General features: G+C 73.2%; 46 protein-coding genes (1 of these 46 cut by a window edge). 26 read left to right on the forward strand and 20 right to left on the reverse strand.

Going from position 1 to position 57671, the window contains the following annotated elements; all coding sequences use genetic code 11:
• Positions 1–65 precede the first annotated feature (65 nt).
• Positions 66–242, reverse strand: a complete 177-nt coding sequence (locus tag IE265_RS29600; RefSeq protein ID WP_190038796.1) for a hypothetical protein — start codon at positions 240–242, stop codon at positions 66–68.
• Between the two features lie 402 nt (positions 243–644).
• Between IE265_RS29600 and IE265_RS29605 the strand changes: the two genes are divergently transcribed.
• The gene (locus tag IE265_RS29605; RefSeq protein ID WP_373303059.1) at positions 645–1034 is read left to right on the forward strand and encodes an ATP-binding protein; all 390 of its coding nucleotides are present in this window, start codon (positions 645–647) and stop codon (positions 1032–1034) included.
• 49 nt (positions 1035–1083) lie between these two features.
• On the opposite strand, the gene IE265_RS29610 is transcribed toward IE265_RS29605, so the two are convergent.
• The 6 genes from IE265_RS29610 to IE265_RS29635 form a co-directional block, all read right to left on the reverse strand.
• Positions 1084–1587: an ATP-binding protein gene (locus tag IE265_RS29610; RefSeq protein WP_308434829.1), complete on the reverse strand. Its 504-nt coding sequence runs from the start codon at positions 1585–1587 to the stop codon at positions 1084–1086.
• Positions 1588–1652: 65 nt separating this feature from the next.
• The gene (locus IE265_RS29615; RefSeq protein WP_190038798.1) at positions 1653–2024 is read right to left on the reverse strand and encodes an STAS domain-containing protein; all 372 of its coding nucleotides are present in this window, start codon (positions 2022–2024) and stop codon (positions 1653–1655) included.
• Between the two features lie 335 nt (positions 2025–2359).
• Positions 2360–2731 (reverse strand): PRC-barrel domain-containing protein, encoded by a 372-nt coding sequence (locus tag IE265_RS29620; RefSeq protein WP_190038799.1) that lies wholly within the window; start codon positions 2729–2731, stop codon positions 2360–2362.
• A 250-nt stretch (positions 2732–2981) separates the two neighbouring features.
• Positions 2982–3362 carry an STAS domain-containing protein gene (locus tag IE265_RS29625; protein WP_190038800.1) on the reverse strand — a complete coding sequence of 127 codons (381 nt, stop codon included), beginning with the start codon at positions 3360–3362 and terminating at the stop codon, positions 2982–2984.
• The gene (locus IE265_RS29630) at positions 3359–4465 is read right to left on the reverse strand and encodes a cobalamin B12-binding domain-containing protein (RefSeq protein ID WP_229916695.1); all 1107 of its coding nucleotides are present in this window, start codon (positions 4463–4465) and stop codon (positions 3359–3361) included. Before IE265_RS29630 ends, IE265_RS29625 begins: the two co-directional genes overlap by 4 nt.
• Positions 4462–6126: a PP2C family protein-serine/threonine phosphatase gene (locus IE265_RS29635; RefSeq protein ID WP_373303055.1), complete on the reverse strand. Its 1665-nt coding sequence runs from the start codon at positions 6124–6126 to the stop codon at positions 4462–4464. The genes IE265_RS29630 and IE265_RS29635 overlap by 4 nt, the downstream gene beginning before the upstream one ends.
• Before the next feature lie 381 nt (positions 6127–6507).
• Between IE265_RS29635 and IE265_RS29640 the strand changes: the two genes are divergently transcribed.
• Positions 6508–7080: a Dps family protein gene (locus IE265_RS29640; protein ID WP_190038802.1), complete on the forward strand. Its 573-nt coding sequence runs from the start codon at positions 6508–6510 to the stop codon at positions 7078–7080.
• Positions 7081–7149: 69 nt separating this feature from the next.
• Here IE265_RS29640 and IE265_RS29645 read toward each other — a convergent pair whose 3' ends face one another.
• The 3 genes from IE265_RS29645 to IE265_RS29655 all read right to left on the reverse strand — a co-directional run bounded on the left by IE265_RS29645 (position 7150) and on the right by IE265_RS29655 (position 9877).
• Complete coding sequence (locus tag IE265_RS29645; RefSeq protein ID WP_190038803.1) at positions 7150–8079, reverse strand: anti-sigma factor RsbA family regulatory protein; 930 nt, start codon at positions 8077–8079, stop codon at positions 7150–7152.
• 341 nt (positions 8080–8420) lie between these two features.
• Positions 8421–8702: a DUF5133 domain-containing protein gene (locus IE265_RS29650; protein WP_190038804.1), complete on the reverse strand. Its 282-nt coding sequence runs from the start codon at positions 8700–8702 to the stop codon at positions 8421–8423.
• A gap of 269 nt (positions 8703–8971) precedes the next feature.
• The gene (locus IE265_RS29655) at positions 8972–9877 is read right to left on the reverse strand and encodes a SigB/SigF/SigG family RNA polymerase sigma factor (protein ID WP_190038805.1); all 906 of its coding nucleotides are present in this window, start codon (positions 9875–9877) and stop codon (positions 8972–8974) included.
• A 504-nt stretch (positions 9878–10381) separates the two neighbouring features.
• Here IE265_RS29655 and IE265_RS29660 point away from each other — a divergent pair.
• The 3 genes from IE265_RS29660 (at position 10382) to IE265_RS29670 (ending at position 13015) form a co-directional block, all read left to right on the forward strand.
• Complete coding sequence (locus IE265_RS29660) at positions 10382–11065, forward strand: DUF4232 domain-containing protein (protein ID WP_190038806.1); 684 nt, start codon at positions 10382–10384, stop codon at positions 11063–11065.
• Between the two features lie 453 nt (positions 11066–11518).
• On the forward strand, positions 11519–12397 hold the full coding sequence (locus IE265_RS29665; protein ID WP_190038807.1) for an RNA polymerase sigma factor SigF: 879 nt from the start codon (positions 11519–11521) through the stop codon (positions 12395–12397).
• A 93-nt stretch (positions 12398–12490) separates the two neighbouring features.
• Positions 12491–13015: an SMI1/KNR4 family protein gene (locus IE265_RS29670; RefSeq protein WP_190038808.1), complete on the forward strand. Its 525-nt coding sequence runs from the start codon at positions 12491–12493 to the stop codon at positions 13013–13015.
• A 51-nt stretch (positions 13016–13066) separates the two neighbouring features.
• Here IE265_RS29670 and IE265_RS29675 read toward each other — a convergent pair whose 3' ends face one another.
• Complete coding sequence (locus tag IE265_RS29675; RefSeq protein WP_190038809.1) at positions 13067–13735, reverse strand: Type 1 glutamine amidotransferase-like domain-containing protein; 669 nt, start codon at positions 13733–13735, stop codon at positions 13067–13069.
• Between the two features lie 220 nt (positions 13736–13955).
• On the opposite strand from IE265_RS29675, the gene IE265_RS29680 reads away from it, so the two are divergent.
• The 4 genes from IE265_RS29680 to IE265_RS29695 all read left to right on the forward strand — a co-directional run bounded on the left by IE265_RS29680 (position 13956) and on the right by IE265_RS29695 (position 22990).
• Complete coding sequence (locus IE265_RS29680; protein ID WP_190038810.1) at positions 13956–14534, forward strand: winged helix-turn-helix transcriptional regulator; 579 nt, start codon at positions 13956–13958, stop codon at positions 14532–14534.
• Positions 14535–15223: 689 nt separating this feature from the next.
• Positions 15224–19498 (forward strand): HAMP domain-containing hybrid sensor histidine kinase/response regulator, encoded by a 4275-nt coding sequence (locus IE265_RS29685; protein ID WP_190038811.1) that lies wholly within the window; start codon positions 15224–15226, stop codon positions 19496–19498.
• Between the two features lie 82 nt (positions 19499–19580).
• The gene (locus tag IE265_RS29690; RefSeq protein WP_373303057.1) at positions 19581–22160 is read left to right on the forward strand and encodes a SpoIIE family protein phosphatase; all 2580 of its coding nucleotides are present in this window, start codon (positions 19581–19583) and stop codon (positions 22158–22160) included.
• A gap of 410 nt (positions 22161–22570) precedes the next feature.
• Positions 22571–22990, forward strand: a complete 420-nt coding sequence (locus IE265_RS29695; RefSeq protein ID WP_190038813.1) for an STAS domain-containing protein — start codon at positions 22571–22573, stop codon at positions 22988–22990.
• 237 nt (positions 22991–23227) lie between these two features.
• On the opposite strand, the gene IE265_RS29700 is transcribed toward IE265_RS29695, so the two are convergent.
• Complete coding sequence (locus tag IE265_RS29700) at positions 23228–23659, reverse strand: MarR family transcriptional regulator (protein WP_190038814.1); 432 nt, start codon at positions 23657–23659, stop codon at positions 23228–23230.
• A 195-nt stretch (positions 23660–23854) separates the two neighbouring features.
• On the opposite strand from IE265_RS29700, the gene IE265_RS29705 reads away from it, so the two are divergent.
• From IE265_RS29705 to IE265_RS29730, 6 genes are all read left to right on the forward strand, one after another.
• Positions 23855–25027, forward strand: a complete 1173-nt coding sequence (locus IE265_RS29705) for a PP2C family protein-serine/threonine phosphatase (RefSeq protein WP_190038815.1) — start codon at positions 23855–23857, stop codon at positions 25025–25027.
• Positions 25028–25163: 136 nt separating this feature from the next.
• The gene (locus tag IE265_RS29710) at positions 25164–26060 is read left to right on the forward strand and encodes an STAS domain-containing protein (RefSeq protein ID WP_190038816.1); all 897 of its coding nucleotides are present in this window, start codon (positions 25164–25166) and stop codon (positions 26058–26060) included.
• Positions 26057–26476, forward strand: a complete 420-nt coding sequence (locus tag IE265_RS29715; protein ID WP_190038817.1) for an STAS domain-containing protein — start codon at positions 26057–26059, stop codon at positions 26474–26476. The genes IE265_RS29710 and IE265_RS29715 overlap by 4 nt, the downstream gene beginning before the upstream one ends.
• Positions 26476–26916, forward strand: coding sequence for an anti-sigma regulatory factor (locus IE265_RS29720; protein WP_190038846.1), 441 nt, complete (start codon positions 26476–26478; stop codon positions 26914–26916). The genes IE265_RS29715 and IE265_RS29720 overlap by 1 nt, the downstream gene beginning before the upstream one ends.
• Entirely contained in the window at positions 26916–28004 is a 1089-nt protein-coding gene (locus IE265_RS29725) for an ATP-binding SpoIIE family protein phosphatase (RefSeq protein ID WP_190038818.1), read from the forward strand. Before IE265_RS29720 ends, IE265_RS29725 begins: the two co-directional genes overlap by 1 nt.
• Positions 28001–29758 carry a PP2C family protein-serine/threonine phosphatase gene (locus tag IE265_RS29730; RefSeq protein WP_190038819.1) on the forward strand — a complete coding sequence of 586 codons (1758 nt, stop codon included), beginning with the start codon at positions 28001–28003 and terminating at the stop codon, positions 29756–29758. Before IE265_RS29725 ends, IE265_RS29730 begins: the two co-directional genes overlap by 4 nt.
• 6 nt (positions 29759–29764) lie before the next feature.
• On the opposite strand, the gene IE265_RS29735 is transcribed toward IE265_RS29730, so the two are convergent.
• Together IE265_RS29735 and IE265_RS29740 are read right to left on the reverse strand one after the other, a co-directional pair.
• Complete coding sequence (locus IE265_RS29735; protein WP_190038847.1) at positions 29765–30262, reverse strand: MarR family winged helix-turn-helix transcriptional regulator; 498 nt, start codon at positions 30260–30262, stop codon at positions 29765–29767.
• A gap of 458 nt (positions 30263–30720) precedes the next feature.
• Complete coding sequence (locus IE265_RS29740; protein ID WP_190038820.1) at positions 30721–30981, reverse strand: DUF5133 domain-containing protein; 261 nt, start codon at positions 30979–30981, stop codon at positions 30721–30723.
• Positions 30982–31351: 370 nt separating this feature from the next.
• Here IE265_RS29740 and IE265_RS29745 point away from each other — a divergent pair, with 370 nt between their 5' ends.
• Complete coding sequence (locus IE265_RS29745; RefSeq protein WP_190038821.1) at positions 31352–34156, forward strand: beta-L-arabinofuranosidase domain-containing protein; 2805 nt, start codon at positions 31352–31354, stop codon at positions 34154–34156.
• Between the two features lie 54 nt (positions 34157–34210).
• Positions 34211–34768: a GNAT family N-acetyltransferase gene (locus IE265_RS29750; protein WP_190038822.1), complete on the forward strand. Its 558-nt coding sequence runs from the start codon at positions 34211–34213 to the stop codon at positions 34766–34768.
• Between the two features lie 45 nt (positions 34769–34813).
• Here IE265_RS29750 and IE265_RS29755 read toward each other — a convergent pair whose 3' ends face one another.
• Both IE265_RS29755 and IE265_RS29760 read right to left on the reverse strand, forming a co-directional pair.
• Complete coding sequence (locus IE265_RS29755; protein WP_373303058.1) at positions 34814–36472, reverse strand: amidohydrolase; 1659 nt, start codon at positions 36470–36472, stop codon at positions 34814–34816.
• A gap of 25 nt (positions 36473–36497) precedes the next feature.
• Positions 36498–38015, reverse strand: coding sequence for an APC family permease (locus tag IE265_RS29760; protein ID WP_190038824.1), 1518 nt, complete (start codon positions 38013–38015; stop codon positions 36498–36500).
• Positions 38016–38288: 273 nt separating this feature from the next.
• Here IE265_RS29760 and IE265_RS29765 point away from each other — a divergent pair, with 273 nt between their 5' ends.
• The 4 genes from IE265_RS29765 (at position 38289) to IE265_RS29780 (ending at position 45459) form a co-directional block, all read left to right on the forward strand.
• Complete coding sequence (locus tag IE265_RS29765; protein WP_190038825.1) at positions 38289–38993, forward strand: TetR/AcrR family transcriptional regulator; 705 nt, start codon at positions 38289–38291, stop codon at positions 38991–38993.
• 88 nt (positions 38994–39081) lie between these two features.
• Complete coding sequence (locus IE265_RS29770; RefSeq protein WP_190038826.1) at positions 39082–40032, forward strand: TauD/TfdA dioxygenase family protein; 951 nt, start codon at positions 39082–39084, stop codon at positions 40030–40032.
• A 446-nt stretch (positions 40033–40478) separates the two neighbouring features.
• Positions 40479–44255 carry a S8 family serine peptidase gene (locus IE265_RS29775; RefSeq protein ID WP_190038827.1) on the forward strand — a complete coding sequence of 1259 codons (3777 nt, stop codon included), beginning with the start codon at positions 40479–40481 and terminating at the stop codon, positions 44253–44255.
• Between the two features lie 199 nt (positions 44256–44454).
• Positions 44455–45459 carry a helix-turn-helix transcriptional regulator gene (locus IE265_RS29780; RefSeq protein WP_190038828.1) on the forward strand — a complete coding sequence of 335 codons (1005 nt, stop codon included), beginning with the start codon at positions 44455–44457 and terminating at the stop codon, positions 45457–45459.
• Between the two features lie 161 nt (positions 45460–45620).
• Here the strand turns inward: IE265_RS29780 and IE265_RS29785 are convergent, their stop codons facing one another.
• Positions 45621–46244, reverse strand: coding sequence for a DUF6629 family protein (locus IE265_RS29785; RefSeq protein ID WP_190038829.1), 624 nt, complete (start codon positions 46242–46244; stop codon positions 45621–45623).
• 568 nt (positions 46245–46812) lie between these two features.
• The gene (locus IE265_RS29790; RefSeq protein ID WP_190038830.1) at positions 46813–48663 is read right to left on the reverse strand and encodes a phospholipid carrier-dependent glycosyltransferase; all 1851 of its coding nucleotides are present in this window, start codon (positions 48661–48663) and stop codon (positions 46813–46815) included.
• A gap of 186 nt (positions 48664–48849) precedes the next feature.
• Between IE265_RS29790 and IE265_RS29795 the strand changes: the two genes are divergently transcribed.
• On the forward strand, positions 48850–49644 hold the full coding sequence (locus tag IE265_RS29795; protein WP_190038831.1) for an NPP1 family protein: 795 nt from the start codon (positions 48850–48852) through the stop codon (positions 49642–49644).
• Between the two features lie 7 nt (positions 49645–49651).
• On the opposite strand, the gene IE265_RS29800 is transcribed toward IE265_RS29795, so the two are convergent.
• Positions 49652–50536 carry an alpha/beta fold hydrolase gene (locus tag IE265_RS29800; RefSeq protein WP_190038832.1) on the reverse strand — a complete coding sequence of 295 codons (885 nt, stop codon included), beginning with the start codon at positions 50534–50536 and terminating at the stop codon, positions 49652–49654.
• A gap of 387 nt (positions 50537–50923) precedes the next feature.
• On the opposite strand from IE265_RS29800, the gene IE265_RS29805 reads away from it, so the two are divergent.
• Together IE265_RS29805 and IE265_RS29810 are read left to right on the forward strand one after the other, a co-directional pair.
• A complete protein-coding gene (locus tag IE265_RS29805; RefSeq protein ID WP_190038833.1) occupies positions 50924–52828 on the forward strand; it encodes an AMP-dependent synthetase/ligase in 1905 nt (634 codons plus the stop codon).
• Between the two features lie 367 nt (positions 52829–53195).
• Positions 53196–56210, forward strand: coding sequence for a glycosyl hydrolase (locus IE265_RS29810; protein ID WP_190038834.1), 3015 nt, complete (start codon positions 53196–53198; stop codon positions 56208–56210).
• A gap of 154 nt (positions 56211–56364) precedes the next feature.
• Here the strand turns inward: IE265_RS29810 and IE265_RS29815 are convergent, their stop codons facing one another.
• On the reverse strand, positions 56365–56922 hold the full coding sequence (locus tag IE265_RS29815) for a pep a2 (protein WP_190038835.1): 558 nt from the start codon (positions 56920–56922) through the stop codon (positions 56365–56367).
• A 302-nt stretch (positions 56923–57224) separates the two neighbouring features.
• On the opposite strand from IE265_RS29815, the gene IE265_RS29820 reads away from it, so the two are divergent.
• A complete protein-coding gene (locus IE265_RS29820) occupies positions 57225–57518 on the forward strand; it encodes a DUF5133 domain-containing protein (RefSeq protein ID WP_190038848.1) in 294 nt (97 codons plus the stop codon).
• Positions 57519–57577: 59 nt separating this feature from the next.
• Positions 57578–57671 carry part of the coding region annotated (locus IE265_RS29825; protein ID WP_190038836.1) for an alpha-1,4-glucan--maltose-1-phosphate maltosyltransferase on the forward strand (this coding region is incomplete at its 3' end). The annotated region continues 1776 nt past the right edge of the window, so 94 of the 1870 annotated nt are shown.

Below are 57671 nucleotides of genomic sequence, written 5' to 3' on the forward strand. Positions count from 1 at the left end.
GCGGAGCGACAGCGTCGCTCCGCGGGCCGGCTGCGGGGTCGGTCTTCGTGCGTACCTCGCGAACGTCACCGCCTGCGGCCCCGGCCCGACCAGCCGGTGCCGACTCCGCCGACGTGGAGGGCCAGCACGGTCAGCCCGATGAGCATGAAGTTCGTCGAGGTGAAGGTGTCATTGGTGGCTATGTCCGCCGCGTTGATGAGGAACGCGATGAAGAACAGGACCGCAGCCGCGATGGCGAGCACGGGATCTCCTCGGGGTCGTGGTGGGACGGGACCGTTCCCGTCCGCACGTCGCGGGATGAGACCGTTGCTCACCCTCACGCAACCCGTGTGCCCCCGACCTGCCCGAACAGGCCTGTCCGGGGGCGGGCAGTTCCTCTTCCCGGGCCTTCGGCCGCACTGCTCGACGACTGGCGCCATTGACCTGGCACAAGCGTGGTACTCGTCCGTCACACAGGAGTCCCGATGAGACCACAGGTGTTCCGATATGAGTCACTCCCAGCGCATCCGGGCGAGTATCCGCTTTGCCTTCGGGAAGAAGCAGCGAGGTAAGCAAAGAGATCATCACGGCCCTGCGGGAAGCGGGCCTGGGGAGACGACATGACCAGTGATCCCCGTCGGACCGACGAACGGCCTTCTGAAGAGATGCGCGAACGGACCGTCTGCTTTGCCGGCGAACTGCACAACGTGACCGGGGCGCGACTCACCGCGGAGTCGTTCCTCCTGGACCTCATCCGTGCCTCTCCCCCGGCGGCACCCGAGCACTGGGACGACATCCTGCTGGTCGTCACGGAGCTGGCGGCCAACGCGGTGCAGTACGCGCCGGGCCCCTTCGAACTGCGCCTGCGGCGCACCTTCGACGGTGTCCACATCACGATGCACGACACGAGCACGACGGAGCCGGAGCCCCGTCCGTTCCACCCCAGCCGGGGCGGCGGCGGCATCGGGTGGCATCTGATCCACACCCTCTGCGACCAGGTCAGCGTGGTCGTGACCGACCGGGGCAAGGACATCCACGTCTTCCTGCCGTGGTGAGACGTCCCCTGGTGCCTCTGGCGTGACCGGCCGGATGGGACCCGGCCGGTCACGCCAGAGGCACCAGGACGCTGATGGTCTTGCCGCCCCCGGGCCCCGGGGTGATGGTGATCTCCCTGGCCAGCCGGATGATCAGCGGCCACCCGTAGCCGTTGCCGTGGTGCCCGACGGGCAGCTCACCCGACCCGAAGGCGACCGCGGGGACGACGTCGCTGTTGTCCTGGACGGTGAGCCGCACGCCCTCCCCGGTCGGAGTGACCTCGAACGCGGCGAGGCCGCCCCCGTGCCGGATCGCGTTCGTCGTCAGTTCCGAGACGACGAGCAGCAGGTCGATGAGTGCCGCCTCGCTCGCGCCGCGCGAGGCGGAGTTCCAGTGCCGCAGCACGACGGCCCGGGCGTGCTCACGGGCCGCGGCCGCGCTCACGACGGTGCCCGCCGGCAGCGGGATCCCGTCCGCGGGCTCGAAGTGCGTACGGGGGAGCAGGTCGTCGCCCGGCGCACGCGCCGACGGGTGCTCGTGCGGGGCGACGCTGCTCGTGTCGGTTCGGTCCATGGCTGTCGTGTCCCTGTGTTCGGCTCCCTCGGCGCCCGGCCCCGGCCCGGGGACGTCGAGCGGCCTCACGGCTCGGTCACGGCGCCCGGCGCCTCCAGGGCGGCCGGTACGTCGTCGGCGAAGAGGAAGAACTCCGTGGTGCCGGTGACGTCGAAGAGTCGCCGGACGCTGTCTCCGAGCGGCCCGGCGACCACCATGACGGTGCCGGTCCTGCGGTGCGACTGCTGCGTCTCCAGGAGGACGTGCAGGATCGATGAGTCGACGAAACTGGTGCGCGACAGGTCGACGACGGTCCGCGGGGCGCCTTCGCGCGACGCCCTGCCGAGCGCCTCCGCGAGCAGCGGCGCGCTGTCGTGGTCGATGTCGCCCTTCACCCTCACGACGACGGCCCGGTCCGTGCCGTGCGTCGTCACCGCTGCCTGTCTCTCGTCGGGCATGGGCGCGCTCTCCCCCTTGCTCGCATACGGGTACCCGATCCCCGCGGAGCGCGGGGCGGGCAGGTGTCGTGCGGTCCGCGCCGGACACGCGCGGTGTCCGGCCGGGCGGCACGGGCTCTTCCGTCCGGGACGGGCTCCGGCTCGGCCCCCGGGCGCCGGCCGGAGACGGCCGGGCCCTCGTGGCAGTGGGGCCCGGGCCCGCCGGCCGAGGCATCTCCGTGCCCGCGGCCCGTGCCGGAACCTGTTCGCCGCTCTCGTCGTGTGACACCTCATCTGTCACTGGTTCCCGCAGGCGCGCGAACCATGGGCGGCCCGGCCGTCCGGTGTGCCGGCGGTCAGGCCGTGGCCTGCCCGCCGGTGGGCAGGCTCTGGTAGTAGCTGCCCACGCCCGCCAGGTAGGCGGGGTCCAGCGACTCGCGATCCGTGCGGAAGCGGGGCGCGCCCTTGATCTCGTCCTCGGTGCAGGACACGGTGACCTTCTGGGCCTCCGTGTCGACTCCGGTGACGACTCCCACGGGGACCAGGACGCTCCTGCCGAAGAGCCATCCCCCGGTGTCCACGATCAGGTGCCGTGCCCCGGACTCGTCGACCTGCCGGTCCACATGCCCAATCGTCCCGTCGGCCGCGGAGACCGTGAAGCCCGTGAGCAACTGTCCCTCCGCGTAGCCGCTTCCCGGTGAGTACGACCAGATTCCGTCGGTGGTCACGCCCGTCCTTCCTTCCCCTGTCGTGTCCGTACGGAGACCCGTGGCGGACGACCGCCCGCCCTTGGTGCTCCTCGGCACCCATTACCCGCTCGTGGCGACCGCATTCACGAAGCCCTCCGCCGGACGGCCGCACCCCGTCCGGGGCTGCGTGCAGGACGGGCGCGGCGCGAGGCCCGTGCGGGGCCCGCGGGGTGTCGCGTTCGGGGCCCGTGCGGGCTCGGCGCGACGCAATGCGGGGACACTGCGGGGCTCAGCCGGTGCCGGGCCTCTCGTGTCCGGCGGCGTGCCGGCAGGGGGCCGTGAGGTAGCCGAGGGTCCCCGTCATGTCCAGCAGCCGCTCCAGGACTCCGGGCCGCTCGTCCAGGTGGAGCCGCACCCCCGCCCTGTCGGTGCGACGGCGGATCATGAGCAACGCCGAGAGTCCCATGGAGTCGACGCTGTGCAGTTCCGCGAAGTTCAGCCTCAGGTCGGACGGCGGGCCGTCGAGGTCGGAGCACCCGGTCAGCCGGGCGACGACGGTGTCGACGAGTTCGTCGCACGTCTCGTAGTCGAGGTCTCCGGCGACGCGTACGACGCACCACGAGGCGTGCGTCTCGACGGTCAGGGTGAAGGGGGGCGGGTTCGGGGTCATGCGCGCTTTCCGGGGCCGGGTGTCGTCGGTGCCGAGGTGCGTGAGGCCAGGGCCGCACGCGCCTCGGCGAGCATGTGGAGGGCACGCGGGAAGTCCTTGAGCTGGTCCGCGAGCAGGTCGAGAGCGGGATGGAGGCAGACGGCCGGTACGTTCCGCGCCTCCAGGATGTCCGCGGTCCAGCCGATGAAGCCGGTGAACAGTTCACCGTCGCCCACGTACAGGGCAGTACCGAGGTGGTCGACGATGTGCGCGATGTCCTCGGCCGTACGCTCACGCTGCCGGTCGGAGTAGTCGCGCATCGGCGGGAAGCGGTCCGCGAGCCGGGCCAGGGTCTCCCTCACGAGCCGTCGGCCGTTGCCGGCCACGTACGTGTACTCCTGGTCGGCCAGGTGCCGCAGGTCGTCGGCCGGTGGGCCCGCGACGGCCGGGCGGTGCCCGGCGATCCCCCCTTCCAGCGCCTCGGCGGCGCTGCGGGCGTCCGGCGCCCACAGGTCGGCGCCCAGGGCGCGCGCGTAGCGGCCGCCGGGGCCGAACGCGGCGCCGCCCGCTACGACCGGGACTCCCGTCGCGCGGCAGGCGGTGATGGCCGCGTGCGCGGTGGGCAGGTGGGTGGAGATCGACGCCGACAGGGCGACGGCCCGCGGGCCGGTGCGGTGGAGGTGCGCGACGAGGTGCGGGGTGGGCACGTGCGCGCCCAGGAAGTCCGGCTGCCAGCCCCGCTGCCGCAGCACCTCCGCCAGCAGGCGCGCGGGAAGGGCGTGCCAGTCGCCGTCCACGCACGCCACCGTGACACGGCCCCGGTGCGGAGCGGCGGGCACGGCCCGGTGGTGGGCGACGGCCGCGACGACCCGTTCGTGGATGGCTGTGGCGGTGTGCTCCTGCGCGACGGTCATCCGGTCGGCGGCCCACTCCGTTCCGACCTTGACCTGCACGGCGGCGATCAGGTCGAGGAGCACCTCCTCGACCTGCCAGCCCGATTCCAGGGCGTCGCGGGCGACGCCGTACGCGGCAGACTCGTCGCCCGTGCGCACGGCCGCCCACAGTCGGTGTCTCGCGTCGTCGAGGCCCATGCGGGCGGCGGGGTGGTCGGAGACGGTCGTCATGCGGTGTACCTGCCCCGTGTGTGGCCGTCCACCGCGCTGAGGTGCGCGTGGTGCGGCGCGCTGACCGCGACCACGGCCATGTCGTCGTGGCTGCCGCCGCCGAGCCACTGGGTGGCCAGCATCTGGATGTGCTCGACGATCGCCTCGGCCGGCATCCCGGCGCACTCGGCGAACGTGGCCTCCAGGCGCGCGAGTCCGAACATCTCGTCCCCGAGCGGACCTCCCCTGGCCTCGGTGATGCCGTCGGTGAAGAAGAGGCAGGTCTCCCCCGGGGCCAGTTCGACGACCGCCGTGGTGGACGTGATGTCCTCGAAGACTCCGACGAGGGAACCGCGTGTGGCGGCCTTCTCGACGAGTCCGTCCGCCCGGACGATCAGCGGCGGCTGGTGTCCCGCGCTGGTGACCCGCAGCCGGACGGCGCTCCCGCGGCGGCTCACCGAGGCGAGGGCCAGCGTGGCGAAACGGGTGTGGTGCGAGTTGATCAGTGATCCGTTGAGCAGCCCGAGGAGCCGCTGGTGGTCGTCCGCGAGCGGAAGCAGCGCCTGGAGCGTGTTGCGGATCTTCCCCGTCAGCACGGCCGCTTCGAGACCCTTGCCGCAGACGTCGCCGAGGACCACGAGGGACTCCTGGCCCTCGTCGGCCGCGGGGTGCACGTCGTAGAAGTCGCCGCCGACGCGCTCGCTCTGCCCCGAGGCGCGGTAGGCGCCGGCGAAGTCGACGCCGTTGACGCTGTGCAGCTGCGGGGGCAGCAGTTCGCGCATCAGCGTGGTCGTGACGGCCGCCTGCTCCGCGTACATGCGGGCCGCCGAGATGGCGGCACCGGCGCGGGCCGCGAACAGCCGCGCGAAGACCTCCTCGTCGTCCGTGAACGCCGTCGTGGCGCCCGACCGCAGCAGGACGAGAGCCCCGGCCGGCACGCCGTGGCCGGGCAGCGGGGTCACGACGACCGAACCGACGGGTCCCGTCAGGTCCGGCGGGACCGCCCAGTCGGGGACGGCGGCGGGATCGATCCAGCGGGAGGGTACGGGCGGGAAGCCGCGCAGCGCCTCGCCGAGCCCGGGCATCAGCTCCACGTCGGCCTGGACCATCCTGTGGACGACCTCGCCGTCCGGGCCGCAGTACGTCAGCGAGTGGGCGCGTCCGCGCCCGGGTGCGACCACGACCGCGGCCTCCGCGAGGTGTTCGGCCGCCATCCGGGCCGTCACCTCCATGCAGCGTTCGACGTTCAGCGAGGAGAGCAGCGCGCTGAAGGCGCCTGCCAGGACCGCGGCACGCCTGCGCTCGCCGGCGAGCGCCTCCTCCGCGAGCCGGCGGTCCGTGTGGTCCACGAACCACCACACCACGTCGCCGTCGGCCGCGACGGAGGGATGCGCCTCGAACGTGCGGTCGCCGACGGTGCCGCACGTCGTCCGCGCGGGCACCACCGGAAGGACTGCGCCGGGCGCCGCGGTCCGCCGATGGGCCTCGGCGAACCAGCCGGGGGCCACCTCGCCGAGTCTCGCGCCCGGTACGGCGTCCGGGAACACGAAGCGCGCCGCGGTGTTCAGCTCGACGACGCGGCCCGTGGAATCCGCGACCACCACGGGGCAGGGGGCGGTTCCCCACGAGGCGTCCACGAGGACGCCGCGCGGGCCGGCAGGAGACTGATTCGTTGTGTCCACTGGTAAGGGCTCGCGACTGCGGGCCCACCGCCTTCCGATTGACTCGGACTGTTTCCTTTCGGCAACCATCTCGCGTCGGACGCCGTCACTGCAAGTGCCGCGGAGCTCCGACGGTCGCCGCCCGGCGCGCGGAGGGGCTCGTCCGCGGCGCTTCCCCGCAGCTCACACCCCGGACCACCGCCGGTACCCGTGTGCCGTCACTCCTCGAACCAGCGGCGGGTGCCCGGTGTCGCGCGTCCCATGCACGCGGCGGCGAAAGCCGGACGAAACAGCGGAAGCCGGGGGTCGGAACGCGTGGCACGCGGCCTTCGGGGCACCCGGTGGTCCGGAGATCGACAACAACGGTTCCCCCGACGGGAAACCCTTGAGGAGGAGTGAGCGATGACATCGCCGTACGCCGAGCCGAAGTACACCGTCCCCGGCCTCAGCACGCAGGGAGGCGGCCGGGTCATCGACGTTCTCCGCGTGCGGCTGCACGCGCTCAACGACCTTTCGCTCACGCTGAAGCACATTCACTGGAACGTGGTCGGACCCCACTTCATCGCCGTCCACGAGATGCTCGACCCCCAGGTGGACCGGGTCCGCGAGATGGCCGACGACACCGCCGAGCGCATGTCCGCGCTCGGCGGGGTGCCGGGCGGCACACCGGGTGTCCTGGTCGCCGAGCGGACCTGGGACGACTACAGCGTCGGCCGGGCCGACGCGATCGCCCACCTCGGCGCCCTGGACCTCGTCTACACGGGCGTCGTGGAGGACCACCGCGCCGCCCTGGCCGAGGTCGGCAAGATCGACCCGGTGACGGAGGACCTCCTGATCGAGCAACTGCGCTCGCTGGAGCAGTTCCAGTGGTTCGTCCGCGCCCACCTGGAGAGTTCGGGCGGCGCCCTGTCCACCGCGGGCGCGCTCACCGAGGGACAGGCCGCACGCTCCGCCGAGCAGGGCGGCAGCCGGTAGCGGCACCTCCGCCGCGAGGCGGCACGCGAGTGGCCCGGACCCCGTGGGGGTTCGGGCCACTCGCGTCGTTCAGGTGCGGGAGACGTAGCTGCGGATCGTCGTCCCGCCGTCCCCGGCGTGTACGCGCACCAGGTCCGAGAGGTGGTTGACGAGGAGCAGGCCCCTCCCGCCGAGCTGGTCGGGCCGGGCGGGGCGGCGGCCCGCGAGGGGGTCGGTCAGCAGCCCCGCGTCCTCGACCTCGCAGACGATCTGCTCGCTCTCCGCCCAGAGCCGCAGGGTCCCCGTGCCGCCCGCGTGGACGACGCTGTTCGTCGTCAGCTCGGCCACGATCAGCGCCAGGTCCTGGAGGCGGGCATGCCCCGCCCCCCGCTCACCGGCCTGCCGGAGCGCGAAGTCGCGGGTGACCGGCAGGGTCTCGGCGTCGAAGGAGGCGGTGGCCGCGCCGGGCGGATGCCGCAGGGGTTCGTTCCAGCGGGCGAGCACGCCGTCCGGGTCGTACGCCGCGCTCTCGGAACCGACCCCGCCGGCGATGACGACGGGGTGCGTGGCCCGGGCGTCGGCCAGCACCTCCCCGGGCAGCCTCCGCGCGTCGTACGGGCACAGGATGGTGGCGTCGCGCCCCGCGAACGCCGCGTTGATCAGGGCCTCGTGCTGGACGCAGGCGGGGTACTCGACCGCCGTGCGGCCCGCCCAGATCGGTTCGCCGATGATGCGCACCCGCCCGCCCGACCGGGGGTCCGCGAAGCGTCTCAGGACCGAGGGGATGATGCGTCCCGGGTTCCGTCCCGCCGTGGACATGTCCACGAAGTGGACGGCTTCGGCGGCGGTCCCGAGCCCGGCTCTGATCAGGTCGAGCCGCGGGACCGGAGCGGCCACCGCGACGGGCTCGGCCGCGGCCAGGCCCTCCAGGAGGAAGGGCACCGTACCGGCGAGGTACTCGTCGTCGTCGCCGTAGAAGAGGGCCGGATGGACGAACGGCTCGGGACCGGCGCGCATCATGCGTGAACCCCCCGCGACGGAACGCCGGGGCGGCACGCACACGGCCCTCGTCGTCCGAGGCCAGCCGGGGGGCGCCCACCGGCCGGCGTGGGGCAGCCGGGCCGTGCCGTGGGAGACGGGTGTACGGGGCACGCGGGGCCGGCCGTCGGGCCGATCGGCGTCAGCTGCCCGCCGAGGCCGGACGGCGGCGCCGACAACGGCCCCTGCCTGTCGTCCCTGTGTTCCACCGGTCTCACCCCGGCCACAGAATACGCTCCAGCACTGGCATTCGACGCAGCCGCCCTGGGCGCCACCGGTCGCGCGGCGTCCCGCCGGCACCCGCGCGCGGCCGGGCCGGAGGTTCACCGGGCGACGGCGCCGTCGCCCTCTCGCACCTGCTGGGCTCCCGCACCGGCGGGCCGCATGGGCATGGGAGCCACGGGCCGACCGTCCGCCGCGAGCTGACGGCGCGCCGCTTCGAGGGCCAGCCTCACGTCACGAGTACCCGTGGAGACGCACAGGGTGTAGGCGAGGTCCTGGGAGCGCCCGGTCTGCCCGGCCGTGCCGCGCGCCGCCTCCTCGACGACGAGTGCCTCGTACTCCTCCACGAGGGTGCGCAGGATCGCGGGGTGGGGCATCAGCATGGACTCGCTCCTTGGTGACGGGCCGGTTCTCCGGCGTGGTGGCGGTGCAGCGGGGTGGCGGTGCAGCGGGGTGGCGGGGTCGCCGGACCGGGTGCGGGCCGGGTCGACATCGGGCGCTCGCGGACCGGGTTGCTCCGGCGTGGGCGGCTCCGGACCGGGTGCCTCCGGACCGGGTGCCTCCGGACCGGATGGTTCCGCGGGGAATCGGGCGGCGTCGCGGGGCTCGCAGGCGCGGGCGGCGTCGCGGTGGCGCCCGGGCGGCCGGGCCGTCACGCGGCTCCCGTCCGGCCGTCGGCGCCGGGGCGGTCCGTCCGCTGCTGCCGGCCCAGGGCCTCGTCCCGCACCCGGGCGCAACTGCGGGTGATGAGCCGGGAGACGTGCATCTGGGAGATGCCGAGCCGGTCGGCGATCCGGTTCTGCGTCATGTCCTCGAAGAAGCGCATGTAGAGGATGTCCCGCTCGCGTTCCGGAAGGCGCCGCAGGCCCTCCTTGGCAGCCTCTCGGTCGAGGACGACGTCGAAGGAGTCGTCCACGTCGCCCAGGGTGTCGGCCAGGCTGTACCCGTCCTCCGCGGCCGACAGTTCGGCGTCGAGGGAGAGCGTGCTGAAGCTCTCCAGTGCCTCCAGCCCGGCACGGACCTCGTCCTCCGTGAGGCCGGTGTGCGCGGCCATCTCCGCCGGCGTCGGCTCCGGGGTGCCCGGCTGCGACTTCAGGTCGCGGCGGGCCAGCCGCACCTTGTTGCGCAGCTCCTGCACACGGCGGGGCACCCTCAGCGCCCACATCCGGTCCCGGAAGTGCCGCTTCACCTCACCGGTGATGGTGGGTACGGCGTAACTCTCGAACGCGCCGCGGGAGGGGTCGTAACGGTCCATCGCCTTCACCAGACCGACGGCGGCGACCTGGCGCAGGTCCTCGATCGACTCGCCGCGGTCGCGGAACCTGCCGGCGATGCGGTGCGCCATGGGCAGCCAGGCGGCGGCCAGTTCGTCGCGGAGGGCGTCACGCTCGGGCCCCTCCTCCAGGCCGGCCAGCCGTGCGAACACGGTCGCGGTGTCAGGGGCGTCGTCGTGCGGGCGTTTCGCCGGGCCGGACGCCGCGGCGGGGGCCGCGGGCACCTCGGCCGGGTCGGGGGACGCGGACCCACTGGATCGACTTGTCGACAACACGGTAGACATGAGGATTCACTCCTGAGCACTGGCTCGTCACGGTCTGTACGCAGGAGGGGTGCCGTCCGGGCCGCCGGAGACCACCGGAGCCCGTCCACGGCCCCCGCCTGGTGCGCCTCCGGTCCGAAGCACGAAATTCCGCTTGCCCCTGCTTCGGGACGGGAAACACATACCTTCGAAAATCCACCGAACACGGCCCGGGGAGACGGGTGTTCACGGCGGCGGCACGAGGTGCGGGCCCGCGCGCGGCGGTCGGCTCCCGAGTCCGCCCGGAACGGCCGGCGCGGGGGTACGTCCCCGCCGGGAGGCCTCGCGGGACGTGCAGTTCGTGCCCACGGACACGCCGCCCCGGCGGGCGACGGCCACCTGTCCCCGCCGGTGTGTCCGCGCCGGGGAGACCGTCACAGTGTCACGAAGCTGTTCGAAAACGGCTTCCTCTTGGTGCGAACGGTCGGAAGCGGCGCCCCCATGCGGCACGATCACCGGGACATTCGCACTCCCGGGGGGCCTCTCATGGCATACAGGACACGTTCACGCCGCACCACCGCCGCACTCGCCGCGCTCTCGCTCGGCGTCCTGGCACTGACCGCATGCGACGGCGACGCCGGGAGCGAGAAGGACACCGGGAGCGGCAAGGCGACCCCGAGCGCGTCGGCGAGCCCGTCCGCCGCGGGTCCGGGCAAGGGCTCGGGCACGCCGGCGGCGGACGACGCGGGAACCGGGGGCGGGAGCGCGAAGCCCTCCGGCGGCGGCAGCACCCCGCCGCCCGCGGAGCCCGGGGACGACGACCAGGACGGAGGCGTGGGCATGTGCGAGACGACCGACCTGACCTACAAGGTCACCGTCGCGTCCAGACCCGTCAACCACGCCCTGCTGAAGGCGTCCAACACGGGCGGCGACCCCTGCCTGCTGGCGGCGAACGACCTCGTGATCACGATTCCGGGGCTCGACGGCGCCGCCGGCCACATGGGGCCCGAGGGCACGGACTGGATCCTGGAGCCCGGCGGGAGCGCCTACGCCGGGATCATGTTCTCGCGGGCCGACACCGCGGGCGGCAAGAGCGCCGACAAGGTGGAGATCGCCCTCGCGGCCTCCGAGAGCCCCACGACGGTGTCCGTCGGCGGCGGCCCCGTCACGGTCAACGACATCGAGGTCACCAGCTTCTTCGGCACCGCGGAGGACGCGCTCACCTACTGATCCCCACTCCCGACGATCGCCGTCCGCCGCGCGGGACGACCCCCGCCGGACCGGGCGGACCGCGCGGCGGGACTCCGGCGCGGATCGTTCGAAGCGGTCCGCCCGGGCCGGGCGGCTCGCGCGGTGCGGTCCGCCCGGTCCGGCGGCTCGCGCGGTGCGGTCACCCGGCCCCTCCGGCCCGGGCAAACCCGCCGACTCTGCGGTCCGTTCGGGCCGGACCGGCCCGAACGGACGGAGCCGCCCGCCCGGTTCATCCGGTTTCGTACATTCCATCCGTGCCGCAAGGCGGACGCGTGGCCGCCAAGGGCGCTTCCGGGAGCGTCTTTTCAGTCAATCCGGCCGATTCCTCCCCAGGATCCGCACACTTTCCCGATCCAGGGGAATGAGCCGCTCGAAGCGGGGCAGACGCCCTTTGTCATCGACACAGCAGCGCCGACGAGTGGGGTGGACGGCATGACAGCCGTGACGGCAGGAGAGGCAACGGCCACGGCCCGGGGGACGAAGCCGCTGGACGGCACGGAACTCCCCGTCATCGACGACCCGTCACTGATCAGGCCCAAGGACGCCCGGGACCTGTCCCGGCAGTTCTTCGGCCGGCTGGCCGTGCTGGAGGAGGGGACCCGGGAGTACCAGTACGCCCGCAACACCCTGATCGAGATGAACCTCTCGCTCGTGCGGTACGCGGCGTCGCGGTTCCGCAGCCGCGGCGACTCGATGGAGGACATCGTCCAGGTCGGCACGATAGGCCTCATCAAGGCCATCGACCGGTTCGAGCTGTCCCGCGAGGTCGAGTTCACCTCCTTCGCGGTCCCCTACATCGTCGGCGAGATCAAGCGCTTCTTCCGCGACACGAGCTGGGCCGTGCACGTGCCGCGCCGCCTGCAGGAGGCCCGGGTCGAACTGGCGAAGGCCACCGAGGAACTCCGTACGCGACTGGGCCGCACCCCGACGACCCGTGAGCTGGCCGCTCTCATGTCGCTGGCCGAGGAAGAGGTCATCGAGGCCCGCAAGGCGGCGAACTGCTACAACTCGTCCTCGCTGGACGCGGCCCTCGCCCCCGAGGGGGAGAACGGTGAGTCGGTGCTTGCCGACTTCATCGGCGAGGACGACCGCTCGCTGGAGCTCGTCGAGGACCTGCACTCGCTGGCGCCCCTGATCGCCGGGCTGGACGAGCGGGAGCGGCGCATCATCCACCTGCGCTTCGTCGAGGAGCGCACCCAGGCGGACATCGGCGAACTGCTGGGCATCTCGCAGATGCACGTGTCCCGCCTCATCGGCCGCATCATCAAGCGGCTGCGCGCCGGACTGCTCGACGACTCCCTGTCGGCCTGACGCACTCCCGACCGCGCTCCCCGGTCGGAGGCGGGCGCCCGGTGGCCTCGTGGTGCATCATGTGGCGTCGCCGGGTTCCGCAGGGAGGATGGCATGTCGTCGCTCGAACGTCTCGGGGAGCTGCTGGGTGAGCCGGTGACCTGGGGTTGGGCCAGGCCGCGCCTGTGGGCCGCGTCCGAGCAGCACCTGGGAGTCGAACTGCCCGCGGACTACAAGGCGTTCCTCGATCTGTACGGGCCGGGGAGCATCGACGACCACCTGTCGCTGGACCGGCCGATGGACGGCGACGCCGGCGAGCTGGAGCGGTTGTGGTCGCTCGGGGCCTGGCGCCGGGCTCGGCTCAGTGACCCGGACCTGTACCCGTACCCCTTCCACCCCGATCCCGGCGGCCTCATCCCCTGGGGTTCGGACGAGCACGGCAGCGAGTACTACTTCCTCGCGATCGAACCGGACCCAGATGAGTGGCGCATCGTCGTCGGCAGCGAGTGCGGCCAGTGGTTCGAGACCGCGGGAACCTTCTGCGACTTCCTCGTCCGCTGCTTCGACCGCGCCGACCGGCCACCCTTCCTCGACCGCCATTGGCCCGCCCCCGATGCCCGCTACCACTCCCACGCCTGACGGGGCGCCCGTACCGGGCACGGCCCGGCGCACGGGCGCGGGCGTCCGGCGCTAGGCGTTGAACAGTTTCCAGTGCCCCTCGGAGATGATCTCGACGGCGCCGTCCGTGACCTTGAGGGCGGTCTGATCGTCGATCGCGTACGCCGGACCCGGGATTCCGGCCGCCCACTTCTCGGCTTCGGCCATGGTGTTCTCCGGCAGGAGTTCGTGGTCCAGGTGCGGGAACATCGAGAAGTCGACGATCCCCAGCGCGCTGTCGTCGGCGGCGGGCGGCTGCCATTCGACGAATTCCCTCCCGATGCGGGGGGACATCACCATGCTCCCGGCGCTCAGCCCCACCCAGACCGTCTCGCGCAATGACGGCAGCAGATCCACCAGCCCGGACTGCCGCATCCAGTGGCACAGGTACAGCGCGTCCCCGCCGCCCACCAGCAGGACGTCCGCCTCCCGGACCCAGGGGACCCAGCGTTCCCCACCGATGCTGGGCAGCGCGGTGAGCTCCAGCACCCCCAAGGACTTCCAGCCCAGTTCGCACATCGGCGTGGAGGACTGTCCGGTGATGAATCGCCATGCCCCGACGGGACTGCCCATGGGGTGCCCGTATCCCGCCGTGGGGATGCAGAGGGCGTTCGAGTCGGCGATCGGCTTGCCCAGCAGGTCGACCAGCGCGTCGCGGATGCTCGTGTTCTTGACGCCCGCGGACGTGAGGAGAAGCTTCATGTGGCCCTTTCCCGAGCTGCGTTGTCGCTCTGCGGCAGGTCCGGCCGAAGCGCTCGTCCGCACCGTGGCCGTCGGGCCCGGAAGCCGCCGCCGCGGCACCGGTGGGCGCACTCGACGACGGGCGTGTGCGTTCTTCCGACTTCGCCGCACCCCGAAACTGGTTGCAAAATGAGAGCGGTTGAAGCGTAGCACCACCGGTTGCGAAGTAGCATCGGAATCGATGACTGACGTACGAGACCCGGTGCACCGGTCGGGATGCCCGATCAACCTGGCGGTCGAGGTGATGGGCGACCGGTGGTCGCTGGTGGTGCTGCGCGATGTGATGTTCGGCGACCGGCGCCACTTCCGCGAGCTGCTGGCCGGGTCGCAGGAGGGCATCGCCTCCAACATGCTCGCCGACCGGCTCCGGCGGTTGGTGGCGGCAGGTCTGCTGTGGCGGTCGGACGACGAGACCCATCGGCAGAAGATCCGCTACAGCCTCACCGAGGCGGGCGTGCAGCTCGTGCCGGTGATGGCGGTGCTGGGCTCGTGGGGGCGACGGCACATGCCGGCCAGTCACGAACTCTCCGTACGCGCGGAGCTGCTGGAGCGCGGCGGGCCCGAGCTGTGGGACCGGTTCATGGACGAGCTGCGCGAGCGGCACCTCGGTGTCCCGCGCCCTGCGGGGACGCCCTCGGTTCTCGCCGAACTGCAGGCGGCCTATGACGCCGCGGTCGGGGAAGCGGGCCGGGCGGTTCACGGAGCAGGCACCCGGCGATCGCCCGGCGGACCGTCGTCCACTCCCCCGGGAACCGGCTGACGAACCGCCGTGCCGATCCGTGCGCCCGCCGGGTCCGGGCACGGACTTCCACGTCCGGAGGCGGCCTCTCCGGGACGCGGGCGCAGGGGACCGCCGTCCTCATGACGCTCGCCACACCGCCGCTCCCCCGCCACCGCTCCCCCGCGTCCCGGATGCCCGCCTTCCGGGGCGCCCTCGCGTGCCGGTGGGGCGGTTGATGCCGACGATGCCGCAGGCTTCCGTGTCGCCCGTCCCAGAACACGAGCCGCGGGTGCCGGGCCCGCCCACCGGCCGGAGGATGACGGCCGTCGCTGCCCCGCTCCGCCCGCGCCTCGAAGGCCGTCACACCCCCTGAGCTGGGACGTTACGACGGCCACGGGCACGCGGGCAGGCCGAGGGCCCCACCCGGTGGGCTCCGCCGCGCATCCGGCCGAGGACCGCGCCGGGGCACCGCGGCACCACTCCCGCCCCGGCGAACACCACCGGGCGGTGGGCGGCGCCGCCCACTGTTCCGGGGTGGGACGCCGGCCGTACGACGACTTTGGTGTGACGCTTTGTTCCGGGCCCGACCGCCGGGTTAGCCTGCGGCGTATTTCCTCATCGGGCGGTCCCGCGATCCGGGACGGACCGACGTCGAGGGGGTCCGGCAGTGGGCCCGTAGTTCCGAGTCCCGTCGTACGGGGCTCTTGGGGAGCGGAACGAGGGTGCACATGACCAGCCAGACGACCGAGACCGTCGGCCACACGCCGGGCGACCAGGAGCTGCGGCAGCTTCTGGCAGGCCTGACCGCGGTGCGCGACGGAGACTTCGGGACCCGCCTGCCGGACGACGGCGGTGGGCTGCTCGGGGACATCGCGACCGTCTTCAACGGCATGGTCGACCAGTTGTCCGTGTTCACGTCCGAGGTGACGCGCGTCGCACGCGAGGTGGGCACCGAGGGCACGCTCGGCGGACAGGCGGAGGTGCCCGGGGTCTCCGGGACCTGGGCCGACCTGACCGACTCGGTCAACGCCATGGCCGGCAACCTCACGACCCAGGTGCGCGACATCGCCCAGGTCGCGACGGCCGTCGCCAGGGGCGACCTGTCGCAGAAGGTGGACGTCCCCGCGCGGGGCGAGATCCTTCAGCTCAAGGAGACCGTCAACACGATGGTCGACCAGCTGTCCGCGTTCGCCGACGAGGTGACCCGCGTCGCCCGCGAGGTCGGCACCGAGGGCCGCCTCGGCGGACAGGCCCAGGTCCCCGGGGTCGGCGGTGTGTGGCGCGACCTCACCGACTCGGTGAACTTCATGGCGGGCAACCTGACGGCGCAGGTCCGCAACGTGGCCCAGGTGACCACCGCGGTGGCCAGGGGCGACCTCTCCCAGAAGATCACCGTGGACGCCCGCGGCGAGATCCTGGAGCTCAAGAACACGATCAACACGATGGTCGACCAGCTCTCCGCGTTCGCCGACGAGGTCACCCGCGTCGCCCGCGAGGTCGGCACCGAGGGCCGCCTCGGCGGACAGGCGGACGTCAAGGGCGTCAAGGGCACCTGGCGCGACCTCACGGACTCCGTGAACTTCATGGCGGGCAACCTCACCGACCAGGTCCGCAACGTGGCCCAGGTCGCGACCGCGGTGGCCAGGGGCGACCTCTCCCAGAAGATCACCGTGGACGCCCGCGGCGAGATCCTCGCGCTCAAGGAGACCATCAACACGATGGTCGACCAGCTCTCCGCGTTCGCCGACGAGGTCACCCGCGTCGCCCGCGAGGTCGGCACGGCCGGCAACCTGGGCGGACAGGCCACCGTCCGGGGTGTCTCCGGCACCTGGAAGGACCTCACCGACAACGTCAACGTCATGGCCTCGAACCTGACGGGCCAGGTCCGCTCGATCGCCCAGGTCGCCACCGCCGTGGCGCGCGGCGACCTCTCCCAGAAGATCACCGTCGAGGCCAAGGGCGAGGTCGCGGCCCTGGCGGACGTCATCAACACGATGGTCGACACCCTGTCCGCGTTCGCCGACGAGGTGACCCGCGTCGCCCGCGAGGTCGGCACCGAGGGCCGCCTCGGCGGCCAGGCCCAGGTGCCCAACGTGGCGGGGACCTGGAAGGACCTCACCGAGAACGTCAACTCGATGGCCAACAACCTCACCGGCCAGGTGCGCAACATCGCCCTGGTGACGACGGCCGTGGCCAGGGGCGACCTGTCGAAGAAGATCGACGTCGACGCCCGCGGGGAGATCCTGGAGCTCAAGACCACGATCAACACGATGGTCGACCAGCTCTCCTCGTTCGCCGCCGAGGTCACCCGTGTCGCCCGCGAGGTCGGCAGCGAGGGGCGGCTCGGCGGCCAGGCCGAGGTGGAGGGTGTCTCCGGCACCTGGAAGCGGCTCACGGAGAACGTCAACGAGCTGGCGGGGAACCTCACCCGGCAGGTGCGCGCGATCGCCGAGGTCACCAGCGCGGTGGCCGAGGGCGACCTCACCCGCTCCATCACCGTCGAGGCCTCCGGCGAGGTCGCCGACCTCAAGGACAACATCAACTCCATGGTGGAGTCCCTGCGCGAGACCACCCGGGCCAACCAGGAGCAGGACTGGCTCAAGACCAACCTGGCGCGGATCTCCGGCCTGGTGCAGGGCCACCGCGACCTGCCGGTCGTGGCCGAGCTGATCATGGACGAGCTGGCACCGCTCGTGTCAGCCCAGTACGGGGCGTTCTACCTCGCGGAGGAGGTCGGGAACGCCTCGGAGCTGCGGCTCGTCGGCTCGTACGGCTATCCCGACGAGTCGGACAGGCCGGTCCGCATCCCCTTCGGCCGCTCGCTGGTCGGCCAGGCCGCGCGCAGCCGCCGCGCCGTCACAGTGGAGGACCTGCCCGCCGGGTACGTGACGATCTCCTCCGGGCTCGGGCAGACCGTGCCGACCGCCCTGGTCGTCCTGCCCATCGTGGTCGAGGACCAGGTGCTCGGAGTCATCGAACTCGCCTCGGTCACCCGCTTCACCCAGATCCACCAGGACTTCCTGGGCCAGCTGATGGAGACCATCGGGGTCAACGTCAACACCATCGTGGCCAACGCGCGCACCGACGAACTGCTCGACGAGTCCCAGCGACTGACCGCCGAACTCCAGGCCCGCTCCGAGGAGTTGCAGGTCCAGCAGGACGAACTCCAGCGCTCCAACGCGGAGCTGGAGGACAAGGCCTCGCTGCTCGCCACGCAGAACCGCGACATCGAGGCGAAGAACCTCCAGATCGAGCAGGCGCGGCAGGAACTGGAGACCCGCGCACAGCAGTTGTCGCTGGCCTCCAAGTACAAGTCGGAGTTCCTGGCCAACATGAGCCACGAGCTGCGGACCCCGCTGAACAGTCTCCTGATCCTCGCCCAGCTCCTCGCCCAGAACCCGTCGCGCAACCTCACGCCGAAGCAGGTGGAGTACGCGGGCATCATCCACTCCGCCGGCTCCGACCTGCTGCAGCTGATCAACGACATCCTCGACCTGTCGAAGGTCGAGGCCGGGAAGATGGACGTCACGCCCGAACGCGTACCGCTGCGCCAGCTCCTGGAGTACGTCGAGGCGACGTTCCGGCCGATGACGACGCAGAAGAGCCTGGACTTCACCGTCAGCACCGCCGCCGGCTCCCCCGCCGACCTGCTCACCGACGACTCCCGGCTGCGCCAGGTGCTGCGCAACCTGCTGTCGAACGCGGTCAAGTTCACCGAGCAGGGCGGCGTGGAGCTGCGGATCGAGCCGGCCGCCGACGACGAGGTGCCGCGCGGGGTGCTGCGGGGCGGCACGATCGTGGCCTTCCGTGTCCAGGACACCGGGATCGGCATCCCGGAGCAGCACCTGGAGACGATCTTCGGGGCGTTCCAGCAGGCGGACGGCACCACGAGCCGCAAGTACGGCGGGACGGGCCTCGGCCTGTCCATCACCCGCGAGATCGCCCATCTGCTGGGCGGCGCCGTGACCGTCGACAGCGCGCCCGGCCGGGGCAGCACGTTCACGCTGTTCCTGCCCGTGGCACGGCCCGACTACGAGGACCTGCTCAACGGCGGCCGGTCGCCCGAGAAGGCCCTGGCGGCGGCACCGTCCGAGGCGCCGTCGCGCGCCGCGCTCTCCGGTCCGCCGGCCGCGCCCCGGCACCGCAGGCGCCGGCTGCTGGTCGTGGAGGAGCGGCAGCGCGGGCTGCTGACGCTCGTCGCCGAGAGCGCGGCCTCGGACGTCGTCCGGGCCCCGGAGGCCGGCGACCCGCGCGACACGGTGGACGTGATCACGGCCGTCGGGGCGCAGGAGGCGGCGAGCGCGCTGGCCGCCGAGGCCTGCCACTGCGTGGTGCTGGAACTGGGGATGCCGGACGGCGAGGCGCACCGCTTCCTGGAGGCGATGCAGGGCGACTCGGCGCTGGCCAGCGTCCCGGTGCTGGTCCACAGCGGCCATCGCGCGGACCTGGCGCAGGAGGACGCCCTGCGGGCCCGCGCGGGCAGCCGTGCCCTGGAGTTCCTGTCCAGCCTCGACGAGCTGCGCGAGCGGATCGCCCTGCACCTGTCGGCCGAGGAGCTGGGCGACGTGCTCTCCCTGGTCCGCCCCGACGAGTCGCGGCCCGAGGCACCGCGGCCCGTGGAGGACGCCTTCCTCGGGCGCACGGTCCTGGTGGTCGACGACGACGCGCGCAACCTCTTCGCGCTCAGCGGGATCCTGGAACTGCAGGGTTTCCGGGTGCTGCACGCGGACAACGGCCGCAAGGGCATCGAGACACTGGTCAACCACCCCGACATCTCGCTCGTGCTGATGGACGTGATGATGCCGGAGATGGACGGGTACACGGCCACGACCGAGATCCGCAGGATGCCCCGCTACGCCGATCTGCCCATCATCGCGGTCACCGCGAAGGCGATGCCCGGCGACCGGGAGAAGAGCCTCGCCTCCGGCGCCAGTGACTACGTCACCAAGCCGGTCGACACCGACGATCTGATCGCCCGCGTCCGCCGCTGGCTGCCCGTGTGAGACGGACGGCGCCGGCCGGCCCGACAGCCGGCCGGCGCCTCTCGTCGTCCCCGTCCCCCATGGGCGTTCCAGCCGAGGAGCAATGGACCCGTTGAACCACCCCGATTCACCCCCAGGACCGGCCGGCGAGCCGTCGGCGTCCGGAACCGCCGACTCCGGGACGTCTCCGGAGCCGAGGACGCCTCCCGGCCGGAAGGCGCCCGGTGCCCTCCCCGGCGGAGCGGAGACCGACCCCGCCGGGGAGCCCGCGCGGGAACCGGGCACCGGCGACGCACACTCCGCCGACGTGTCGCGCGCCGACGCCGGGCCGCCGGCGACCACCGTCGGCAGGCTCGCCGCCACCGTGGAAAGGCTGCGCCGTGAGGTCAGGGCGGCCCAGGCCGAGGCGGACGGCCGCGCGCTGGTCGAGCTCGCCAAGGGCATCCTCGTGGAGCGCCTGGGCTGCGGTCCGGCGCAGGCCGCCCGCCAGCTCACCGAACTCGCCGAGCAGGCCAGGGTGACCCCGCTGGCCTTCGCCGTGGAGGTCATCAACCAGGCCGCCCGCGACCGGCTGTCGGACGTGACCGGCGCCTTCCTCGCGGTCGCCAACGGCACGGACGCGCCCGAGGGCGAGGCGTCCGGCGCGGAGGCGACCTCTGCCGTCCAGCTCCGGGAGGCCGAGAGCGGCGCCCTGGCCGCGAGCGACGCCCAGGCCGTCGCCGACTCCCTGCTGCAGCACGCCCTGGCCCCGCTCGGCGCGGTGGCCGTGGCCGTCTGGGCCGCGCGCTCGGACGGTTCCCTCACACTGGCCGGCAGCGCGGGCTTCACACCCGCGGAGTCCGGGCGCTGGCGCTACGTACCACCCGGGGTGGTGACGGTGGCCCGCAACTGCCTGACCGAACGCGCGGGCCAGTGGATCGGTTCGCTGTCCAGGACCGGCCTCCCCTCCATCGGGCAGCACCACCACCCCGACGGCGGCAGGGCCGCGCTTCCCGCCGGCACGGGTGGCCGCGTCAACGGCGTGCTGGAGATCGTCTGGCCCGGCCCCCAGCCGCAGCAGACCCCGCAGATCGTCCGTCAGGTGGAGGCACTGGCGGAGCTGTGCGCCCACACGTTGGAGTCGTACGCCCTCACGCACGGCGCCGACGCCGTGCACGAGCCGCGGGTGCTGCCCGACGCCACGGAACTGGTGGCCCTCGCCGACGGGCTGCACGATCCGGCGCTGGTCCTGGTCCCGCACCTCGACCGCGGACAGCTCGTCGACTTCCGCATCCACCACGTCAACAGCCAGTTCCTCGACCCGGCGGGCCGGCCCCGCGGCCTCGTCAGCGGTGCGCTGCTGCTGGAGGCGTACCCGATGGCCGCCGGGGAGAGCGAACTGTTCAACCGGGTCGAGCGCGTGTACGCGACCGGCGAGCCGTTCCGTGCCGAGCGCATCAACCTCACGGCGCTCGTCGACGAGGTGCAGCTCGCGGCGGTCGCCGACATCAGTGTGAGCAGGCACGGCAACAGCGTGCTGCTCATCTGGCGCATCGAGGACGAGACGGCACGGCTGGCCAGCCTGCTCCAGCACGCCCAGCGGATGGGCCGGATCGGAGGCTTCGAGGAGAACCTGCTCACGGGTGAGATCACCTGGAACGGCCAGCTCTTCAGCCTGTACGGCAGGTCGACGTCCAGCCCGCCCGTGCCCCTGGAGGAGCTGCCGCTGCACGCGCATCCGGACGACGCGGTCGCCATCGGCCGCTTCCTGCGCACCGTGCTGCACCACCGGCGCCCCGCGTCCGCCGCGTTCCGGCTCCAGCGTCCCGACGAGGTGACCCGGCACATCCGCGTGGTGGCCGAGCCGGTGCTCGACGCGGACGGCGGGCTCTTCGTGGTGCGCGGGGCCTACCAGGACATCTCGGCCCAGCACTGGACCGAGGTGGCGCTCGCCGCCACCCGCGACCAGCTCGCGCACACCGAGCAGCAGGCCACCGAGCGCAACCGGCTGACGCTCCAGCTCCAGCACGCGATCATGCCGCCGACGCAGGCCCCTCTGCAGGCGCCGGGCCTGGACGTGGCCGTCAGGTACCGGCCGGCCGAGACCGAGCAGCTCGTGGGCGGCGACTGGTACGACGCGGTCGTCCTGCCGTCCGGACTGGTGCTCGTGTGCGTGGGCGACGTGGCCGGGCACGGCATAGAGGCGGCGACCAGCATGGTGGTCCTGCGCAACGCGCTGCGGGGGCTCGCCGTGACCGGCGCCGGCCCGGGCCAGCTCCTGTCGTGGCTGAACATCGTGGCGCACCACCTGACGGGCGCGGTCACCGCGACGGCGGTGTGCGGCCTGTACGACCCCGGCCCGCGGACCCTGCGGTGGGCCAGGGCGGGCCATCTGCCGCCCGTTCTGGTGCGCGGCCCGGAGGCGGTGGCGCTGCCGCTGCTCAAGGGCATGCTGCTGGGCGCGGTGCCGGAGGCCCGGTACGAGGAGGACGAGGTGCAGCTCGCGGAGGACGACACGCTGCTGATGTACACGGACGGCCTGATCGAGCGACGGGACCGCTCGGTCGAGGAGTCGCTGGCCCATCTCCTCGACACGGCGCGTACGGCGCCGGCGAAGCTGGACCAGAAGCTGGACCGCCTCCTCACCTACAGCAGGTCGGACACCGACGACGACACCTGCATCGTCGGCATACGGGTGTCGTAGGAGGGCGCCCCGGAAGTGCGGGCGTGACCGCGCTCCGGTGGCCGGAGTGCCCCCGCATGGACCCGCGATGCGGGGGTACACGCGCGTGCATGCGCGTCACTCAGCAGCGAACCGCCCCGGGGAGGGCGCGTGACCGGCACCGCCCGGCACACGCGCGTGCGCCCTCCGTGAGCCCACGCGCCCCGGCCGGTCCGGCACGCCCGGCCGGTCGGAGCGGTCCGGCGTCCCCGGCCGCCGACGGTCCGTCGGGGCGGAGCGATCCGGCGGACGCCGGTGGTTCCGGCAGATCCGGCCGATCCGGCCGATCCGGCGACGAGAACTTGATCACGTCTGGCGACCGGTGCCCCGTGGCATCGAACGCGCAGACGGGGGTAACCAGCCCAAGCCGCCAACACCCGTGGGAGATCCTTGTGTCCATTGCCCAGAACCCCCTGTCCGTCGAGGTCACCCTGCCTCGCGAGGACATCGCCCTGTTCACGGTGGCGGGCTATCTGGACGTCGATACGTCGACCGAGCTGCGGCACCATCTGGCGAACCAGTTCCATCACGGGCGCCGGCACTTCCTCCTGGACCTGTCGGCCGTTCCCTTCATGGACTCCTCCGGGATGAACATCATCGTCCGCGCCTACCAGCAGGCCCGTGAGTCCGGGGGCAGCGTGCACATCATCGCGCCCGTACCGGCCGTGCAGCGGATCCTGGACCTCACCGGCGTCAGCATCACGGTCCCGATATCCGGCACCGTCGAGGAGTCGCTCGCGCTGGTGGAGAAGTCGGACGCGACCGACACGACCGACACGGCCGGCGGCGCGGGGCACGCGCCCCGCGTCTGACCGACCTCCCGCCTCCGCGCGCCCGCCCCCACCGGGGAGCCGCGCGGCCGGGGGCGGGCCGACCGCGCGGCAACAGTTGTCGTTTGACAATGGTTCGATCGAGGCAGCACAGTGAGGCAGCGCGGGAGCGCGGAAGGGGAACGGGATGTGCCTGGGGACGTCAACGGGTGTCCGCGCCGGTGGGGCCCTGCCGACGGCCGCGCGCACACCGCCGGCCACCGGCGGCACCACGCGCGGTCAGGCGCTCCGCGCCCCGGGCGCCTCGTCGTCGTGGATCTCCTCCGAGGCGGCCGCGCAGAAGGCCACGAGCCCTTGGAGCAGCGCGCTGCGGTGCCCGGCCGGCATCTGCTCCAGCACGGACTCCAGGGCGCGTTCGCGGCGGGACCGCAGGTCGCCGAGGAACACCCGGCCGCGGGGACTCAGGTACAACCGCAGTTCGCGGCGGCTGGTGGCGCCCGGCCTGCGCTCCACGAATCCCACGGCCTGGAGCCGGTCGCACAGGCGGCTCGTCGACGGAGGCGTCGACCCGAGCGCGTCGGCGAGGGTCCGGAGGTTGATCCCCTCATTGTGTTCCAGGATGAACAGCACCCGGAGCTGGGACGCCGAGACCGGCGCCGTCGACGCACGCCCCCACAGGACCTCGAGCAGCTCCGCCGCCTCTGAGGTCACGCGCGCCACCTCGTGGGGCTGCGGGCGCGAATGGGAGGAAGTCACGATGCCACTCTTCCAGGCTTCATGGACGCTGTCAGCCCGCGAGTTCGGGCGGCACACGGACAACAGTGACACATACCAGGCAGGAACGGCGCCGCCCACCCGACAGCGGGGACCCGGCGCCGCGACGGAGAGAACGGCGTATCCGACATCGTGAACAGATTCGTGGCAGCCGAGCGAGCGCTGCGGTCCGCGGCTCCGCACCAGTTGGTGGAGGCGGTCCGGGATGCGCTGCGCACCCACTACGCGGCGGAGGACGTCCAGCTCTTCATGGCCGACTACGGGCTGACCCTGCTGCAGGCCGTGAGCAGCGGAACGCCGGACCCGGACCCGCTGCCGGTGCGCACCGGACCGGCAGGACGGGCGTTCGGGGCCCAGCAGCCGTTCGTCGAGGACCTCGGCGGCGGCCGGGTGCGCGTCCATCTGCCGGTCACCGTACGCGGCGACCGGCTCGGCATCCTGTCCGTGACGATGCCCACGGCGGAGCAGGCCGGGGAGCGGATCGCGGAGCTGGCCGAGGTGGCCGAGGTGCTGGGCCACGAGGTCGTGGTCGCCGAGCGTGACACCGACCTCTACCTCCAGGCACGGCGCACCGACCGGCTGACGCTCGCGGCGGAGATGCAGTGGCAGTTGCTGCCCGCGCGTTCCTGCGCCCGGCCCGAGTACGCGCTGGGCGCGCAACTGGAACCCGCCTACGCCGTGTTCGGCGACAACTTCGACTGGTGCGCCACCTCGGACCACCTGATGCTCTACATCACCAACGGCATGGGCGAGGGCATCGAGGCCGCGCTGCTGACCAATCTGGGCATCAACGCGCTGCGCAACGCGCGGCGCGCGGGCATCTCCATCGCGGACCAGGCCGCCCTCGCCGACCAGGCGATCTACGCCCACTACCGCGGTGACGCCCATCTGTCCGTGCTGATGCTCGACCTGGAGCTGTCGACCGGCCGGCTCCAGGTCGTGGACGCCGGATCGCCGCGGATGCTGTACCTGCGCGACCGGACGGTGACCGCCGTCGACTTCGAGGAGCAGCTTCCGCTGGGCATGTTCGAGGAGACCGACTATGTCGCGCAGGAGTACCGGGTCGAGCCGGGCGACCGGCTCCTGTTCGTCAGTGACGGGGTGCACGCCGTCGCGGCGCCCGGCGGCGAGCGGTACGGGGAGCGGGCCCTCGCCCGGGCGATCACGTCCACCAGCCTGCTGCCGCCGGCCGAGGTGCCCGGAGCGGTGCTGCGGGAGCTGACGGGCCACCGCGGCCGGCCCGTGCCCGACGACGACGCGCTGGTGCTGTGCCTCGACTGGTACGGAAAGCAGCCGAACCCCTAGGAGGCGGGGGTGTCGCACACCGGGTGCCGCGCCGCGCGGGGCCACGACTACAGTTGTCGTTCGGCAAGAGTCATGCCGCCGCCTCGTTGCCTCCAGCGAGTCCGGAGCGATCCACTGCATGTGAGGAGATGAGAAGGTGCCGGAGCACGAAACGGCAGAACAGCGAGCGCCGCACGACGAGGTCGCGGACTTCCTGCGCCGCCGCCGTGAGCAGATCGCCCAGCGGTGGGCCGACGTACCACTGTTCCGCACGGTCTTCACCGTGTCCCGGGACGAGGCGGTCGAGGCCGGCAAGTCCGTCGTCGAGGCATTGGCCGCGGTGGCCGCGGCGGGACGCGCCGAGGACGCCGAGGCGGCCGGATTCGGTGTGGTGCGCGAGCAGTTGACCAGGACGGCGGCAGCGCGGTCGCGGGCGGGCGCCAGCTCCGCCCAGGTGTCGAACGAGGTCGACGCCCTGCGCACCCCCGTGGTGGACCTCCTGGTCGCCGACCTGTCCGCGGCACCGGCCGAGCACGTGCGCGAGTGCTCCACCGCGCTGACCGTCCTGATGGGGACGCTGCGACTGGTGGTCATGGAGTCGGCGCTCAGCGAGGGCCAGGCCCTCATCGACCGGCAGCGGCTCCAGCTCCTGGAGGTCGCCACCCCCGTGATCAAGCTCTGGGACGGCATCGTCGCCGTACCCCTGATCGGCACGCTGGACAGCGCCCGCAGCCAGGTCGTGATGGAGACGCTGCTGGAGGCGGTGGTCGAGCAGCACGCCAGGTTCGCGATCCTCGACATCACGGGTGTGCCGACCGTCGACTCCCTGGTGGCGCAGCACCTGATGAAGACGGTCGCGGCCGCACGGCTGATGGGCGCGGAATGCGTGGTCTCCGGCATCCGTCCGGCCATCGCGCAGACCATCGTCCACCTGGGTCTCGACCTGGGCACGGTGGTGACCCGGGCGAGTCTCGCCGACGCCCTGGCGTACGCGCTCGACCAGCAGGGCACCGGCATCGTGGAGTCGACGCCCCACGCTGCGGGTCAGCGGTGAGCGACCCGTACCCCCGCGCGCCCTCGACGCACGTGCCGGTGCTCAGGCTGGGCGACGTACTCCTCGTCACCCTCCAGGGCGACCTGCACGACAGCACGGCCGAGCAGCTCCAGCAGGACATCGGCGAGGCCATCGCGCGCAGTTCGGTCTCCGGTGTCGTCATCGACATCTCCGGTGTCGAGATCGTCGACTCGTTCCTGGGGCGGGTCCTCGCCGAGATCGCGGCCAAGGCGCGGCTGCTCGCCGCGCAGACCGTCGTGGCCGGCATGCGGCCGGCGGTCGCGATCACCCTGGTGGAGCTGGGCCTGACGCTGCCCGGCATGCGCACCGCGCTCGACGCGCAGGACGCGCTGGGGATGCTGACCCGTCAGGCCGCGTCGTCCCGCCCCGCTCACGCACGGCAGGAGAGTCCGTGATGCAGACAGCCGGCCGTGTCGAGGCCAGCCTGCCCATCAGTTCGGACATGGATCTGGCCTGGGTGCGCCAGCATGTGCGGCAGACGGCCGCCGAGCTCGGCTTCGGCCTGGTGGAGCAGACCAAGCTGGTCACCGCGGCCAGTGAACTGGCGCGCAACACGCTGGTGCACGGCGGAGGCGGCCGGCTGGAGTCGGTGCGCCTCGCGAACGGGCATGTACGGGGGCTGCGGCTGACCTTCGCCGACGACGGCCCGGGCATCCCGGACGTGGAACGGGCCCTCACCGACGGCTACACGTCGGGCGACGGCCTGGGCATGGGGCTCGGCGGAGCCCGGCGGCTGGTGCACGAGTTCTCGATCGACAGCGGTCCGGACGCGGGCACCCGGGTCACGGTCATCTCCTGGACCGTCCGGCCGCCGCATCCGCGCGGGGAGGTGTGATGCCCCGCGTCTGGGACGTACCGGTGCACGACTCGACCCGGGTGCGCGACGCCAGGGTGGCCGCGGAACAGGCCGCGCGCCTGGCCGGGCTCGACGAGCGCCGCGCCGCCACGGCCGCTCTGGTGGCGACCGAGCTGGCCACGAACCTGCTGAAGCACGCCGAGGGCGGGCAGTTGCTCGTCGAGGCCGTCGCCCCTCCCCTCGCCCCGGCCGGCGGCCCTCCCGCGGGCCCGGGCGGCGCGGCCATGGTGCAGATCACCGCGATCGACCACGGCCCCGGCATGGCGGACGTGTCCGCCGCGCTGCGGGACGGCTACTCCACGGCGGCCTCGCTCGGGGCGGGCCTCGGCACCTGCCGGCGCGTCGCCGACGACTTCGACCTGCACAGCTCCCGGGGACGCGGCACGGTGGCGCTGGCCCGGATCGGTGCCGCGGCCCGCCGGCCCGGAGGGCGGTCCGTCGCGCCGGTCACGGCCTCGGCGCGGGCGGGCGGCGTCAACATCCCGTTCGCCGGCGCGGAGTTCTCCGGCGACGCGTGGACCTGGGTGCGGTCCGGCCACCGGTCCACCCTGATGCTGGCCGACGGGCTGGGCCACGGCCCGGAGGCCGCTCGCGCCTCGTCCGCGGCGGTGGAGGTCCTGCACGCCTCGGGCCACCTGCCGCCCGCCGAGCTGCTCCGGCAGCTGGACGCGGAACTGCGCGGCACTCGCGGCGCGGCCGTCGCCGTGGCACAGCTCGACTCCGCCACCGGGCTCCTCGGGTTCGCCGGCATCGGCAACATCGGCGCCCGGCTGCGCACCGGCGACGGCTGGCGGCCCCTGCTGTCCCGTCCCGGCATAGTCGGCGCCCACCGGCCCTCGACGCTTCCCGAGCACCACGAGCCGTGGGGGCCCGGCTGCCTGCTGGTGCTGCACACCGACGGCCTGCCCAGTCGCTGGGTGCCGCCCTCCGACGCCTGCCTCGCGTCACTCGACCCGGCTGTCGTCGCCGCCGTAACGGTGCGCGACGCGAGCAGCTCCGCCCGGCCGGTACGGGACGACACCGCCGTCGCCGTACTGGCCCCCACCCCGCCGGACCGCACACCATGACTCGTACCTGGGACATCACCACCGTCACCGACGCCGCCCGGGCCCGGGTCGCCGCGGCCCGGCTGGCGGCCGCCCACGGCGTGACCGCCCCCGACCGCACCCGGCTCACGGCCGCGCTCGGCGCGCACCTGAGCCAGTGCCTGGCGAAGGGCGGAACCTGGCGGCTCGGCGTCGAGGCGGTCACCGGCCCCGGCGGGAGCGCGCTGCGGGCCGTGGTGACCCCGGGCGGCGGCCGGGACGCGGACGCTCCGTCGCCCTGGCAGATGACGGTGCCCCGTCCCGAGGCGGCCCCCGACCCGGACGCCTCGGGCCCCGCGGACGACGGCAGCGTGCTGGCGGAGGCGCTGCTGGGCGCCGACGAGGACACGGCCGCGGTCCTGGAGAGGCTCGGAGAGCAGGAGCAGTTGGTCGCCTTCCACCGGGAGGAGCTCCACCAGACGAACCAGGGCGTGCTGGCGCTGCACGCCGAACTGGACGCGGCCGGGCGGGCCCAGCGCGAGCTGTTCGCGGCCGAGCGCGAGGCCCGGACGGAGGCGGAGAACGCACGCCGGCGGCTGATGTTCCTGGCCGACGCCAGCGCCGTCCTGACGGCATCGCTCAACCCGGACGAGATCGTCAGCCGGCTGCCCAGACTGCTCGTGCCGGAGTACGCCCGCAGCGTCGACGTATGGCTGTTCGACGGGGACCACGAGGAGCAGCCGCGCGGCCCCCGTCCGGCCGCGGCCGTGGTCGCCGCCCGCACCGGACGCCCGCAGTACGCCGCCGCCGATCCCGGTGGTCTGCCCGGAGTCGACGACCAGCCCCCGTCCTCGCTCGACCCCGGCCGGCCGCTGCTGTGCATCCCGCTGCCGACACGACGGGCGCCGCTCGGTGTGCTGACCCTCTCCCCGCGCGGCGAGCGCTGGGACGCCGACGACGCGGTGATGCTCATCGAGCTGACCCGCCGGGCCAGCATCGCGATCGACAACGCCCGGCGGTTCGAGCACAGCCGGGACATCGCCGAGACCCTGCAGAGGGCCCTGCTCACGGATCTGCCCACCACACCGGGACTCCACCTGGCCGCGCGCTACCTGCCGGCCACCCACGGCCTCAACATCGGCGGCGACTGGTACGACGCCTTCCGCCAGCCCGACGGGAGCCTGATCGCCGTCATGGGGGACGTCACCGGACACGGACTGCACGCGGCCGTCATGATGAGCCAGTTGCGCACCGCCCTGCGCGCGTACGCGGTCGACGGGGGGACCCCGGGACAGCTCCTCACCCGGCTGCACCTCTTCCTCCACCACCTCCAGCCCGACCTGTACGCGACGGCGGTCATCGCGCGCTTCCACCCCGACGAGCCCACGCTCACCTGGGCCGCCGCGGGCCATCCGCCCCCCGTGCTGCGGACCCCTGACGGCCGGGTGCGCACGCTCGACGCCAAGCCGGGAGCGATGCTCGGCATCCCACTGGACCAGGAGATCGGCGACCACCACGTGCGACTGGAGCCGGGCTCGACGCTGGCGCTCTACACGGACGGTCTCGTCGAGCGTCGGGCCCAGGGCATAGACCCGGGCATCGAACGCCTCGTGGCAGCGCTCGGCACGTTCCGCTCCGGAGAGCTCGACGGGGATCTGGACGGCTCGGCGGACCGCATCCTGCACCCGATGCTCAGCGACTCCGAACGGGACGACGACGTGTGCCTCCTGCTGTGCCACGTCCACACCCGGGCGGCTGAGATCCCCCGGCCCGCCCGCGCGCGGCTGCTCTCCTGACAGGCGTCAGTCCCCGTCCGGCCGCTCCCGCCCGTCGCGGGCCGGCCGGACGCGGCCCAGGACCTGCGCCTGGTGGAAGGCGTGCATTCCGCCCAGGAACGACGCCCGCTCCCCCGGCGTCATCGCCTCGATGACGGCCGCGAGGCGCCTCGACCGCCGCTCGGTGACGTCCGTGAGGAGGCGGCGGCCGTGCGGGGTGACCACCAGCCGGACCTCGCGCCGGTTGTGGGGCTGGACGGAGCGCTGCAGCAGGCCGGCGGCCTCCAGCCGGTCGCAGAGCCGACTGGCCATCGGAAGCCCTATGCCCAGCCCCTCGGCGAGTGCCGTGAGATTCAGCTCCGGGCGGCGGCGGACGGTCTGCAGGGCGAGCAACTGGCGCGACGAGATGCGTGGGGAGAGGTCCTCGGCGGCCGAGAACCAGAGCGTCACCAGGTTCTCCACCGCGTCGGCGAGCTGACGGGCGATCAGGTCCGGGCGCCTGCCGGGGCCGTGATCCCAGCCCATGTCCGGGTCAGTCTCCACGAGCCGTGACGTACTCCTCCCGTGCTCGGCCGGGAAGCGGTGCGGGCGGCCCGGGGCGACGGGCCGCGGCCTCGCACGGAGGGTCCCGGGGCCGGTCGGGGCGGGCGCGGCGGAGATCGGGCTCGGGACTGGTCACACGCACATCTCTCTCGGTCTGCTCCGGCCATGGCGGTTGTCACGTACGTCGGCCCTACCCGAAAGCGCGGACCGTACACGGCCCGCGGCCGCGCGGGTGCCGGAGCACCGGGGCCGGGCCTCGCGGCCGGTACCGCGGGTCCTGCGGGTGCCGCCGAGCCGGCGTGCCGCTGTCCTGCTGTCCCGTCACGCCCCGCGGGCCACCGTGCCGAGTCGGCTGCTCGCCCGGGTGGGCGCGTCCGGGCCGCGAGGGCTCCGGGCCGGTGCCGGTGAGCGGGTCGTCCGCCGACCCGCGCCCGGTTCGTTCAGACCGCCAGTGACAGGGCGTCTCCGCCGCCGGGGTCACGGCGGGCGGCGCCGCGCCGCGCCCGGTCCGCCGCGAGGACGGCGTCGGCCTCGGCGACGGCCGCGTCGAGGTCCGCGGCGCCCGTCAGGGCGCACAGCGCGCGGCCGACCTCCTCCAGGCCGCGGGCGGTTCGCTCCGTCGCCCGCTCCGCGTGCGCGATGCGCAGCGTGGCATAGCGGGTCAGCAACTCCCTGGCCGTCCTCGCCCCGGGTCTCTGCATGTCGGGCCCCTCTCTGGATGCCCTGTCCTGATGCCCCGTACCGCGGGGATCAACCGGAGCGTTCCGGGGCGCACGGCCCACGGGACGTCACCGGCCCCTCCCTTCACGGCTGTCGGGCCCGGACCACGAGTGACCACGAGGTCGGCGGCGCCGACGGCAGGGGCCCGGGGCGACGGAGGCCGGCCTGCCGCGACCACGGTATCCCCGGTGTGACGCAGGGGAGCCGGCGTGAATCCCGGGGCCCACGGGAACCGCACTGGCGCGAGATGTTGACGTGTACCCGCCGAAAACCTATGTTCTGGCCGAACAGGCGCACGGCGTTCGCGATACCGAACAGATCGGCAGTCCGACTCGCAGAGACGAGGAACGCATGGCACCGCCCCTCTCCCGACGCCTTCTCCTGCGCAGCGCGATACTCGCCACGACAGCACCCGTGTTGGCCGGGGCCGCCACCGGCCGGGCGTCCGCCGCCCCGCTCCCCGCCCCGGCGGCCTGGACACTGCGCCCCTTCGAGTTGGGGGACGTCAAGGTCGGCCAGGGCGTCTTCACGGCCAAGCGACAGCTCATGCTCGACCACGGGCGCGGCTACGACGTGGACCGACTGCTCCAGGTGTTCCGCGCGAACGCGGGCCTCTCGACACGCGGGGCCGTCGCGCCCGGCGGCTGGGAGGGCCTGGACGGCGAGGCCAACGGCAACCTCCGCGGCCACTACACGGGCCACTTCCTGACCATGCTGTCCCAGGCCTACGGAGGTACGGGCGACCAGGTGTACGCCGACAGGGTCCGCACGATGGTCACGGCGCTCACCGAGGTGCGGACGGCCCTGCGCGGCAGCCCGGCCGTGCTCGCCGTCACGGGCCGGTTCGGTACGGCGGCGGAGCACGTCCGGGGCTCCCACCAGTACGTCGACCTGCCGTCCCCGGTCCTCGGCGGCGCCTCGGCGATCACGCTGTCGGCCTGGGTGAGACCCACCCACGCCACGGGCTGGGCCCGGGTCCTCGACTTCGGCAACGACACCACCCGCTACCTCTACCTGGCCACCCGCAACGCGAACGGCCACCCGCGCTTCGCCATCACGACCGGCGGCCCCGCCGGTGAACAGGGCCTGGACGCGACGGCCGCGCTGCCGCTGAACCAGTGGAGCCATCTCGCGGTGACGCTGTCCGGCGGCACGGGCACCCTCTACGTGAACGGCACCGCCGTGGCGCGGAACACGGCGATGACCCTCACCCCGGCGGCGCTCGGCACCCTGACCGACAACTGGCTGGGCCGCTCCCACTTCGCCGCCGACCCGGTGTTCGCGGGCGTCCGCGACGAGTTCAACATGTGGTCACGGGCCCTGACCGCCGCCGAGATCACCGCCCTGCAGAGCGGCCCGGCGGCCTCCACACCGGCCGGCCGCGGCAATCTGGCCTCGTACGCCTTCGACGAGACGGCCGGCGGGACCTTCGCCGACGCCTCGGGCCGCGGGCTGACCGCCACGCTCCGCCGCACCTGGGGCGGGCCGAGCCACGCCGGATTCCTCGCGGCGTACCCGGAGACGCAGTTCATCGAACTGGAGTCGATGACGAGCGGCGACTACACCCGGGTGTGGGCTCCGTACTACACCGCCCACAAGATCCTGCGCGGCCTGCTGGACGCCCATCTGCACGTCGACGACGCGCGGGCGCTCGACCTCGCGTCGGGCATGTGCGACTGGATGTACTCCCGGCTGTCCAAACTGCCCGACGCCACGCTCCAGCGCATGTGGGGCATCTTCTCCAGCGGGGAGTTCGGCGGCATCGTCGAGGCGGTCTGCGACCTGCACGCCCTCACCGGCAAGGCCGAACACCTGGCGCTGGCCCGCCTGTTCGACCTCGACAAGCTCATCGACGCCTGCGCCGCGAACACCGACACACTGGCCGGGCTGCACGCCAACCAGCACATCCCCGTCTTCACAGGACTGCTCAGGCTGTACGACGCGACCGGCGAGGCGCGCTACCTCACCGCCGCCAGGAACTTCTGGGACATGGTCGTCCCACCCCGCATGTACGGCATCGGCGGCACCAGCACGGGCGAGTTCTGGCGGGCCCGCGGGGTGATCGCCGGAACCATCGGCGACACCACGGCGGAGACGTGCTGCGCGTACAACCTCCTCAAGCTCGGCCGCATGCTGTTCCTCCACGAGCAGGACCCGAAGTACATGGAGTTCTACGAGCGCGCGCTGTACAACCAGGTGCTCGGCTCGAAGCAGGACAGGGCCGACGCGGAGAAGCCGCTCGTCACGTACTTCATCGGCCTGACGCCCGGCCATGTCCGGGACTACACGCCCAAGCAGGGCACCACCTGCTGCGAGGGCACCGGAATGGAGAGCGCCACCAAGTACCAGGACTCGGTCTACTTCAGGAAGGCCGACGGGAGCGCGCTGTACGTCAACCTGTACAGCCCGACCACGCTGACCTGGGCCGAGAAGGGCGTCACCGTCACGCAGACGACGGACTATCCGCGGGAGCAGGGCTCCACGCTCACCCTCGGCGGCACGACGGCGGCCTTCGAACTCCGGCTGCGCGTGCCCTCCTGGACCACCGCCGGATTCCGCGTGACCGTCAACGGCGTCGCGGTGAGCGGGACTCCGGCGCCGGGAAGCCACTTCACGATCGCGCGCACCTGGCGTCCGGGTGACGTCGTGCGCGTCACGATCCCCTTCCGGACACGGGTCGAGAAGGCACTCGACGACCCCGGCCTCCAGACCCTGTTCCACGGCCCGGTCAACCTCGTGGCACGCAACTCCTCCACCTCCTACCTCCAGTTGGGCCTCCACCGCAACGCGGCGCTGTCCGGGGACCTGCTGCCGACGCTCACCCCCGTGTCCGGCAGACCGCTCCACTACACGCTGGACGGAACCGAGTTCGCCCCGTTCCTCGAAGGGACCGAGGACCCCACGCACGTCTACTTCCGCCGCTCCGAGCCCAAGGTGGTCCTCGGCGGCACCGACTCGGGGGTCGCCAATCCCGCCAGGTCCGACGGCACCACCCTGCTCGACGAGATCTGGGCGGGGGCGCCCTTCGCCACCAAGGCGGCGCTCGTCGCGCGGGTGCAGAGCGTGGTGACCTCGTGGGTGTCGTCGGGGCTGCTCACCCAGTCCGGCGGCCGGCAGGTGGTGACCACGGCCCAGAACGCCTCGTACGTGCCCTGAGGCCCCGGGTGGGGGCGGGGCGGGCCCGGCGGGCAGGTGTGCGACGATCGCGCCATGCTGCTGGAGACCCCGAGGCTCGTGCTGCGCCGCTTCCGCGCCGAGGACGCCGCGCCCCTGGCCGCGTACCGGTCCGATCCGCAGGTCGCCCGCTACCAGGGCTGGACGGCGCCCCTGCCGCCCGGCACGGCGGAGCGGACCGTGCGGGACTTCGCCTCGGGGTCCCCCGACGAGCCGGGCTGGTTCCAGTACGCGGTCGAACTCAAGGCCGACCGCGGCCTGGTGGGCGACGTCGGGCTCCGCCTGCACGAGAACCTGATGCAGGCGGACCTCGGCTTCACCCTGGCCCGCGACCGCCAGGGCCTCGGGTACGCCGGGGAGGCGGTGCGTGCCGTGCTGGACGACGTGTTCGGACGGCGGGGACTGCACCGGGTCTCCGCCGAGTGCGACGCGCGCAACGACCGCTCGGCGCGACTGCTACGACGCCTCGGATTCGTCCAGGAGGGCCTGCGCAGGCAGGCCACCTGGATCAAGGGCGAGTGGACCGACGACCTGCTGTTCGGCCTGCTCGCCCACGACCGGCGGCCGCCGGACGGGCCCGCCCCGTCCGGCTGATCGGCGCCACCGGGTCCGGGCGGCGCTCCCCCGCCGCGTCGCACGTCACGCGTCGTCGGCCGCGTACACCCGTCGGCCGTCGACGAACGTCTGGAGGACCCGCGTGGCCGCGATCTCCTCGGGAGGTCCGGCGAACGGGTCGCGGTCCAGGACGACGAGGTCCGCGAGCCTGCCGACCGTGATGCTGCCGGTGATGTCGTCCAGGTGGTTGGCGTGGGCGCTGCCCGCCGTGTACGCGGCGATCGCCGCTCCGAGGTCGACGCGCTGGCCGGGGAGGAAGGCCGGGGTGCCCGGGGGCGCGTCCGGGGCGACCCGGTTGACGGCGACATGGAGCGCCGCGAGCGGGTCGGGGCTGCTGACCGGCCAGTCGCTGCCCGCGGCGAGGGTGGCCCCCGACCGCAGGAGGTCGCCGAACGGGTACTGCCGGGCGGCCCGTTCGGGACCGAGGAAGGGGATCGTGAGCTCGTCCATCTGCGGCTCGTGCGCGGCCCACAGCGCCTGCAGGTTGGCGGTCGCGCCCAGTGCGCGAAAGCGCGGCACGTCCTCGGGGTGGACCACCTGGAGGTGCGCGAGGTGGTGCCGGGTGTCCCTCTGGCCGTTGGCCGCGCGGGCCGCCTCCACCGCGTCGAGCGCCTCGCGCACGGCACGGTCGCCGAGGGCGTGGAAGTGGACCTGGAAGTCGAGCGCGTCGAGTTCGGTGACGTACCTTCTCAGCTCGGCGGGCTCGACGAAGCTGATGCCGGAGTTGTCCGAGGCGCAGCCGCAGCCCGTGAGGTAGGGGCCCAGCAGGGCCGCGGTGTGGTTCTCGGCGATGCCGTCCTGCATGATCTTCACGCTGGTCGCGCGGAACCTGCCGCGGCTCGACTCCGCCCTGCGCGCGACGAGTTCGGGGATCTGCTCGGCCCCCCGGCCGCGGTCCCACCACAGCGCGCCGACGACCCGGGCGGTGAGCAGGCCCCGGTCGACCGCCGCGTGGTAGGCGGGCGTCGGGTCGGTCATGTTGGCGTACGCGCCCACGATGGCGTCCTGCCAGGCGGTGACGCCGTACGCGTGCAGCGCGGACTGCGCCCGCAGCAGCGCGGCCAGTTGCTCGTCGGGGGTGGGTTCGGGGACGAGGCGGGCCACGAGGTTCGCGGCGCCCTCCTGGAGCATGCCGGTGGGGTTGCCGTCGGCGTCGCGCTCGATGCGGCCGTCGGCGGGGTCCGGGGTGCCGGCGTCGATGCCCGCACGTTCCAGGGCGCGGGAGTTGACCCATGCGCCGTGGTGGTCGCGGTTGGGCAGGAACACGGGCCGGTCGGGGACCGCCGTGTCGAGCAGGGCGGCGGTGGGCGTACCGCCGGGGAATGCCTCCATGGACCAGCCGCCGCCGGTGATCCACGCGGCGTCCGGGTGCCGGTCCGCGTACTCCCTGACGCGGCGCAGGTACTCGCGGGGGTCGACGGTGTCGTTCAGGTGGCACAGGCCGAGTTCGGCCCCCGCGCCCTGGGGGTGGACGTGGGCGTCCTGGAAGCCGGGCAGCAGCAGCCGGCCGGCGAGGTCGACGACCTCGGTGCCGGGGCCGATCAGTTCATGGACCTCGTCGTGTCCGACGGCGACGATCCGGCCGTCGCGCACGGCCACCGCGCCGGCCGTGCTGCGCGCGGCGTCGACGGTGTGGACGGGTCCTCCGGTGAGGACGAGGTCGGCTGTCCGGGGGTGGGACATGGTTCGGCGCTCCATGGGTGAGGGGTCAGACGGCCGTACGGTCCATCGGGAGTTCCAGGGCGTCGGCGTCGGTGCCGCGCCCGGTGGTGAAGTAGGGGGAGCGGCGGCCGTACTTGGCGACGGCCGCCATGGCGAGCCCTCCGATGACGATGGCGGTGGGCAGCGAGAGCATGAACCAGCCGTTGTCGGGGCTGAGTTCGATGTGGTCGGTCATGGTCAGGTAGGACTGGGCGAGGTAGCCGCCGAGGCCGAGGAGGATCAGGCCGGAGACCGCCGGGACGCCGACGGCGAGCAGGGCCTCGCGGAGTCCGTCGCGGCGGGCGCCGCGGAAGCGCACGGCACAGGCGAGCGCGGTGAGTCCGTAGTACAGGGCGACGACGAGACCGATGGCGTTGACGGCGGCCAGCAGCATGTCGCTCAGCTTCGGGATGACCATCGCGAGCACGGCGACGGCGGTGGCGATCGACATGACGATGACGGTGCCCGCCGCGGGGGTGCCGTACTTGGGGTGGATACGGGTCCAGACGGGGCCCATCGTGCGGTCGCGCCCCATGGCGAGCAGTCCGCGGGCGGTGGGGATGACGGAGGACTGGACGGATGCGACCGCCGAGAACATCAGGGCGAGGAGCGGCAGGCTGGCCCAGGGTTCGGCGGCGAGTTTCGCGCCCAGGTACGGCAGCGCCTGGGGGCCGTTCTCGATGAGTTCGGGAAGGCTCATCTCCCGCTGGAAGGCGACCGAGGCGAAGATGAACAGCCCGAGCATGGCGAACAGGGCGATGAAGCCGCCGCGGGCCGAGTCGCCGGGGCTGCGGGTCTCCTCGGTGACGCTGAACGCCGCGTCCCAGCCCCAGAAGAAGAACACGGCGAGCACCATGCCCTGTGCGAACGCCGTGCCGCTGGAGATCGCGAACGGGTTGAACCAGGAGAGCGAGAACTGCTGCTCCCCGGTGACCATGGCCCAGGTGCAGAAGACCAGCAGGACGGCGTACTCGAAGACGAGCAGGCCGAACTGGAGACGGGTGGCGCTGCGGACCCCGGTGACCGCGAGGGCGGTGACGGCAGCGAGTACCACCAGGCCGACGACCGTGCTGACGGCGGTGGACGTCGGGTCGAGGGCGATGCCGGCGACGGAGTGCAGGCCCGTCTTCTCGGCGAGAATCAGCACGACCGAACCGGTGACCGCGCTGGTGTAGGCGAGGAAGATCACCGACCCGACGAGGGTGACCCAGCCGGCCAGGAAGCCGGGCCAGGGGCCGAGGGTCGCGCCGACCCAGGTGTAGCCGCTGCCGCAGTTGGGTTCCGAGCGGTTGAGGCGGGCGAAGGCCGTGGCGATGCCGAGGACGGGCAGGAACGCGAGCACCAGCAGGATCGGGGCCTGGAGGCCGACGGTCGTGGCGATGACGCCCATGCCGATGGCGATGCTGGTGGTCGCGGCCGTGCTGGAGGCGGCGATGGCGACGCCGTCGACGACGCCGAGGGAGCGGCGGAGCCGCACGGGCGGGCCGTCCGGGGCGGTGGTCCGGTCGGGAACGAGCGAAGACATCGGGCTCCTCACGGGGAGGGAGAGGGACGGGGAGGAAGAGCCGTGTGGGGGTGCGATGGATGGAACACCTGGCGCGCACTTTGCGTCAATGCTGTTGACATAAGGCGGCGGGCGGCCGTTCACTGAGCCTGCGGAGGTCCGTCGGCCGCCCCGGGCACGGCACTCGCCCCGCTGCCGCGTGCCGGCCCCCCTCCGCCGTCACACCGCCGCCCGCCCCACCGTCAGCCGTCCGCCGTCCGTCCCGCCGACGCCCAGCCGGAAGGATCCGCCGTCATGTCCACCCGTGCCCCGCGGCAGCCCCAGCGCCGCCGTCCCACCCGTTCCGGTGTCCTGCTCTCCGAGGAACTCATCACGGACACCGCGCTGCGGCTGATCGGCGAGCACGGCCCCGAGGCGCTCAGCGTGCGCCGACTCGGCGCGGCCCTGGGCTGCGACCCGAGCGCCCTCTACCGCTACTTCCGCAACACCGACGACCTGCTGCTGGCCATCGCCGACCGGATCATCGGGGACGCCATGGACGGGTTCACGCCCGGACCCGACTGGGTCGCGTCCCTGCGCGAGATGGCCTCCCGGGTCCGCGCCGGATACCTCGCGCACCCCCGCGCCGCCGCCATGGCCGCGTACCGGGTCACCCGGCGGGAGAACGAGATCCGGGCGGTGGAGGCGGGGGTCGGGCTGATGCTGTCCGCCGGTTTCCCACCCCCGGAGGCCGTACGGCTCTATCTGGCCTTCATCGACACCGTGTTGAGCCACGCGGCGCTGGACGCCTCGTGCGTCGCGCTCCCCCGGCAGCAGCGCGAGGCCGACCAGCGGGCGTGGACCGAGGCGTACCAGGCCGTCGACCCCGAGGCCTTCCCCGCGCTCACCACGGTGCGGGGCGAGCTGCGCCGCCTCGGCGAGAGCTCCTTCGACGAGGCCGTGGACCTGCTGCTCGCCGCACTGGCCGCCCGCGCGCCCGGCAAAGCCGCGCGGACCTGAGCGGCGCCGCCGAGGCGCCCTGTCGCACGGCTCCGGGAGGAGTCATGCTGGCCCCGACGAGTCGGACCGCGCGATCGACGGAGCCCGTATGGCGACGCACAGGGAGACACGGATCGAGGTCCGGCCGGTCGCCGGCCACATCGGCGCGGAGATCTGCGGCGTCGACCTCGCGGCGGACCTGGACGACGCCGTGGTCGCCTCCATCAGGGAAGCGGTGCTGCGCTGGAAGGTGGTGTTCTTCCGGGGGCAGCACCTGGACCACGCCTCGCATGTCGCGTTCGCACGGCGGTTCGGCGAGCCTGTCCGGCTCCCCGGACGCGGCGGCGCGTCACCGCGCGGGGTGCCCGAGGTGGAGACCACGGCCGACCGGCTGGAACTGGGCGGGCGCTACGGCATGGAGCACGACGAGTGGCTGCGCAGACGACGCCACACGCTGCATCGCGGCTGGCACTGCGACCACGGGGCCCGTGTCGACCCGCCCGCCGCCACGATCCTGCGCGCCGAGTCCGTGCCCCCGTACGGCGGCGACACCACCTGGGCCAATCTGGTGTCCGCGTACGAGGGACTCTCCGCACCGCTGCGCGGCTTCCTCGACGGGCTGCGCGCGGAGCACCGGCTCGGTGTCGGGTACCAGGCGCGGCCCGGCGACGACGCGTACGTCCGGCGACTGCTCGACCGCCAGATCGCCTCCGACCACCCGCTGGTGCGCGTGCACCCGGAGACCGGCGAGCGCGTGCTGTTCGTCAACGGCTACTACGTCGAGCAGATCCTCGGGCTGTCCAGGACGGAGAGCGCGCCGCTGCTGGAGATGCTGATCGGGCAGGCGACCCGGCCCGAGTACACCGTGCGGTTCCGCTGGGAGCCGGGGAGCGTGGCGTTCTGGGACAACCGGGCCACCATCCATCTGGCACCCGGTGACACTGACGGCCTCGACCATCCGCGGATCATGCACCGTGTGATGCTCTCGGGTGACGTACCGGTCGGCGTCGACGGCCGGCCCTCGGTGCCGATCACGGGCAGCGAGCCGCGGACCTGGTGACGTCCGCCGCCCCGCGACGGCCCGCGCCGCGGCCTGGGACCGCTGACCGGCGCCACTGACCTCCGGGGCAACTCGTCGCCCGGAGTGCGTGATGGGCAACTACCGCGTGATCCGGGGCGGTTCGGAGGAATTCGGGGCGAACTCCGACCCCGTTCGCGATCGTTCGCAGGTGCCGAACGCGCGCCCGACCGTCGCCGCCCGGTCCGGACGCGGCCCGTCGCGGCCCTGAGCGCCCACCCTCGTCGGGGTGTCGCCTGCCCCGTGAAGTCGCCCTGTGCCTAGGCGAGTTGGCGCCCTCGCGCCCCGGGTCGTGCCGGGCCGCGCCGCTGTCGCGCTTGGGACATGTCCCACCTGTGCCACGTGATTCCAGTGACACGTCATTCGGAGTCACCGGATTCTGTCCAGCGCATGAACATCGCGCGAGAACGACGGAAGGCACCGAACCCATGAGACGGATCCGCCTGGTGGCGGCCATATCGACAGGACTCGCCCTGGCCGCGGGCACGGTGGCACCGGTGTCCGCCCGCACGGGCGCGGCACCCACGGCACAGGCCGAGGCCCCCGCCCCGGCCGCACTCGGCACCGTACGTCTGATCACCGGCGACAAGGTGACGGTCGCCACCGGGGCCGACGGCAGGCACATCGCCTCCGTCGTCCCGGGAGCCGGGCGGCGTGACGTCCTCTTCCGGACCTACGAGCAGGACGGGAACCTCACGGTCCTCCCGTCCGACGCGGGAGACCTGGTCGCCGCGGGACGGCTGGACCGGGAACTGTTCGACGTGACCGCGCTCCTCGCCCAGGGGTACGACGAGGCGCACAGCGACGCGCTGCCCCTCATCGTGTCCGGCGCCGAGGGTGTCGCGGAGTCGGCCGTCCGGCGCCTGACCGGTCTCGCCGAGGAGGGTTCGCGGGTCCGCAGGCTGGACAGCATCGGCGCCCACTCGGTCCGGGTGGCCGAGGACGACCTCGACCGGTTCTGGAGCAGGATCGTCCCGGCGGACGGGCGGATGAACGCGTCGCGTGTCGCCGGCACTCCGCGGGTGTGGCTGGACGGCCGGGTGGGCGCGGTGCTCGACCGCAGCGTGGCGCAGATCGAGGCCCCCGCCGTGTGGAAGGCGGGCTACCGCGGCGAGTCCGTGAAGGTGGCCGTCCTGGACACGGGAGCGGACGCGTCCCATCCCGATCTGGCCGGCAGGATCGTCGAGTCCCGTGACTTCTCCGGGAGTTCGGGCACCGGTGACGGGTTCGGGCACGGCACCCACGTCGCCTCCATCGTCGGCGGAAGCGGCGCCGCGTCGGGCGGCACCCGCAAGGGAGTGGCCCCCGGCGCCGACCTCCTCGTCGGCAAGGTCCTCGGGGACGACGGCTACGGCAGCGAGTCCCAGGTGATCGCCGGCATGGAGTGGGCGGCGGACTCCGGCGCCCGGGTCGTCAACATGAGCCTGGGTTCCGAGGGTTCGAGCGACGGCACGGATCCGATGAGCCTCGCCCTGAACGAACTCACCGAGCGCACGGGCACGTTGTTCGTCGTGGCGGCGGGCAACAGCGGTGAGCTGGGCACCGGCACCATCGGCTCGCCGGGTGCCGCGGACGCCGCGCTCACCGTCGGCGCCGTCGACCGGGACGACACGCTCGCCCCGTTCTCCAGCCGCGGTCCGCGCGTCGGGGACGACGCGGTCAAGCCCGACGTGACGGCGCCCGGCGTCGGCATCGTCGCGGCCCGCGCGGCCGGCACCACCATGGGCAGTCCGGTGGACGCCCACTACGTCTCCGCCTCCGGAACCTCGATGGCCACCCCGCACGTGGCGGGCGCCGCCGCGCTGCTGGCCCAGCGCCATCCGGACTGGAGCGCGGCCCGGTTGAAGGACGCGCTGGTCAGCACCGCGCGTACCGTCACCGGCCAGAAGGTCGCCGAGCAGGGTGGCGGCCGGATCGACGCGGCCGCCGCCGTGCTGGGCCCCGTCACCGCGACGGGGACCGTGTCCCTCGGTCCGTTCGAGGCCGGCGACGACGGCACCCGGACGAAGACCCTGCGGTACACCAACACCTCCGACGCCGAGGTGGCCCTCACGCTGACCGCCGAACTGGCGACGTCGGGAGGCCGCGAACCCGCCGAGGGGGCCGTGCGCATCGGCTCCGGCTCCGTGCGCGTGCCCGCCGGCGGCACCGCGGAGGTTCCGCTGTCCGTCGACCCCGCCCGTGTGCAGCAGGGCGACTACTACGGCTACGTGACCGCCGCGTCCGCCGACGGCAAGTTCTCCGTGCACACCACGGTGAGCCTGGTCGTGCAGGACCCCACGCACCGGATCACGGTCAAGACGATCGACCACGAGGGCAAGCAGATCGAGGCCCTGCCGACGATCTGGGGCGCGAACGGCTTCGTGGCCTACACCGGCACCGAGCCGGCCGTGGCCGAGGTCGAGGAGGGCAACTACCAGCTGGACTACTCCTCGCTCGACCCCGCCGCCGACGGACAGGAACTGCGCCACGTGGTGCTGCCGGAGGTGAAGGTCACCAAGGACATGTCCGTCACCCTCGACGCCAGGCGGACCACCCTGGTCGACATCCGCACCCCCCGGCCGGCCCGCCAGCAGGGGGTGCTCAGCTACCAGACCTACCGGCGGATCGACGGGCACGGCCTGCTGGCCGGAACGATGTACTTCGACATCGCGCGACGCCTGTACGTGAGTCCCACCTCCGAAGTCACGGACGGCGAGTTCGAGTTCGCCTCGCGCTGGCAGCTCGTCGCGCCGCTCCTGGAGGCCGATGTGTCGGGCGGCGGCGGAGCCCTCGACGCGTACTACATGCCCGCGTCGCCGCTCCTCGCCGAGGGCGGCACGCGTCTGGCCGCGGTCGACGCGGGCGACGCCTCGAAGCCCTCGTTCACCCGGGCGCGCGGCAAGCTCGCGGTGCTCACCAACAAGGAGGGCGTCTTCGAGCAGGACGTCATCCAGCGGGCGGCCGCGGCCGGCGTCCGGGGTGTCGTGCTGGTCCACTTCAGCGACAACGCCTGGACCAGGTGGCACCCGTCGGGCGAGCGCTGGGGCGTGCCCACCATCAGGATCAACGCCCGCGAAGGAGCCGCGCTGCTGAAGCGGATCGGCCGGGGGTCGACCTCGGTGGCGTTCACCAGCACGGCCCGCAGCCCGTACCTCTACGACGTCATGCAGGTGTCGTCGCAGCGGATTCCCGAGAAGGTCGTGCACACCGTCTCCCCGCGCAACAGCGCGGTCGTGCGCACGCGGTACGCGGACAACGGCGGCTCCCCGTGGGCCAGTGAGCAGCGCTTCGGCCGGCGGCCCTACCAGGACACCGCCTGGCTCCAGTACACCCGTTACGTGCCGACCGGCTTCGAGCGCACCGAGTACGTGAGTTCCGGTGACACCGACTGGCTGCATCTCGTGCACCACGAGACCACGTTCGACGTGGACATGCCGCTGGCCGCCGGCATGAAGGACACCCCGCGCACCTACCGGGCGGGCGAGCGCGCCCGCGACACCTGGCAGGGAGCGGTCGTACGGCCGTCGATCCCGCGCGGCACCGCGAACCCGTCGGTCCGCAGCGGCGACGTACTCGAACTGCGGATACCGGAGTTCACCGACTCGGAGAGCGGCCACTGGTCGCGGACCACGGTGGCGGGCGGCGGGATCGGCACCTCGGCCGGGAAGAAGGCGGCGCAGGGCGACTCCGCGAGCGCGGTGCTGCACCGCGACGGACGCAAGGTCGGCGAGGCGGACGGCGCGTGGGGAGACTTCGAAGTCCCCTCCGGGGCGGCCGACTTCAGGCTGGACCTGACCACCTCCAGGGTGTCCGGGGAGTGGAAGTACGCCACGCGCACCGACACGTCCTGGGCGTTCCGGTCGGGCACCACCGACCGGGCGACCGAACTGCCCCTGCTCCAGCTCGACTACGCCGTACCGGTCGACGCGCGCAACGCGGTGGACAGCGGCCGCAAGCACACGGTCGGCCTGACGGTCCGCGCCCAGGACTCACTGCCCGCTCCGCGCGGGGTACGGGTCGAGGTCGAGGTCTCGTACGACGACGGCGCGAGCTGGAACCGGGCCGGCGTGACGGCCCGCGGGGGCAACACGTTCGACGCCAAGGTCGAACGGCCCTCCAAGGTACGCGGTGACGCGTACGTGACGCTGCGGGTCACCGCACGGGACGACGCCGGCTCGTCCGTGCGCCAGACCGTGCGGCGGGCCTACCTGCAGCACGGCTAGGCAGCGAACCGGCCCCGGTGGCCGGGCGGGAGGGTGGACGGGCCGGAACGCCCGTCCGCCCTCCCGGGCCGCCGCCTCCGCCGGTGCCGGCGGGGGCACCCCGGTCCCCTACCGGAACCGGCCGTTCACCCTCCGGGCCGTTCACCCTCGTGCAGTACGGTATTCAACTGTTGAATACGGTCAGTCTCGGGAGGACTCGGTGGCGCTTGCGGCAGCTGGTGTGTCGGAGACCGAGGAAGCGGTCTACCGGCATCTGGTGACGACGGACCGGGCCACGGCGGACGACGTGGCGAAACGCACCGGCATCGACCCCGCCGAGGTGCGGCGTGTGCTCGGCGCGCTGGCCGCCAAGGGCATGGTGAGCCATACCGACGTCCTGCCGCGCCAGTTCAGGGCGACTCCCCCGGACGTGGCGCTCATGCCCCGGCTGAAGCAGAACGCCGACGCGCTGGACCTGGCCAGGTCGGAGGCGGCCGGCCTGCTCCAGCTCTACCGCGACACCATGCGGCGGCGGGACGCCAGCGAGCTGATCGAGGTCATCACCGGGGCCGAGGCACTGCGCCTGCACCTGCGGCAGATCCAGGCCGGCGTGCAGGAGGAGATGCTCTGGTTCTGCAAGGCCCAGTACGTCGCGATGCCGTCGGGCAGCAACGACGCGGAGTTCGAGGCACTGGGGCGCGGCGTGCGCTACCGGGTGCTGTACGAGAAGGCGTTCTTCGACGACGCGGGGGCCGTTGACAACGTTGTTGCGGGTGTCCGCGCCGGCGAGACGGCCCGCGCCGTGCCCCATCTGCCGCTGCGGCTGGCGGTCGCGGACCGGGCCATCGCCGTCTGCCCGCTCGTACCGGGCGGCCCCCACGGCAGCCCGGACGAGCCGACCGCCGCGCTGGTACGGGACAGCAATCTGCTGGCAGCCCTCATCGCCCTGTTCGAGCGTTACTGGGAGGACGCGGTCCCGCTGGACGTCGACGGCTCGGGATCGGTGGCCGGAACCGACGGGGTCGGCGGATCCGACGGCCTGACCCCCGTCGACCGGCGCCTGCTGGCCCTGCTCGTCACCGGGGTCACCGACAAGGCCGTGGCGACCCAACTGGGCCTGAGCCGCCGCACGGTGCAGCGGCGCATCCAGCGCCTGATGGAGCTCGCGGGCGCGGCGACGCGCATGCAGCTCGCCTGGCAGGCGGCCCGGCGCGGCTGGCTCTGAGCGGCGCGCGGCCGCCGCGCGGGACCGACCCCCCGCCGTGGTCGCGGCTGACGGACCCCGTACCGCCGACACGAGGTGCGAGAGTCCCCGCCGACCGCTGGAGCCCGCGGGGCCGGACGCCCGTACGGGGGTCGTACGGAGCGGGACCGTGCCTCGGCCGGTCACCCGGGCCCGGGCGCGGTCCGTCCCCGCACCCAGGCGAGGAGGACCACCGAGCACACCGCGGCGAACGCGCACCACGTCGAGACGAACTCCAGCCGCCACAGGGCCCAGCAGACCACCGCGCCCACGGCGGCCAGGACGCCGAGCAGGCCCAGGACCCGGTCGCCGGCGAGCAGCAGGGACCCGATCGTGGCCACGAGGTACCCCGCCACGAGCGGTTCGGCCCAAGCCAGTTCGAGGGCGTAGCCGACGGTGCGGCCGTGGATCTCGGCCGTCACGGGACGGGTGGCCAGGGCGTACGCGAGCGCCGCCGCGGTGCACAGCCCGACGGCCAGGGGCACCGCAAGCCGCCGCCGGACCCGCGGTCCGCTCGCGCACAGCACGCCCGCGGGAACCCAGACCGCCAGCAGGGGCAGTGCGATCACCGCCCAGGCCGTGACGGCGGGCCCGATGCCGCCCCCCGAGCGCCAGACCGCCGACTCGACCACCTGGTGGACGCCCAGGATCAGCGGGAGAGCGGCCAGCGGAAGATCGCCGGGGCTGCGGACCCGTGCCACGCACGCCGCACCGACGGCGGCGATGCCGCAGCCCGCCACGAGGTCGGCGGTCGCACTCCAGCACATCAGTCCACCAAGGGTCTCGACGCGGGGGACGCCCGCACGGAGTCCGGCCCTTGCGACGACACGCTAAGCGCTGTCCGGTCATCCCCGGTGGACCAGCGCGCGGCGTCGGACGCGGTGCGTCGCGGGGCCGGGGGCCGTCCTCGTACCGGGGCGTGCTCGGGCGGTCCGGCGGCGCGCCGAGGTACCGCGTCCGTCGTCGTGCGCCCGCCGGGCACGGATCGGGACAGCCCCAGGAGCCCGTTGCGCCGTCGACGGCCCGCGGCGCAGGCCGCCCACCAGCGACTGCCGGCCGCCTCGGGTTCGGTTCGGCGGGCGAGGGCGGTTCGCGTCCGGGCCGCGCACCGGGCCTCCAGGGCACCGGGATGCGGCCGGCCGTCGTCCGGCTGCCGGCCGACCTCGTGGGTGTCGCGGACCGGCGGAGTACGGGCCGCGCGCCGTCCACCGCCCGGAGGCCGCCGGCTCGCACACCCCCGCGACGCTCGGTCGCCCGACCCCCGCACCCCTGACGGCCGAGGACTCCGCGCGGCCTGCCGGGTGACGCCGGGACGGACCGCGCGTCGCGTCGGCGTCACCGCCGTTCGTAGAGCGTGATCGAGTGGCCCACCGCGCCGACGGGGGTGCTGGTGTCCAGCAGCGCGGCCAGCCGTCTGTCGGCCTTGGCCGCCGCGGAGTCCGACACGACCAGCAGTCCGTGCACCTCGCCGAGCGGGGCTCCCCGGGGGTCGAGCGCGTCGATGCCGTAGTGGGCGGGCACGCCGCTGCCCTTGTAGACGAGCCAGACGCGCTCGCCGGGGCGGTGCTCGCGCAGGTGCTCGGCCAGGCGGCGCAGGTCCTGCCCCCAGTCGACGTTGGAGTCGTGCAGGCGCAGCCGCGTCTTCGACGGTCCCCCGAACGCCTCGTTGGAGTACGGCAGGTAGTACGGGTACGCGCGCAGGGAGCTGACGGCCACGAAGGCGACCAGCAGCACCGCCGCGGCACGGACCGGGCGGCGGCGCGGGACGGTGACCGCGGCGGCGGCGACCGCGAGGAAGAGGGGGAGGAAGACGACGTACCGCACGCCCAGGTCGCGGACGCCGTTCATCGCCCCGGCCAGCAGCACGGCCGCGGGGACGAGTACGTACGGGGCCGCGGGCCGCAGCCGGCGGACCGCCAGCAGTACGGCGGCTCCGGCGAGCCACAGCGCCAGCATGCCCAGCGGGGTCTTCACCAGGAGCGCCGCCGGGAGGTAGTACCAGAGGGAACCGCTGTAGTGGCGGCCGAACAGGAACCCGTCCCAGACGTGGTACTCGAAGCCGAACTGGATGCGCATGCCGTCCCGGTACGCCTCCGGGAACGGCAGCCACGCGGCGACGAGTCCGCGCATCCCGCGGATGTCCGGCACCTGGGCGGGCTCGGTCCAGCGCAGCCTCGGGTCGACGACGAGGTAGGTCACCCACACGACGGCGACGGCGATCAGGGCCGTGCCGACGCCCGCGGCGGCGCCGTACGCGAGCACGCGCAACCGCTCACGCGCGGTGGCCCGGGCGGGGGCCACGGGGACGCCCTGCCCGGTGCCCGCGTCGGAGGCGGTGGCTGCCGAGGCGTCGGCTTCCGAGGCGCCGGGCGCGGGGGGCGCGGTGGGTTCGGAGGTCCGGCGGGCGTGGTGGGCGCGGACGGACACGGCGGCGAGCAGCATCAGGACCGGGACGACCGGCAGGAGGCTCATCTTCGTGGCCAGCGCCGCGCCCGCCGCGACTCCCGCGAGCGGCAGGAACAGCCGGGGCCGCCGCCTCGCCCGCCACAGCAGCCACACCGATGTGAGCAGGAAGCCCGCTGCGGGCACGTCGAGCGTGGCCAGCGAACCGTGTGCGATGACGTCCGGCGAGAAGGCGTACAGCGCGAGGGCCACCAGCCCGCCGGCGGGTCCGGTGACCTCGCGGGCGAAGGCCAGGACGACCAGCCCGAACAGCAGGGTGAGCGCGATGACCGGCAGGCGTGCCCTCAGCATCAGCCGGTCCGGGTCGTTGCCCGACTCGTACAGCAGCCGCCGTCCGAGTGCCTGCTGACTGCCGGTGAAGCCGGGATCGAGACGGGTGTCGGCGAACACCAGCCCGGACGCGATGACCAGTTTCCCCAGGGGCGGGTGCTCGGGGTTGTACCTGAGGCTGCGCTCCTTCAGGTAGACCTCGGCGGTGGCCACGTACACCGGCTCGTCGATGGTCGGACTCTGCTCGACGGCCGCCGTCACCATCGCGACCGCCATCTCGGCGAGGAGCAGCACGACCGCCGCCGCGTACAGCCACCGGCCGTGGCGGCGCGACCGCTTGACGCGCCCGAGGCGTCCGAGGTGTACGGGCCGTTCGTCCGGTAAGGCGGAGCCGGGCGGAACGGGGCCCGTGTGCTCGTCACCGTCGGGCCGGGTGATCCACAGCGCCCACATGGCACATACCCTCCCATCAACCCCCACCCCCGTGGTGCTCTTTGGGCCTGCGGGGGCTCAAGTGTTGGGCGGGGCTTCACCGTTGTGATGCCCGCGACCCCTTGGCGCGCCGCCCGAAGACCGGAATGCTGAGCTGCACATGTCATACGGGTCGTTGGTCCGCGAGGGCCGATCAGGAGGACGCTTGTGAACGGCAGACCGGCATCGAAGCTCTTCGGCTCGCGGCGATTCCGCCAGAGGTCACTGGGCGGCCTCGCGGGTGCCGCGGCCCTGGTGCTCGCCTTCCCGGCCACCGCCCTGGCGGCGCCTCCCGGCGCGCTTCCCGCCAACGCGAGCGGGCTGGAGCAGACGTTCCAGCCCGCCTTCGACTACGACACCGACGGCTGCTACTCCACCCCCGCCATCGGCACGGACGGGACGATCAACGGCGGACTCAAGCCGAGCGGGGCGCTCAACGGCTCCTGCCGGGACGCGTCCGACCTGGACAACACCAACGGCTACTCGCGCGAGAAGTGCAACAACGGCTGGTGCGCGATCGTCTACGCCCTGTACTTCGAGAAGGACCAGGCGGTGGCCGGCAGCGGGCTGGGCGGCCACCGGCACGACTGGGAGCACGTCGTGGTGTGGGTGCAGAACAACGAGGTCCAGTACGTCTCGACGTCCAACCACGGCTCGTTCACGGTCCACAACCGGTCCCAGATGCGCTTCGACGGCACGCATCCGAAGGTCGTCTACCACAAGGACGGGATCAGCACCCACTGCTTCCGGGCCGCCAACTCCAACGACGACCCGCCGGAGAACCACAAGGGGACCTGGCAGTATCCGCCGCTGGTCGGCTGGAACGGCTACCCGGCGGGCCTGCGCGACAAGCTGACCACGTACAACTTCGGCAGTGCGACGCTCGGCATCAAGGACAGCACCTTCAACTCCCACCTGGCCTCGGCCAAGCCGTCCGGGATCGCCTTCGACCCGAACGCCTGACCGCGTCTCACACCGGCGGGGCCCCCGGGCCCCCCGGGGACGGCGGCCTCCCGGCCCTGCCGGGAGCGCCGCCGCTCGCGCCCGCGGGCAGGACCCGGGAGGCGAAGGCGACGACGTCCTGGACGACGCGTTCGGGCTCCTCCACGTACAGGAGGTGGCCCGCGCCCTCGTACACGGTGAGTTCGGAGCCGGGGATCGCGTCGAGGATGCGCTGCTGGTCCGTACGCGGCAGCAGCGTGTCGGCGTCGCCCCACAGCACGAGCGTGGGGACGAGGATGCCCCGGAGCGTCGCGGGCAGGTCCGTCTCCATGAGGCCCCGCAGGGTCTCCCGCCAGACCCGGGCGGGCACCTTGAGGCTCTCCGCCGTCAGGGTCGCCACGAGCCCGCGCCCCAGTGGCCGCGCCGCGAGTTCGTCGAGGAGTTCCTCCGCGAAGGCGCGCGGGACGGGGTCCTTGAGCCCGTCGACCCGCCGCCGCAGGGCCGCGGCGCCCGGCTTGTCCGCGAGTGCCGCCGGAGCGCCCGCCAGGACGAGTCCGGCCACCCGGTCGGGGTGGCTGCCCGCGACCATCCGCGCGACCACCCCACCACTGGACGCGCCGACCAGTACGGCACGGCCGACGTCCACGGCGTCGAGGAAGGCCACGAGGTCGCGCGCGAAGTCCTCCGGCAGGTATCCGTCGGCGGGCCGCTCGGCGTCGCCGTGCCCGCGCTGGGTCGGCGCGTACCCGTGGACCGCGGCCGGAAGCTGCCTGAGCAGGGGCTCGAACGTCCACCACGAGTCCCCCAGGCCGTGCACGAAGACGACCGGCGCGCCCTCCGGGTAGCCGGCCTCGGCGTAGGGGAGCAGCAGTCCGCTCCCGAGCCGTGCGGCCTTCACGGCGATCGTGCTCACGGAGGACCTCCTGACGTCGGTCGTTCGGCCCCCTCGCCCGCCGCCGCGGGCGGCGCGACGATCTCTCTCATCGTAGTGAGGAGCGCGCCGGTCCGCCCGTCCGTACGCCTCGCCCGAAGCGGCCGCCGCGCCCTTCCGCACGGCTCCGCGAGAACGCGGAATACGCCCGCCCGCGCCCTGCCCGCCCCCTCGGCGACGCCCCCGCGACAACCGGAATTTCCTCTTCCGCGACAGGCCCGAAGCGGCTCGACGACACCCGGAGGATCACCGGACGGCGTCGATCGACGGTTCCTGTCACAACCGGCGCCGCGGTGGGCTACATTTCGATCGCCCTCGGTTCCGGGATTACATCGGAGGGGCGCTCTGAGAGGAATTCTGGAGCGGCACATGCACCCCTTGGACCTTCCCAGAACGAATCGGACCCTGATGCAGGGAGGGCTCGCCGACAGTCTCTTCGAGACGGCCGACCACGCCCCCACGCTGCCGCAGCTCGCACGCCGTTCGGACACCGATTCCACGACCTGGACGACGGTCGCCGCGATCGAACTGCGGGACGAGGTGCTGGACGTGGCCCGCGGCTTCATCGCGGCCGGGATCTTCCCCGGACACCGCGTCGCCGTGATGGCCCGCACGCGCTACGAGTGGACCGTCCTCAGCTACGCGCTGTGGACCGTGGGCGCCGAGATCGTGCCCATCTACCCGACGTCCTCGCACGAGCAGGTCGCCTGGATCCTCAAGGACGCCGGCTGCGTCGCCGTGGTGGTCGAGGACGAGCAGGGCATCATGACCGTCGGCTCGGTCTGCGCCTCCCTGCCGGCCCTGCGGCACGTCTGGCAGCTCGACGCGGGCGCCCTGGCCGACCTCATGGAAGCGGGCCTGTCGGTCCCGATCACCACCGTCGAGTCCATGCGCCGGATCGTGCTGCCCGACTCGACGGCGGTCATCGCCTACACGTCCGGCACGACGGGGCACCCCAAGGGCTGCGCGCTCAGCCACCGCAGCCTGGCCGCCCCCTGCGACACCCTGCTGGACGGCTGGGGCCACACGGCGGCGCCCCCCGGGGAGCAGCCCGTCGTCCTCGCGTTCCTCCCGTTCTCCCACGTCTACGGCCTGATGATCCAGGGCATGTGCATGCGGGGCGGCATACTCATGGGCCACGAGCCCGACCTCCGCGCGGAGGCGCTGTCCGCGGCCCTGATGTCCTTCCGCCCCACGTACCTCTACGCCGTGCCCTTCGTCTTCGAGAAGATCTACAAGAACTTCCTGCGCGCGGCCCAGGAGGCGGGCCGCGGCGCCCTGTTCGAGCGCGCGGTGCGCACGGCCCAGGACTTCGCCGCCGCCTCCGAGCGGCAGCGGCTCGGCACCGGACCGGGCCCCGGCTTCGACCTGCGGCTGCAGCACGCCCTGTACGAGAAGACGGTGTACCGCAAGCTCCGCGCCGCACTGGGCGGCAGGGTGTGCGGCGCGGTGTCGGGCGGCTCGCCCCTCAACCGTGAACTCGCCCTCTTCTACTCGGGCATCGGCATCTTCGTCCACGACGGGTACGGGCTGACGGAGACCAGCGGCGGCATCACGGCGCAGCCCGTCGGCCGCGAGAAGCTGGGCACCGTCGGACGCCCGCTGCCCGACACGGAGGTCCAGGTCGCCGAGGACGGCGAGATCCTCGTCCGCGGCCCCTCGGTCTTCCAGGGCTACATCAACGACGAGGCGGGCACCCGGGCCGCGCTCCGCAACGGCTGGCTGGCCACGGGCGACATCGGACACGTCGACTCCGAGGGGTACCTGAGCATCACGGGCCGCAAGAAGGACATCGTGATCACCAGCGGCGGCAAGAGCGTGGCTCCCGCGGCGCTGGAGGAGCACCTGCGGGTGCACCCGCTGATCCACCAGGCGGTGGTCGTGGGCGACAACCGGCCGTGCGTCGGCGCCCTGATCACCCTCGACCCGGACTTCCTCGCGCACTGGCGCGCCGTCCTGGCCGCCCCGGGCGAGCAGACCGACCGCGAGATGCGGGAGGAGGACGCGCTGCGGGAGGAGATCAAAAGAGCCGTGGCCGCCGCGAACAGCACCGTGTCGCGCTCCGAGTCCATTCGCGTCTACCGGGTGCTGCCCGAGCCGTTCGACCTCGCCAACGGCATGCTCACGCCGTCGATGAAGCTGCGCAGGGACGCCATCGCGCAGCGGTACGCGGCCGAGATCGAGGCGATGTACCAGTCGTCGTCGCGCGGTTCGCGCAACCCGGCCCCCGTCGACCCCAACCAGTGGGACGACTCGGACAACGTCTTCAGGTGACCCCGCCGCACACGGCCCCGCACGGCGGGCGACCCCGGGAGGTCGGCCCGCCGTGCGCTCCGGCGTTCCCCGGAGCGTGAACCTCCGCCCCGGAGAACTCCGCCTGCGCGCACCGGTACCCGCCGGGCAGCCGCCCCGCGAATCAGCCGCGCACCCCCGCCGCCCGCCGTCACGGCACGGCTGACGGCCGCCCCGCGGTTCTGCACAGGGCCCGTGCCATCCCGGACCTCCCCTCACCCAACGATTGAATCGTGCACGGTTCTTGACGCCCAATGAGCGAGAGTCCTACCGTCACAGCGATTAAAACGATTCAAAATTCAGACCCCAACGGGGTCTCTTCGTGCTGCCCCGGGAGTGGACAGGAACCATGGACGACCTCACCGCAGACCACCGGACGGGCATCGCGCGCCGTACGCTCCTCGCCGCCGCGGCCACGACCGCCGCCGCCGGCGCCCTCGCCTGGTCGGCCCCCGGAGACGCGGTCGCCGCCGCCACCGCGGCGGACCGCGGAGCCGCCTTCGGCTTCGCGGACCCGTCCCGCGCGGTGCGGCCGAAGTTCCGCTGGTGGTGGCCTGACGGCCTGGTGCGGGCCGACGAGATCAGACGCGAGGTCGACCAGATCGCCGACGCGGGCTTCGGCGGCGCGGAGATAGCCGCCGTCCACCACAGCGTCACGGACGCCTCGGTGCTGGACACGGCGCGCCACGGCTGGGGCAGCCCCTCCTGGGTCACCGGCGTGGAGGCCGCGCTGAGCCAGGCCGCCCGGCGCGGCCTCACCATCGACCTCACGGTCGGCCCGAGCTGGCCGGCCGCGGTGCCCGGCATCACCCCGGACAGCGAGGCCGCCGTCAAGGAACTGGCCCACGGGGCCGTCACCCTCGCCCCCGGCACCTCGTACTCCGGCCCCGTCCCGGAACCGGTCCACGGCGCGGCCCCCGGAGTCACCGCCCGACGGCTGCTCACCGTGCAGGCCGCCCGCGTCAACACCGCGTACTCCACGCGCAAGGAGACCGGCCTCGACCTGGACTCCGTCACCGACCTCGGCACCGCGGTCTCGGGCGGGGCCCTGGAGTGGACCGCGCCGGACGACGGCACCTGGGTCCTCCTCGCGTACTGGGTACGGGGCTCGGGGCAGACGCCCGAGGCCGGCCCGCACACCGACCCGCCCTCCTACGTCGTCGACCACTTCAGCGCGGCCGGGACCCGCGCGGTGACCGACCACTGGGAGGCGCACATCCTGACGCCGTCCGTCCGCCGCCTGCTGAAGGTCTCCGGCGGGGCGCTCTTCGAGGACTCCATCGAGCTGGAGACCGACGGACTCCAGTGGACACCGGGACTGCCCGACGCGTTCCGCGCGCACACCGGCCGCTCGCTGCTCCCGCTGCTTCCCGCCGTGGTCCTCGACAACAGCAACCAGGTCTACACCTTCGAGGCCGCCGTCACCCGCCAGATACGGCACGACTTCTGGGAGACGGTCTCCACCCTGTTCAACAGGCACCACATCACCGCGCTGCGCACCTGGGCGCACTCGCTGGGCCTCGAACTCCGCTCCCAGCCGTACGGGTTGCAGACGGACGCCATCGCCTCGGCCGCGATCCTGGACATCGCCGAGGGCGAGTCCCTGGGCTTCAAGAACCTCGACGACTACCGCTGCCTGGCCGGCGGCCGCGACATGGCGGGCCACACCGTGCTGTCCTGCGAGGCGGGCGCCTACTCCGGCAGCGCCTACAGCACGACCTGGCAGCGCTTCCTGCGCACCATGGGCGGCGCCTACGCCGCCGGGGTCAACCAGACCGTCGTGCACGGCTTCTCCTACGCAGAGCTGCCCGGCGTCAACTGGCCCGGATACGCGGCCTTCACCCCCTACAGGGGCACGGTCGGGTACGGCGAGTCCTGGGGGCCGAGGCATCCCACGTGGAAGCACGTCGAGGACGTCTCCGGCTATCTGGGGCGGATCCACCACGTGTTGCGGACGGGCCGCGCGAGGGCCGACGTGGCGGTGTTCCGGCAGACCGGCTACACGGCCACCGGCATCGGCGCCTCCTGGTTCACGGCCACCGGCATCACCCTCGGCTGGACGCACCAGTTCCTCAGCGGACCGCTGCTCGACCTGCCGAACGCGACCGTGCGCCGAGGGCGGCTCGCGCCCAACGGCCCCGCCTACAAAGCACTGTTCGTCGAGGGCGACTTCTTCTACGGCTCCACCGCGACCCTTTCCCCGGCCGACGCCCGCACGCTGCTGCGTCTCACCCGCGCGGGACTCCCCGTCGTACTCCTCGGCGCCTGGGAGTCGGTGGTGCCTCCCGGCGTCCCCGACCCCGGGGAGGTCGACGAAGTACGCGCCCTGGTGGGCGAGTTGCTGGCCCAGCCACGAGTGCGCCGGGTCACCGAGAAGGCGGCGGTGGCGACCGCGCTCGCCGAACTCGGCGTGGTTCCCGACGTCGTCCACTCCACCGCGTCGACCCTGCTCAACGCCCACCGGGTGGCCGACGGCGTCGACTACTACTACTTCTGCAACGGCAAGCACGCCGAGACCGTGAAACCTCCGGTGGCCGCCGTCGACCACGACGTGACCCTGCGCCGGAGCACGGCCGACGGTGTGCCCCACCTCCTCGATCCGTGGACCGGCAGGACCGAGCGCATCGCCCACTACACCGAGGACGGCGACACCGTCACCGTACGGGTCGCGCTCCAGCCCGCGGAGAGCCTCGTCGTCGCCGTCGGCCGCCCCGGCCTGTTCGGGGGCCGCCCCGGCCGGCGTCAGCACGCGGTCGCCTCCGAGGCCGACGACGTGCGCTTCACCGACACGGGACTCGCCGTACGCGCCTTCGCCGACGGCACGTACCGGACGCGCCTCTCCGGGGGACGCACGGCGAGCACGACCGTCAAGGGCGTTCCGGAGCCGTTCGAGCCGGCCTCCTGGAGCCTGCGCGTCGAGGACTGGCGGCCCGGCTCCACCGCCACCACGACGACGGTCGTCGCACACGAACTGGCCCTGGACGCGCTGCTCCCCTGGTCTCGGATCCCCGAACTCGCGGACGTCTCGGGCATCGGCCGCTACCGCACCGAGGTCACGCTCGGCGACGGCTGGACCGGCGGCCACGGCGCGCTGCTCGAACTCGGCGCCGTGACCGACACCTGCCGGGTCACCGTCAACGGCCACCGCCTCGACCCGGTCGACGTGATCAGGCCGGTGGTGGACCTGGGCGGCCTGCTCAGAAAGGGCCGCAACGTCATCGAGGTCGAGGTCGCCACACCGCTGGGCAACCGGCTGCGGGTCAGCGACCCCGCGGTCTACGGCGGCACGACCCGGCAGGCGTACGGGCTGATGGGACCGGTCCGCCTGGTGCCGTACGGGGAGGCAGAGGCCCGCACCCGGTGAGCCGCCCCGGGCCGCGCAGCGGCCCGGGGAAACGCGGGAGCAGCCCGGACGACGGGCCCGTACCGACGTGAGGACACCACCGGCCCGCAGCCGCCGAGGCGGTCGCGGGCCGGTTGGGTGTTCCTCCGGGCGTCCGCCCTACGCGGACCGCCCGTCACACACCGGGCGGGTACCCCCGGGCGCCCCCGGAGAGGGCCGCCGCGGCGACGGTCGTCTCCTCGGACGGCGTCGTGGGGACGGAGAGCGCCATCGCCGGCACGGGCCTCCCGCGCGGCGTGCGCCGCGCCTCCCGCAGGCTCGGCACGGGGAGGGGCCTGACCAGCGGGGCACGCTCCATGGCGCGGACCCGGCGCGAGAACCAGACGATCCTCCCGCCGTCGCCCGAGGCGCAGCACCCCCAGCCGTCGCTGAGCGCGGCGAGTTGGGCCAGACAGCCCCGCGTCGCGGAGTCCGGGTGGAACGTGCCGTCACTGTCCGCGACGGCGGTGATGAGGTGCTGGCCGTTCCACCACATCTCGATGGTGGTGTTCCTGTCCGCCGCGTACTCCTCGATCGTGCGCAGCAGCACGTCGGCGCAATGGCAGACGGACTCGACGAGGCTCTCCAGGTTCCAGTGGCGGAGATGGGCGGCCAGAATGCGTTTGACCTGGTCGACCCGGTCCGGACCGACCTCCACGTCGAGGTGGTAGTAGCAGGGAACTGCGGTCTTCATCGTCGTTCGCTCCTCACCGGCGCAACTCACGCCACTCCGCGTCCCCGCGGGACGGGCCCCGAACACGAAGCGTGAGCATTGGTCGCTCCTGAGTCACTCCCAGCGTGGGAGCGGTACTCCATTCGTGCAACACGAGAGCGCGTCGCGTGTCGTTGAAGTGACAACAGGACGTTGAGTGGTGCTGCATGCACCATGGGTGAGGATGTCGGTCGTGTAGTCGGCCGACACCTCTGCGTACGCGGTCTTCACGCACGATCTGTGCGAACCGGGCGCATTCGAGGGAATGGAAGGTGACCAGTGAAATGCTGCTGCCTGCCAAAACCGAGGTCGCCAGGCATCTGGAGCTGTACCGGGCCTGGGAACGCATGATGCTCGCGGCCCCCGCCGACCGTGCGGCGCGGGGCAATTTCGAGAACACGGGATACACGCTGTGCGTGCTCATGGGCAAGCGCTGCGCGAGGGAGGCCGTTCACGCGGCCGAGCGATATCTGGCGGGCGGCCCGGCCGCACGCCGCCGTGAACGGGCCACGAGCGGCCCGGCGACCGGCACACGACCCGAACGATCCGACGGACTCGCGGTGAGCCCCGTCCTTTAGAGCCCTTCCGACGCGACGGCGGACCACGGACCGAGCGCGCGGACGGCGGAGGTGTGACCATGACCGAGAACCCGGCCGACGGCCGCGTCCCCCCAATCGGCCGCAGGCCGGTCGTGCGCACGGGACGCGTACCCGTCGTCGACGTGCGGCCGG

The organism is Streptomyces fructofermentans (assembly GCF_014651055.1).
GTDB lineage: Bacteria > Actinomycetota > Actinomycetes > Streptomycetales > Streptomycetaceae > Streptomyces > Streptomyces fructofermentans.

Coding starts and splice junctions, on each gene's coding strand:
- IE265_RS29725 (WP_190038818.1), top strand. CDS start 26,916: ATGCCCCGCGTCTGGGACGTACCGGTGCACGACTCGACCCGGGTGCGC.
- IE265_RS29735 (WP_190038847.1), bottom strand. CDS start 30,262: ATGGGCTGGGATCACGGCCCCGGCAGGCGCCCGGACCTGATCGCCCGT.
- IE265_RS29685 (WP_190038811.1), top strand. CDS start 15,224: ATGACCAGCCAGACGACCGAGACCGTCGGCCACACGCCGGGCGACCAG.
- IE265_RS29765 (WP_190038825.1), top strand. CDS start 38,289: ATGTCCACCCGTGCCCCGCGGCAGCCCCAGCGCCGCCGTCCCACCCGT.
- IE265_RS29755 (WP_373303058.1), bottom strand. CDS start 36,472: ATGTCCCACCCCCGGACAGCCGACCTCGTCCTCACCGGAGGACCCGTC.
- IE265_RS29770 (WP_190038826.1), top strand. CDS start 39,082: ATGGCGACGCACAGGGAGACACGGATCGAGGTCCGGCCGGTCGCCGGC.
- IE265_RS29790 (WP_190038830.1), bottom strand. CDS start 48,663: ATGTGGGCGCTGTGGATCACCCGGCCCGACGGTGACGAGCACACGGGC.
- IE265_RS29820 (WP_190038848.1), top strand. CDS start 57,225: ATGCTGCTGCCTGCCAAAACCGAGGTCGCCAGGCATCTGGAGCTGTAC.
- IE265_RS29775 (WP_190038827.1), top strand. CDS start 40,479: ATGAGACGGATCCGCCTGGTGGCGGCCATATCGACAGGACTCGCCCTG.
- IE265_RS29810 (WP_190038834.1), top strand. CDS start 53,196: ATGGACGACCTCACCGCAGACCACCGGACGGGCATCGCGCGCCGTACG.
- IE265_RS29750 (WP_190038822.1), top strand. CDS start 34,211: ATGCTGCTGGAGACCCCGAGGCTCGTGCTGCGCCGCTTCCGCGCCGAG.
- IE265_RS29720 (WP_190038846.1), top strand. CDS start 26,476: ATGCAGACAGCCGGCCGTGTCGAGGCCAGCCTGCCCATCAGTTCGGAC.
- IE265_RS29730 (WP_190038819.1), top strand. CDS start 28,001: ATGACTCGTACCTGGGACATCACCACCGTCACCGACGCCGCCCGGGCC.
- IE265_RS29740 (WP_190038820.1), bottom strand. CDS start 30,981: ATGCAGAGACCCGGGGCGAGGACGGCCAGGGAGTTGCTGACCCGCTAT.
- IE265_RS29680 (WP_190038810.1), top strand. CDS start 13,956: ATGACTGACGTACGAGACCCGGTGCACCGGTCGGGATGCCCGATCAAC.
- IE265_RS29605 (WP_373303059.1), top strand. CDS start 645: ATGCGCGAACGGACCGTCTGCTTTGCCGGCGAACTGCACAACGTGACC.
- IE265_RS29650 (WP_190038804.1), bottom strand. CDS start 8,702: ATGCTGATGCCCCACCCCGCGATCCTGCGCACCCTCGTGGAGGAGTAC.
- IE265_RS29675 (WP_190038809.1), bottom strand. CDS start 13,735: ATGAAGCTTCTCCTCACGTCCGCGGGCGTCAAGAACACGAGCATCCGC.
- IE265_RS29670 (WP_190038808.1), top strand. CDS start 12,491: ATGTCGTCGCTCGAACGTCTCGGGGAGCTGCTGGGTGAGCCGGTGACC.
- IE265_RS29665 (WP_190038807.1), top strand. CDS start 11,519: ATGACAGCCGTGACGGCAGGAGAGGCAACGGCCACGGCCCGGGGGACG.
- IE265_RS29745 (WP_190038821.1), top strand. CDS start 31,352: ATGGCACCGCCCCTCTCCCGACGCCTTCTCCTGCGCAGCGCGATACTC.
- IE265_RS29655 (WP_190038805.1), bottom strand. CDS start 9,877: ATGTCTACCGTGTTGTCGACAAGTCGATCCAGTGGGTCCGCGTCCCCC.
- IE265_RS29805 (WP_190038833.1), top strand. CDS start 50,924: ATGCACCCCTTGGACCTTCCCAGAACGAATCGGACCCTGATGCAGGGA.
- IE265_RS29640 (WP_190038802.1), top strand. CDS start 6,508: ATGACATCGCCGTACGCCGAGCCGAAGTACACCGTCCCCGGCCTCAGC.
- IE265_RS29760 (WP_190038824.1), bottom strand. CDS start 38,015: ATGTCTTCGCTCGTTCCCGACCGGACCACCGCCCCGGACGGCCCGCCC.
- IE265_RS29645 (WP_190038803.1), bottom strand. CDS start 8,079: ATGATGCGCGCCGGTCCCGAGCCGTTCGTCCATCCGGCCCTCTTCTAC.
- IE265_RS29690 (WP_373303057.1), top strand. CDS start 19,581: ATGGACCCGTTGAACCACCCCGATTCACCCCCAGGACCGGCCGGCGAG.
- IE265_RS29625 (WP_190038800.1), bottom strand. CDS start 3,362: ATGACCCCGAACCCGCCCCCCTTCACCCTGACCGTCGAGACGCACGCC.
- IE265_RS29660 (WP_190038806.1), top strand. CDS start 10,382: ATGGCATACAGGACACGTTCACGCCGCACCACCGCCGCACTCGCCGCG.
- IE265_RS29630 (WP_229916695.1), bottom strand. CDS start 4,465: ATGACGACCGTCTCCGACCACCCCGCCGCCCGCATGGGCCTCGACGAC.
- IE265_RS29610 (WP_308434829.1), bottom strand. CDS start 1,587: ATGGACCGAACCGACACGAGCAGCGTCGCCCCGCACGAGCACCCGTCG.
- IE265_RS29615 (WP_190038798.1), bottom strand. CDS start 2,024: ATGCCCGACGAGAGACAGGCAGCGGTGACGACGCACGGCACGGACCGG.
- IE265_RS29785 (WP_190038829.1), bottom strand. CDS start 46,244: ATGTGCTGGAGTGCGACCGCCGACCTCGTGGCGGGCTGCGGCATCGCC.
- IE265_RS29815 (WP_190038835.1), bottom strand. CDS start 56,922: ATGAAGACCGCAGTTCCCTGCTACTACCACCTCGACGTGGAGGTCGGT.